This is a genomic window from Saccharothrix sp. NRRL B-16314 (assembly GCF_000716595.1).
Taxonomy (GTDB): domain Bacteria; phylum Actinomycetota; class Actinomycetes; order Mycobacteriales; family Pseudonocardiaceae; genus Actinosynnema.
Genome location: NZ_JNXC01000012.1, coordinates 173014 through 228725, shown reverse-complemented (window position 1 = coordinate 228725; position 55712 = coordinate 173014). Strand labels below are relative to the sequence as shown.

Sequence of the window (55712 nt, the reverse complement as noted above, 5' to 3'; positions counted from 1 at the left end):
CGACCGTCGTCCAGCTCGTAACCCTTCGCGATGTCGGCGTAAGCGACCTCCTCGCCGCACACCTGGCACACCCGCTTGTACCGGATGCGCCCACCATCCTCCCGGTGCACCTGGTGGAACCGGAAGTCGTGCTCCTCCGTGGCCGTGTACAACCGGACACCGATCGTCACCAACCCGAAGGAGATCGCCCCACGCCACACGGACCTCATGCCACGTGACTACCCGCGAACCGCACGATCCGCACCAGCACGTCACCCGAACGGGCTAGCAAACCAGGGGAGCGCCACCACCGGACCAGGGGAGACCCGTCACTCCCGGTCCGGCAACCGCGCCAACGACAGATTCGTCCGACTACCCGCCACCGCCGCCCGCCGCTCCCGCGCCGTCGCCTCGATGTAGTTCTGCGACGTCGCCAACGACGCATGACCCAACAACGCCATGATCTCCGACGCCGACGCGCCGTCCTCCGCCAACCGCGTCGCGAACGTGTGCCGCAAGGCGTGCAGATTCGCCCCCGAGGGCACCCGATCGTGCAACCCCGCCCACCGGAAGCACGACCGCACCAGGTACTCCAACCCGCCCCGCCCGATCGGCTCACCGTGCCGGTCACGCACCAACGCCGACCCCCGGTCGAACCGCGCCTGCGGAAAACGCCGCCGGCACGACGCCAGGTACTGCTCGATGATCCGGTCCATCGCCGGCTCGATCGGCACCGACCGGTCCCGATTCCCCTTGCCCACCACGTGCAACCGGCGCTCACCCGGCCGACCCACCACCGACGCCAACGTCAACGTCCGCATCTCCGCCGACCGCAACCCCGCCACCAAACCCAACGCCAACACCAGCACATCCCGCTCAGGCCACGGATCACGCCCCTTCCGCGCACCCTCCGCGGCCGCCGCCAACAACCGCTCCGGAGTGTCCTCACCCCGCAACGGCTTCGGCACCAACGGTGGCGTCTTCGGCCGCGCCACCGCACCCATCGGATTCCCCGGCACCAGGTCCTCCGCCACGCAGAACGTCAGGAACTGGTTCCACGTCGACCACGCCCGCAACACCGACGACTTCGCGTGCGAATCCGCGAACACCCCGAACGCCTCACGCAGGTTCCGACCCGTCAGGTCCGAGATGTCCAGCAGAGCCGGGGGAGTACCCGTCACCTCCGACAGCAGGGCCGTGACACCCGCCAGGTCACGCCGGTAAGCCGCCGTGGTGTGCGGCGAATCCTTCCGCGGACGACGGGCGAGGAAGAACGACTCCTGGGCGGCAAGCACACGCATGTCGATCTTCCTACCGCACACCACCGACAAAACCGGCGGCGGAACTCAGCCGAACACCGGCCGAACCTCGCCCACGCCGTACTCCATCACGTCGCCACCGACGATCGCGATGCCCGTATCCGGCGCCGCAGCCACCGCACGCCACGCCTCCAGCTCCGCGCGCGACGCCCAGCGCTCGAAGTTGTTCACCCGACCGGGGTCGACCGGATCGGCGGTGATGGCCAGGTCGAGACACCCGGAGGACCGGCGCGCCCGACGGACGAGGTCCAGGTGCGCGGCGACGAACGCGTCGCGCCGATCGGGATCGACCTCCAGGTAACCGGCAATGATCAACACGCGGAACACCTTCCTGTGCGAGGGAACTGCCTCCGAGGTGTGTACGGAGCAGCGACCGCGAACTCATCGGTCCGGTCCCCCGCATTTCAAGATCGTTTGATGGATAATGGCGATTATCCATCAAATGGAGGTCCGGAAGGGGTTCGGGCTCCGACCGGGGGATGCCGCTCTCGGGCTCCGCCGGTGGGCCGATCCTGCCCTGGAACGCAGACGCGCGCACACCGGGTCGTCGGTGCGGGTCGCGCGGCCGGAGGGCGTGCCGAGTCGGTGTCGGGCTGCCGGGCACTCGGGCCTAGCCGTCGCCCGTGATGATCGACTCCGCCGGCGAAACCCGGCGTGCGCATCGGTCCGCATCCGCTCACACCACCGATGATCCGTCACTGTGACGTTTCTGTGGTGGTGTGAGTGGATGCCGGGCTGCGGCCGGTGTCGGGCCTCTCGGGCTCGACTGCCTTCACCGGGCCGTTCGGCGCCAGCGGCCTGGTTGCTGCCGACGGGCCGTGACAGTGTGCGGACGGCGCGGCGCGGCGGGACGGCGGTTGCGTGGAACGCGTCGTGTCCGTCGTGTGCGGACGGTCGCCGCCGGGCCGGTCCTTCGACCCCTGCCCACCAGGTCGTCTGCAACGCCGATAATCTACATTATGTTAAGTAGCGCGTTCAGGACCGCTTCCCCAGCACGTCGAAGTAGTGCGCGTTGGTCATGACGCCCAGGACGTTGCCGAACGGGTCGACCACGCTGGCGGTGACGTAACCCTCCCCCCGCACCTTCGGCTCGTCGTGCGGCTTGGCACCGAGTTCGGCGAGCCGGTCCAGGGTGGCCTGGAGGTCGTCGACGGCCCAGTACGTGATCGCCCCTGCCGGTCCGCCGTGAACCTCGTGCGGCGCGTAGTCGCTCTTGACGATGCCGAACTCGTGCAGGTAGTCCCCGATCCGGAACTCGATGTAGCCGCCGGGGACCTTGAAGTACGGCTCGATGCCGAAGAACTCGGTGTACCAGGCTTCTGCGGCGTCGAGGTCGTCGGCGAAGAAGCTGGTGGTGGTGAGTCCGCGGAGCATGGTGGTTCCTCTTCCGGTCGTTCGTCGTTGCTGTTGGTTCCCACTCTGGCGGTCAAAGTGCTCACCGAGTGAGCACTTTTCCGGGGAGACTGGGGCCATGCGCGCGGACCGTTTGGTGGCCACTCTCCTGTTGATGCAGGCGCGGGGGCAGGTGACGGCGGCCGAGGTGGCCGGCGAGCTGGAGGTGTCGTTGGCGACGGCGCGTCGGGACCTGGAGGCGTTGTCGGCGGCGGGTGTGCCGGTGTACCCGCAGCCGGGGCGTGGTGGTGGTTGGCGGTTGGTGGGGCGTGCGCGGACGGACCTGAGCGGGTTGACGTCGTCGGAGGCGCAGGCGTTGTTCCTGTTGGTGGGGCCTGCGGCGGCGGGGTCGCCGGAGGTGCGCGCGGCGTTGCGGAAGTTGGTGCGTGCGTTGCCGGAGACGTTCCGGGAGGGTGCGCGGGCGGCGGCGGACGCGGTGGTGGTGGACGTGGCCGGGTGGGGTGCGGTGGGTCGTGACCGGCCGGGGTTGGTGGAGGTGTTGCAGGAGGCGGTGGTGCGGCGCCTGCGGGTGGAGTTGGTGTACGAGGGGCGTGGGCGAGAGCGGTCGCGGTCGGAGCGGGTGGTGGAGCCGTGGGGGTTGGTGGACAAGGACGAGGTCTGGTACCTCGTGGCGGGGACGGAGGCGGGTGAGCGGACGTTCCGGGTGGATCGGGTCGTGTCGGCGCGGGTGACGGACGAGGTGTTCGTGCGGCCGGCGGATTTCGACTTGTCGTCGGCGTGGGACCGGGTGGTGTCGGAGGTGGAGCGTCGGCGGTCGGCGGTGTCGGCGGTGGTGTCGGTCGAGGCGCGGTACGCGTCGGTGTTGCGGGATCAGTTCGGGCGGCACTGCGAGGTGGTGGAGGAGGTCGGGGGTCGGGTCGGGTTGCGGTTGTCGGCCACCACTCCCCTGATGATCGCCCAGGTGTTGGCGGGGTGGGGTGGGTTGGTGGAGGTGGTGGAGTCCGAGGGGGTGCGGGCGGAGTTGGCGCGGTTGGGTGCGGAGTTGGTGGCGCGCTACGGCTGACCTGGCTGCGGCGTCGGGTTCGGTTCGGTCCCACCCGGCTGGGGTGGGATTCAGCCGGGTGGGATTCAGCTGGGTGGGATTCGGCTGGGGTCGGTTTGGATGTGGTCGTGGATGCGGTCGTGCATGGGCCGCTCCCCCAGTGCGTCGAGGGCCGCGGCGACGAGGTCGGCGAGGGGGTAGGGCAGTTCGGCGTCGAGGGCGCGGGCGGCGGCGGTGGTGGCCTGCCATTCGGCGTCGAGGGTGGGCAGGATGGCGCGGGCGTGGTCGGTGAGGTGGACGATGCGTTGACGGGCGTCGTCGCCGGGTTCGAGGGTGACGAGGCCGTCGCGGCGCATCTGGTTGACGGTCTGGCTGACGGCGGAGTGGGTGACGCCGATGGTGTTGGCGAGGTCGCGGATGGACTGCGGTCCCCCGGTGTGGACGAGTCGGATGACCGGGGTGTAGCGGGGTCGGAAGCCCGGTAGGCCGAGGTCGGTGTAGACGCGGGCGACGCCGCTGTCGACGAGGTCGAGCAGGTGGCGCAGGCGGGTGCCGAGGAATTCCGGTGCGGGTCGGTGGTCCACTCCCCTAATGTAACAGCACTGTTGCATATCTGAGGGGTGTCGATGTACCCGGAGATCGAGCCGTACGAGCACGGGATGTTGGACGTCGGGGACGGCAACCTCGTCTATTGGGAGGTGTGCGGGAATCCGGATGGGAAGCCGGTGGTGTGCCTGCACGGTGGTCCGGGGACGGGCTGCTCCCCCGGCATGGCTCGCCAGTTCGATCCGGAGGCGTACCGGATCGTGGTGTTCGACCAGCGCGGGAGTGGCCGGAGTCTGCCGCACGCGAGTGAGTTCTCGACGGATCTGTCGGTGAACACGACCGGGCACCTGGTGGCGGACATCGAGCGGTTGCGCGGGCACCTGGGTGTCGAGCGGTGGATGGTGTTCGGCGGGTCGTGGGGGTCGACGTTGGGGCTGCGCTACGCGGAGCTGTTCCCGCACCGGGTGACCGAGGTCGTGCTGGTGGCGGTGACGACGAGCCGGTACCAGGAGTTGCACTGGTTGTACAACGGTCTGGGCATGTTGTTCCCGGAGCAGTGGGCGAGGTTCAGGCGTGGCGCGGGCGAGGGTGCGACGGATCTGGTGGAGGCGTACGACGCGCTGCTGAACTCGCCTGATCCGGAGGTGCGGGTGAAGGCGGCGACGGACTGGACGGACTGGGAGGCGTCGATCGTTTCGGTGCACCCGGATCACAAGCCGGGGCCGAGGATGTCCGATCCGCGGTGGCGGATGGCGTTCGCGCGGCTCACGGCGCACTACTTCCGGCACAAGGTGTGGTTGGAGGACGGTCAGGTGCTGCGGGACGTGGGGCGGTTGCACGGGATTCCGGCGGTGTTGGTGCACGGTCGGTTGGATCTGCAGGGTCCGTTGGGGACGGCGTGGGAGTTGGCGCAGGCGTGGCCGGGTGCGGAGTTGGTGGTGGTGCAGGGGGCGTCGCACGCGGCGTCGGATCCGGGGATGGGTGCGGCGGTGGTGGCGGCGACGGACAAGTTCGCGTCTCGGCGTTGAGTCAGGCGTTCGGCGAGTTCGGGGCCGGGCCGGTCGTGGCGTCTTACGGTCGCTCCGCCAATTTCGTGGGCAAGGTCAGGTAGCGGTGGGTCGCCAGACGGTGGTGGTTTTCGTGTCGACGCCTTCGAGGTCGTGGGGTACCGGGACCTTGTAGGCGTCGACACGGGTCCAGTCGCGTGGCATGAAGCTTCGTTGGGGGTCGCCGACGAGGACGAGGGTGCCGTTGCGGTGGGCGGCGAGGAGGAACGGTTCGACGCGGGCGGCCATGTCGCGGTCGTAGAACACGTCGCCGGCGAGCAGGACGTCGGTGTCGGGGGTGGTGTCGAGGAGGTCGCCGGTGGCGATGGTGACGGTGACGTCGTTGGCGTGGGCGTTGAGGGTGATGGCGGCTGAGGCGAGCGGGTCGACGTCATTGGCGGTGACGAGTCCGCCGGCGCGGGCGGCTGCCACGGCGACGAGGCCGGAGCCGGAGGCGAGGTCGAGGACGCGGCGTCCGGTGACGAGTTCGGGGTGGTCGAGGACGTGGCGGGCGAGGGCTTGGCCACCGGCCCAGGGGAATGCCCAGAACGGTGGTTCGGGGGTGCCGGTGCGTTCCCAGAGGCCGATCATGTCGTCGGCGGTGTGCAGGACGATGTCGGGTGTGAGCGGTACCGGGCGCGGGGTGGTCGTCGCGCGGACGAACTCCTCCATCGGGTCAGGCCGACAGCCGTTGGGGTTCGAGGGCGCGGTTGAGTGCGTCGAGTGACAGTCCGACCGCTTCGCAGAGGGCGGCGACGGTGAAGAACGCGGGGGTGGGCACTCGTCCGCGTTCGATTTTGCGCAGGGTTTCGACGGAGATGCCGGCGGCGGCGGCGACGTCGACCATGCTGCGCGGCCCTCGTGCCAGGCGGAGGATCTCGCCGAGGCGTTCGCCGCGGTCGCGGTCGGACTGGGTGAGTGGCTGTCGCACCATGCTGTGATAGTAATACCGGTATTACTATCACGGTTGGGAGCATGTGGTGATCGAGTTGAAGAGCCCCGGCGAGCTGGACGCGATGCGTGCCGCCGGTGTCGTGGTGGCCGACGCGCTGGCGGCGGTCCGTGACCACGCCCGGGTCGGGGTTTCGCTGCTGGAGCTGGACGAGGTGGCGCACCAGGTCATCCGCGACGCCGGCGCCGGGTCGTCGTTCCTGCACTACCGGCCGTCGTTCGCGCCCACCCCGTTCCCCGGCGTCATCTGCGCCTCGGTCAACGACCTCATCGTGCACGGCATCCCGGACGGCTACCGGCTGCGCGACGGCGACCTGGTCAGCATCGACTGCGGCGCGCACCTCGACGGCTGGCACGGCGACTCGGCGATCAGCTTCGTCGTGGGCGAGGCGGACCCGGCCGACGTGCTGCTCATCGACACGGCCCGGCGCGCGTTGGAGGCGGGGATCGCCGCCGCGGTGCCGGGCGCGCGGATCGGGGACGTGTCGCACGCGATCGGCGTGATCTGCCGTGCCGCGGGTTACGGGATGCCCTCCGATTTCGGTGGTCACGGCATCGGCCGGGAGATGCACGAGGCGCCCGGTGTGCCGAACGAGGGCAAGCCGGGGCGTGGGCTGACGCTGCGGCCGGGTATGGCGATCGCGATCGAGCCGATGTTCCACGCGGGCGGGCGCGACGGGTATTACGCCGGTGAGGACGGGTGGGGGTTGCACACCGTCGACGGGAGCCGTGCCGCGCACGTGGAGCACAGCGTCGCCGTCACGGAGGACGGGCCGCGGGTGCTCACAGCCCCCCGGCAACCCGCAGCACCGCTCCGGTCGTGAACGAGGCGCCGTCGCCCAGCAGCCACGCGACGGCCTCGGCGATTTCTTCCGGTTCGCCGGGTCGGCCCAGCGGGATGCGCGACGCGACCCGGTCGGGCCGGTCCGGCACGCCGGACAGTTCGTGGATCGAGGTGCGGACGGTGCCGGCCGCGACGGCGTTCACCCGGATGCCGCGCGGTCCCAGCTCCTTGGCCAGGCCCACGGTCATCGCGTCGACGGCGGCCTTGCTGGCCGCGTAGTGCACGTACTCCCCCGGTGAGCCGAGGGTGGCCGCCGCGGAGGACACCGACACGATCGACCCGCCCGTCACCAGGTCGCGGGCGGCCCGTCGGGCGCACAGCAAGGCGCCGACGACGTTCACGTCGACCACCCGGCGCAGGTCCTCGGTGCGCAGGTCCGCGAGCGTGCCGACGGGGCTGGTGATGCCGGCGTTGATGACGACCCCGGTGACGCGGCCGAGCGCGGCGGCGGTGTCGAACAGGGCGTCCACGTCGTTCTCGTCGGACACCTCGGCCCGCACCGCGATCCCGCCGACCTCCGCGGCCAACGCCTCGGCCTCGGCGGTCGCGGTGCGGTAGCCGAGCACCACCCGGTGCCCGTCGGCCGCGACCCGCCGCACGACCGCCGCGCCGATCCCCCGGCTCCCGCCGGTCACCACGATCAAGCCGGCCACGCCGCCACCTCCGCGTCCACCTTGTCCTGTCCGGTCACCGGCCCGTGCGTCACAACCCGCGCCGCTACCCGCCGTGTGCCCGGCACCGTCGCGGACCACGCCTCGCGCGCCGGCCCGGTGATCACCACGACCCTGAACCTACGTCCTGCCCCGGCCTGCGCGGTGTCCGCCCGCCGTGAACGTTCACGCCCCCGTCGAACGTGTACGGACAGCAACCGCGACGTCACCCGTATGCGTGAACCCGAACCCCGGTGTCACACGGACGGCGTCCCCAGGGCACCCTGGGACTGTGACCGATCCGCGTTGCGCCGCGATCTCCGCCGACATCGGGGAGCCCGAGGCGGGCACCGCCACCACCGCCGCCGCGTGGGTCTGCCTGGAGCAGCCCGGACCATGGGGGCGCGACGCGCTCACGCAGAGCCACCTGGACCCCGTGCTCGGCGCCGAACTCGCCCGCCGCGCCGCCGCCACCGGGGTGCGGGTGCTGCTGATCCGTCGCCCCGGCCGGCACGCCGACACCCACCAGGCCGCCCCGCGCCGCGTGTACATCGCCGCCACCACACCCGGCCGCCCGTGGCTCGAACAGGCCGACATCGCCGGCCCGGAAGCGCTGCTGGACCTCGACTTCGCCGCCCTCGGCGCCGGTCACCCCGCCGGCTTCGGCGTCCCGGTGAGCGGACCGCTGCTGATGGTGTGCACCAACAGCCGTCGCGACGCGTGCTGCGCGCTGCGCGGCCGTCCCCTCGTCGAGGACCTCGCGGCTGCGCGTCCCGGCGCCGTCTGGGAGTGCACGCACACCGGCGGCCACCGGTTCGCGCCCACCGGCGTGCTGCTGCCCACCGGCTACCTCTACGGCCGCCTCGACACCGCGTTCGCCGCGCGGCTGCTCGACCAGGCCGCCGTCGGGCACGTAGTCACCGAACGCTGCCGCGGCCGGTCCACCCACGCACCGCACGGGCAGGCCGCCGAGCTCGCCGTCCGCGACCACATCGGCGAACACCGCGACGTGCTCACCGTGCACCACGACACCGAACGGGACGACGCAGACCGCGACGACACCGTCCGCCGCACGACCGTCCACCACAGCGACGGCCGGTCCTGGCGGGTCACCGTCGACACCCGAGACCTCCCGGCCGCCCGGCCCGCGAGCTGCGGCGCGGTACCCACCCGGGACACCGAACTCGTCGTCACCGCGGTCGAGGACCTCGTCCCCGTCGCCTGACCCGCACGTCACCCGGCGGGCGACGTCGACCCCGGCACCGCGGCGTGGAACAGCCCCAACCCCAGCGCGTGCGGATCGTCCAGCCCGACCGCACCCAACGCCTCCGCGGGCAACGCCAGCAACGACACCGCCACACCCAGGAAGTACGCGTCCAGCAGCCCAGCGTCCCGCGCCGTGCTCGACAGCCCCGCCGCCGCGTGCAGCCCCGCACCGGCCGCCGCGTTGGACACCGCCATCCGACCCAACGCCGCCCGCACCCCCGGCCGGCGCACCGCCTCCAGGTACAGCTCCACCATCGCCAGCAACTGCGTCGGGTCCTCGACCACCGCGCGCCGCAGCAACGCCGGGTACAGCTCCGCCACCTGCGCCGGCGAGATGCCCACCGGTGTCGTCTCCCGCAACCGGCGCACCGCCGCCGCGTGCAACGCCGTCATCCGCCCGGCCGCGGCCTCGAGCAACGCGTCCCGGGACGGGAAGTAGTTCTTCGTGGTGCCCTCGGGAACCCCGGCGGCCCGGTCGACGGCCCGATGCGTCAACCCACGGCCGCCCTCCGCCGCCAGCACCGAGATCGCACAGTCGCACAGCAGGTCCCGACGGCTCGTCACGGGGACGGGACCCTAGCCGATCCGGCCCAACCCACCGCCGCCACCCACCGACCCCTGCACTCGCCGACACACCGCCTACCACCCCTGCATCCGCCAGCACACCGCTCCGCGCGCACCGCCCCGCACACACCGGCCCGCCGCGCACCCGCCCACCGCACGCCGCTCCGCGCGCACCGGCCCGCCGCGCACCATCGCCTGTTCCCCGTTCCCTCCACCGACCTGGCCGACGGCTGCCTGGCTGACGGCTGCCTGGCTGACGGCTGCCTGGCTGACACCTACTGCATGACGCGGCGGCCGAAGCGGGCGTTGCCGAACTCCGCCGCCTCGCCGATCAACGCCGACCCGACGTCCGTGCGGCCCCGGAACCACGCGTGCCGGAACCAGGCGTCCTGGTGGAACACCACGTCACCGAACAGCGCCCGCCCGCCGAACCGCACGTGCCGGAAGTCCGCCAGACCCGACACCTCGGCACCCCTCAGGTCCGCCCGGCCCGACACCTTCGCCCGCACGAACACCAACTGGTCCGCCACCTGCGCCGACCGCAACGACACGTTCCCCGCGAACACCACCGACCCGAACGCCGCCGCCCGCGCGAACAGCACGTCGGTGAACAGCGCGTGCCGCAGGAACCGGGCGCCCGTGAAGTCCGCGTCACCCGTGACCGTCGTCGCCTCGAACCGCGCGTCGCCCAGGAACACCGCGCCGACCAGGTCCACCCGACGCACCCGGCACCCCGACAGGTCCAGGTCCACCAGGATCGCGCCCGGCGCCACCAGGTCCATCCCCGGCCAGAAGTCGTCACCCGGCCGCAGGTGCGCCACCAACTCCCGCTGCACCGCCGTGCGCCACGGCGCGTCCAGCCCCAGGCTCACCCCGCCGCGCAACGCCGCCAGCCACGTGTCGACCACCGCCTGCCGCCGGCGCGGCACCTGCCGGCCGATCTCGGCCAACAGCAACAAGCCCTCCGCCTCGCCCGACCGGAACATCCGGTTGGCCTCCCGCCACACCGACACCGCCGCCGGCGCCACCGCGTCCGGTCCGATCCGGCGGCGCGCGTGCTCGTCCAGCAACGTGTCCGAGTGCGACGCGCGCACATGACGCACGACCACCCAGACCACGATCAACGCCACCGCCAACGGCACCAGCCACGAGGACATACCCCCGATCATGCCCCCATCCGTACGTCGACGGACGTACGCCCCGTCACCGCTTCCCACCCGACGCCGAGACCCCCGACCGCGCGGACCATCGGAGACATGACCACCCCGCACACCCACACCCGGCCGACCGGCACACCGCAGCGCGCCTCCGACACCGACCGTGAGGACACCGCCACCCGACTGCGCGACGCCGTCGGCGAAGGCCGCCTCACCCTCGCCGAGGCTGACGACCGCATCGCCGCCGCCTACACCGCCGTCCACCACCACGACCTCGCCGCGCTCACCGCGGACCTCCCCGCACCGCCCGCGGCACCCGCCCCACCCGCGCGACACCGCCCGCCCCTGCTGCCCGTGGTCCTCCTGCTGGTCACCGTCGCCTGGATCGCCTCGCCCCTCCCGTTCCCCTGGCCCGTCCTGCTCCTGGGGTTCCTGATCCACCGGGGCGTCCAGCGCCGCCGCCTCCACCGCGCCTGACCGGCTGTGATCTTGATCCCGTCGGGAGTCCGATCCGCCCGCCGGGTCAGCGGATCACGCACACCCCGCTCCTGCCCTAGAGTCCGCACATGGACCTGACCGACGCGTGCTTCGCGGGCGCCGCCCGACAGGCCGAGCTGCTGCGATCCGGCGCGCTCACCGCCCGCGACCTCGTCGCCGAATGCCTGCGCCGCATCGACCGGCACGACCGCGCCCTCAACGCGTTCCGCGTCGTCTTCACCGAGCGGGCCCTCGCCGACGCCGAGCACGCCGACGCCCGCCGCGCCCGCGGAGAGGACGCGCCGCTGCTCGGCGTGCCGGTCGCGGTGAAGGAGGACATCGCGATCGCCGGGCTGCCCACCACCAAGGGCACCGCCGCCGTCGACACCCCCGCGCCCGCCGACGCCGAGATCGTCCGACGCCTGCGCGACGCCGGGGCCGTCATCGTCGGCCGCACCCGCATGCCCGAACTCGGCCTCTGGCCCCACACCGAGTCCACCTGGGCCGGCGCCACCCGCAATCCCTGGTCACCCGAGCACTCGCCGGGCGGGTCCAGCGGCGGATCGGCCGCCGCCGTCGCCGCGGGGTTCGTCGGGGCGGCCATCGGCACCGACGGCGCCGGTTCCGTCCGCATCCCCTCCGCGTGCACGGGCCTGTTCGGGCTCAAACCGCAGCGCGACCACGTCCCGCTCGCCCCCGACCGCGACGTCTGGCACGGCCTCGTCGTCGCCGGGCCCATCACCCGCCACGTCGCCGACGCCGCCCTGCTCCTCGACGTCCTCGCACCGGGCACCGACCACACCACCGCCGTCACCGACCAGCGGACGCTGCGCGTCGCCGTGTCCCTGCGCACCTGGGGACGCGGCATCCCGCTCGACCCGGAGGCGCGGGCCGCCGTCCTCGACACCGCCGGCCTGCTCGCCGACCTCGGTCACGACGTCACCCGCGTCGACCCCGACCAGCACGACCTCACCGGACCCGCCTGGTTCGCCGTGCGGTACCTGCACTGCGCCGTCACCACCGAGCAGCAACTCGACCGACCCGACCGGCTCGACGCCCGCACCCGCACCGTCGCCGCCCTCGGCCGGTCCCTGCCCGCGCCGGTCGTCCGCGCCGCCCTCGCCCGCACCGCGGAACTCACCCGGCACGCCAACCGGATCTTCGCCGAGCACGACGTGCTGCTCACCCCGGCGCTCACCCGGCCGCCGCTGCGCGTCGGTGAACTCGACCGCCGCCCCACCGTCGCCGCCCTGCTCGCCGCCGCGCGCATGACCACGTTCCTGCCCCTGTGGAACATCACCGGCAACCCCGCCGCCGCCGTCCCCGCCGGCCACACCCGCACCGGCCTGCCCCTCGCGGTGCAGCTGGTGGCCGCCACCGACGACCACGCCGCCGTCCTCACCGCCGCCGGGCAACTCGAACGCGCCCGCCCCTGGACCGACCGCCGCCCACCCGCCTACCCCTGACCCACCGCGAGTCCTACGTTCACGACCCGTGAGTCCTACGTTCGGAACGGGTGAGTCCTACGTTCGCGACCCCCGAATTCAACGCTCGGAACACGCGAGCCCGCCGCGGCGACACCCCGAGCCGCACGCTCACGCCCGCGAATCGCCGTCGGACTCCACCTCGACCACCTGCAACAACGCCTCGTCCATGCCGTCACCCACCCGGTCCAGCACGTCCGCCCGCACCGCGGGCCAGTCACCCCACGCCGACGCCGCCCCGCGCAACCGCCGGTAGGTCTCCACCCCCGGACACGCCAGGAACGCACGCCGACGCAACTCCACCGCCCGCTCCACCCACCCCTCACGCACGCACGCGTCCACCCCCAGGTCCACCAGCCGGACCGCCGCGCCACGCCCGCCCGTCGCCACCAGGCCGCGCTCCACCCACTCCAGCGCCTCCTCCGACCGGCCCGCGTCCCGCAGCACCGTCGCCACCCGCGAGTAGTGCCACCCCGACGACAGGTCCTTGGACAGCACCGACACCACCAGGTCCACGTCACCGGAGTGCTCGGCCAACTCCTCCATCAGCCGCAGCAACGCCCACCGCTCCCGGTCGTAACGCCCCGTCTCACCGAACCCGATCACCGGCAGCCGCTCGAACCGCACCACCGCCTCCGCCCGGTAGCACGCCAACCCGTCCTCGCCCAACGACGACGCGTACGGCGCCAACCGCACCTCCGGCGGCTCGGCGAACCCCGTCTGCAACCACAGCAGCCACGACGCCAACCCGCGCCCGTCCGGCGGCTCCGCCAGGCACGCCACCGCGTGCAGGTCCAACACCCGGTCCACCAACCCCGACAACGCCACCCGGTGCTCACGGTCCTGCGCCGCCGCCACCAACACCCCGGCCAGCTCCTGCGCCACCACCCGCGCCCCCGGACCACGCCGCACCAGGGCCGACAGGTCCTCCACCACCGACGCCAACTCGTCCCACCGCACGGGCCACGGGACGTCGACACGGGACAACGCTGCCGCCGCACGACCGGGTAAGTGATCCACCGCGACATCCAACCGCACCCCGGACCGCCCCGGCGACGCCCCACCCGGACACCCCGACCGGCCGACGAGCCCCGACCACGACGAAGGGCGCCGGCAACCACGCCGACGCCCTTCGAGGCATGTCCAAGATCACTCGTGCGGCGGGCTCGGAGGCTCGGCCTCCCCGGCTCCCACCTCACGCGCCGGCGTCGCACCCCGACCCAGCGAACCCGGCACCGGCGGCACCGCCGGCAGCGACGCCGCGGAAGGCGTCGACGTGCTCTCCAGCGGCCCCGGCACCTCCTTGCGCGCCACCGCCTCCGCAGCGCGCACCGCCTCGGCCACCGCCGGATCCGGCGCCGTGTCGAACCAGTCCGCCACCGCCGGGTCGTCCTCCTCCGGCGCGGACGTCGTCGGCTTCTCGTAGGCGGGCGGCTCGTAGCGGAACACCCCGTCCTCGCCCGGCGCGCCCAGCATCTTGGCGAACCCCTCCAGCGCCTTGCCGTAGTCCGACGGCACCAGCCACACCTTGTTCGCGTCGCCCTGCGCCATCTGCGGCAACGTCTGCAGGTACTGGTAGGCCAGCACCTCCGGCGTCGGCTTGCCCGCCTTGATCGCCGCGAACACCTTCTCGATCGCCTTCGCCTGACCTTGCGCCTGGAGGTACCGGGCCGCCCGCTCGCCCTGCGCCCGCAGGATCGCCGACTGCCGCTCGGCCTCCGCGGTCAGGATCGCCGCCTGCTTCGCGCCCTCGGCCGACAGGATCTGCCCCTGCTTCTGGCCCTCCGCGGTCTTGATCGCCGACTCCCGCTGTCCCTCCGCGGTCAGGATCATCGCGCGCTTCTCCCGGTCCGCGCGCATCTGCTTTTCCATCGAGTCCTGGATGGACGGCGGCGGGTCGATCGCCTTCAACTCCACCCGCGCCACCCGGATGCCCCAGCGGCCCGTCGCCTCGTCCAGCACTCCGCGCAACTGGTTGTTGATCTGGTCGCGGGACGTCAGCGTCTCCTCCAGGCTCATCCCGCCCACCACGTTGCGCAGCGTCGTGGTCGCCAACTGCTCCACACCCACGATGTAGTTGGAGATCTCGTACACGGCCGACCGCGGGTCCGTCACCTGGAAGTACACGACGGTGTCGATCGACACGGTCAGGTTGTCCTTGGTGATCACCGGCTGCGGCGGGAACGACACCACCTGCTCGCGCAGGTCGATCCTGGCCCGCACCCGGTCGAAGAACGGCACCAGGATGTTCAGGCCCGGCGCGGCGGTGGTGCGGTAGCGGCCCAGCCGCTCGATCACCGCGGCCGTGGCCTGCGGGATCACCAGCACCGACTTCACCATGACTATCAGCACGAACAGCACCAGGACCGCGATGACGATCAGCGTGGTGGTCAACTCTCCAGCCTCCACTCAGGCCCCGGACAGCACCACTGCGGTCGCGCCCGAGATCTCGACAACAGTGACTTCGGCGCCGGGTTCGATGACCTCGCGGTCCAACGACCGCGCCGACCACACCTCGCCACCGATCCGCACCCTACCGCCGTGGCCGTCCACAGTGGACACCACGATCGCCGTGCCGCCCACCAGGGCGTCGACGCCCGAACGGTGCCCCTCGCCCAGTGACATCCGGCGCCGCAACGCGGGACGCGCGCCCGCCACCAGGCCCAGTGACACCACGCCGAACACGATCGCGCTGACCAGCACGTCCGCGCCCAACGCCGACGCGCCCGCCGCGCCGAACGCGGCCAGACCCAACATGACCAGCACGAAGTCGCCCGACAAGACCTCGGCCGCCACCAGGACGACACCGAGGACCAACCAGATCAGCGCGGCCACCCGTCCATCCTGCCACCCCGACGGTCCCGGACGGTGCGATTCACCCGAGCCCGGGATCGGTCACGAAGTCGATCAGCCGCTCCACCGCGCCGATCAACGGCGTCTCCAGGTCCCGGAACCCCGACACGCCGGCCAGCACCCGACGCCACCCCTCCCACGGCTCGCCCCAGCCCAGCGCCTCGCACACCCCTTCCTTCCACGGCACGCCGCGCGGCACCACCGGCCACGCCGCGATCCCCACCGACGCCGGTTTCACCGCCTGCCACACATCCACGAACGGGTGACCGGTGACGAGCACGTGGTCGTCGTCGACCGCGGACACCAGCCGTGACTCCTTGCTGCCCGCCACCAGGTGGTCCACCAGCACGCCCAGCCGCCGCCCCGGGCCGGTGCCGAAGTCCGCGATCCGGTCGGCCAGCACGTCCACACCGTCCAGCGGCTCGACCACCACGCCCTCCACCCGCAGGTCGTGCCCCCACACGCGTTCCACCAGCTCCGCGTCGTGCAGGCCCTCGACCCAGATGCGGCTGTCGCGTGCCGTGCGGGCCCGCAGCCCCTCGACCTTCACCGAGCCGGACGCCGTCCGCGCCGGTTTCGCGGCGGCCGGGGCGGGTCGCACCAGCGTCACCGGCCGGCCGTCCACCAGGAACCCCGCCGGCAGCAGCGGGAACAGCCGGCACCGGCCGTGCCGGTCCTCCAGCACCACCTGCCCGTGCTCGAACCGCACCACCGCGCCGCAGAACCCCGACGCCGGGTCCTCCGCCACCAGCCCGACCTCGGCCACCACCTCGGGCACCGTCTTGCGCTTGCGGCCCGACAGCACGTCGCGGCCGTAGTCGTGTGATCGCACGGCCGGCGACGTTACCCGGCCCGTCCGACAGAACGCCGCTACGCCGTGCGGCCCGCGACCGACGGGTGGTCCGGGAAGAACCCGGCGAACACCCCGCACCACGCCGCCAGCCGGTCACCGTCCACCACCGACGACCAGCGCTCGATCCCGTCGCGCAGGTCCGGTGACGCGTAGGCGAAGTCCACCGCGTCGACCGCCGGGTCACCCACGCACGGCCGCGGGTCGATCGCCACCAGCCCACGCTCGCCCGCGTCCAGCACGTTCCCGAAGTGCAGGTCGCCGTGCAGCAACGTCGGCGTCACCCGGTCGCGCGCCAACGCCGCCGCCGTCGCGTGCGCCGCGTCGTGATCGCCCGGATACCGCCTGCGCAGCAAGCCGAAGACGAAGTCCACCCGCTCGGACAACGGCGGGAACCCCTCCGGCGGCGGGATGTGCAGCGCCCGCAGCACCCCGGCCAGTCCCGGATCGGCCGGCCCCGGCCGGTCCTGCGCGGGGGTGCCCGGCACCAGGCCCTCCAGCAGCAGCGCGCCCCGCGCCGGATCCGCCCGCAGCACCCGCACCATCCGCGGCGACGGCTCCCACGCCCGCAACGCCGCGTGCTCCCGGACCGCCAACAGCGGCTCCGGCGTCACCTTCAGCACCACCGGCACCCCGGCGCGGTCGCACAGCAGCGTGTGCGACGTGCCACCGGACAACGGGCGCACCGCCTCCAGGCCCCAGTCCCGGCACAACCCCGCCACCAGCGCCGGCAGCCCGTCCAGCCACGACCGCACCCCCGGGCCGAACCGCCGCACCATGCGCGTCTGCAACGACGTCACCGGGGACGTCACCGGCGGTCCAACCTCAGGATGAACTCCTCCACGTCCTCGCCCCGCCCCTCCGCGAACCCGACGTCCTCGCCGACCGCGACGAACCCGCACTTCTCCAACACCCGCAGCGACCCCAGGTTGTCCACCGCCGCCCGCGCGTACAGCGGACGCACCGGATCGTCGTCAACGAACAGCCGCAACGCCGCCGTGGCCAGCCCCATGCCCCAGAACTCCCGGTCGATCCAGTAGGTCACCTCCGGCGCGCCGAACTGCACGAACCGCGACACGTGCCCCACCACCCGGCCGTCGAACACCACCGTCCGCGCCACCACCGCGTCGTCCGCCAGGATCCGCGCCCACCGCACCAGGAAAGCCGCCCGGTCCGACGGATCGGCCGACGTGAACGCCGCCATCCACACGGCCTCCGGGTCGCGCTGGTGCTCGAAGAACGCCAGCACGTCGGCCGCGGTCACCTCACGCAGTTCGACGTCCACCCGGCAAGTAGACACCGGACACCCCCGCCGCCAGAAGATCCCCGACACCGGATCCACCCGGCGGGGACACCGGTCAGAACGCCGGCCAGGGGATCGCCGGCCAGTCGTCCGACGGCTCCGGGAACACACCGGCCGCCAGCAGCTTCTCCACCCGCTCCGTCAACGCCCGCACCTCCGCGCGCGTCACATGCCCGTGCAGGTGGTCGCCGAGGTCGCCGTCCAGGCCCGACCGCAACCGCCGCAACGCCTCCACCGCCGCCGCCGGCAGCTCCTCGCCCAACCAACCCCACAGCACCGTGCGCAGCTTCGGATCGGCATGCAGGCAGATCCCGTGGTCCACCCCGTACACACCGCCGTCCACCGCGTGCAGAACGTGACCGCCCTTGCGGTCGGCGTTGTTCACCACCACGTCGAACGCCGCCATCTCCCGCACCCGCGGGTGGTCGGCGTGCACCAGCACCGCCGGCTCCCCGTACCGGTCGTGCGCCCGCAGCACCGAACGCCACCCCGCCCGCACCGCGTCCGCGGGCACGATGTCCACCAGGTCCTCGTCCTCGCGGGTCTCCACCCACAGCTGCACCATGCCCGGCCCGAACGGACCCGCACGCAGCACCGTCGGCGGCACCAGACCCCACCCCGCCGCCTCCGACACCAGGTACGCGGCCACCTCGCGGCCCGCCAGCGTGCCGTCCGGGAAGTCCCACAGGGGCCGCTCGCCCCGCACCGGCTTGTACACGCACTGCCCGGTCACGCCGTCGAGCTCGATCCGGCAGAACAGCGTCGCGTTCGACGCGTCCACCAACCGGCCCTCGACCTCGATGCGGCCACGTTCCAGCAGGTCGACGACACCGTCGTCACGCGGACCCACGCCCGACCCCACGTGCGGCTCAGCCCTCGTCCGAACGCCGGTAGCCGTTCTGCCGCGGGCAGACGTGCCCTTCCGGGTCCAGCGGCTCCGCGCACAGCGGACACGGCTTGCGGCCCGCCCGCACCACCCGGTCCGCGCGCTCGGCGAACGCCCGCGCCTCCACCGGACTCAGGAACACCCGCACCGCGTCCGGGCCCTCCTCGGTGTCGTCGAGGACCACGGCCTCGTCGACCTCCTCCTCGGTGATCGCGAGCAGTTCGACGACCACCGCGCGGGACTCGGCGTCCCACCCCAGCCCCATCGTGCCGACCTTGAACTCCTCCTCGACCGGCACCGCCAGCGGTTCGGTGTCCCGGAGGTCGTCGGGGACCAGTTCAGGGACCTCCGCGCCGAACCGCCGGTGCACCTCCTCCAGCAGCGAGCCGATGCGCTCGGCGAGTACGGCGACCTGTTGCTTCTCCAGCGCCACGCTCACCAGACGGGCCTCCTCGGAGGCCTGGAGGTAGAACGTGCGCTCGCCAGGCTGCCCGACTGTGCCGGCGACGAACCGGTCGGGCTGGCGGAATACGTGGATGACGCGTGCCATGACAACGAAGACCCTAGGCCACGCGAGCAAGATCGGCAGCCCTGCCCCCGCGATTCGCGCGTCCCCGCCGAAAGACGCCGGCCGGGCGCCGGACACCCGGATAGGGTCGGCCGCGTGGTGAAGATCGCACCGTACGGAACGTGGACATCGCCCATCGGCGCGGCCGACGCCGCCGCGGCCGGTGGGGGCCTGTACTGGGTCGACCTGCACGAGGGTCGACCGTGGTGGGCCGAGGGACGACCGGGCGAGGGCGGCCGGGTCGCGCTGGTGCGCGACGGCGAGGACCTGCTGCCGCCCCCGTGGAACGTGCGCAACCGCGTGCACGAGTACGGCGGACGGCCGTGGGTCGTGCTGGACACCCCGCAGGGGACGCGCGTCGCGTTCACCAACTGGGACGACCAGCGCGTCTACGTGTTCGACCCCGACGACCCGTCGCCCGTGCCGCTGAGCCCCGCCCCGTCGCGGCACCACGGCCACCGGTACGCCGACCTCACCGCCGGACCCGCCGGCGAGGTGTGGTGCGTGCGCGAGACCGTGACCGGTGACGCGCGCACCGACGTGCGGCGGGAACTGGTCGCGCTGCCGTTGGACGGCTCCCCGGTGCGGGTGCTGGGCGCCAGCCACCACTTCATGAGCGGGCCGCGGCTCTCGCCCGACGGCCGCCACTACACCTGGATCGGCTGGGACCACCCGCGCATGCCGTGGGACGGCACCGAGCTGTGCGTCGCCGAGGTCGGGTCGTCCGAGTACCGCGTGCTCGCCGGCGGGCCGTCGGAGGCCGTGTGCCAGGTCGAGTGGGAGACGCCCGCGGACGGCGGTGCGCCGTCGCTGCTCGCGGTCACCGACCCCGACGGCTGGTGGAACCTGTTCCGCATCGGCCTGGACGGCACGTCGAAGAACCTCGCGCCGTGCGCCGAGGAGCTGGGCGGCCCGATGTGGCGGCTGGGCAGCCGGTGGTTCGCCGCGATCGGCGCCGGCCGCTACGCGGTGCTGCGCTCCGGGGCGCTGGCCGTGCTGGACGAGCGCAGCGGCACCGTCACCGATGTCGACGTGGACCTGCCGGTGTGGCAGTCGCACCTCGCGGTGCAGGACGGTGTCGTGGTCAGCGGTGCGGCCGGGCCGGACGCCGAGTCCGTCGTGGTGTCGCTGGACCTGTCCACCGGCACGCTCACCGAGCACACGTCCGGTGAGTCGACCCTGCCGGCCGCGTACCTGCCGATGCCGGAGGAGCGCGTGTTCAGCGGCCCCGACGGAGACGTGCCGGCCTACGTGTACCCGCCGCGCAACCCCGACTTCGAAGGGCCGGAGGGCGAGAAGCCGCCGTACGTCGTGCACGTCCACGGCGGGCCGACCGGGCGGGCGATGCGGGTGCTCGACGCCGAACTCGCCTACCTGACCAGCCGCGGCATCGGCGTGGTCGCGGTCAACTACGGCGGGTCCACCGGCTACGGGCGGGCGTTCCGGGAGCGGCTGCGCGGCCAGTGGGGCGTGGTGGACGTCAACGACTGCGCCGCCGTGGCGCAGGCGTTGGCCGACGAGGGGACCGCCGACGGTGACCGGCTCGGCATCCGGGGCGGCAGCGCCGGCGGCTGGACGTCGGCCGCGTCGTTGACGTCGGTGAAGACCTACCGGTGCGGGATGGTGGCGTTCCCCATCCTCGACCTGGCCGGGTGGACCGGCGAGGGCGGCGAGACCCACGACTTCGAGTCGCAGTACGTGGAAGGCCTGGTCGGGCCGTGGCCGGAGGCAGCCGCCGTGTACGCGGAGCGGTCGCCGTCCAACCGGGTCGACCGGCTCGCCGGACCGGTGCTGCTGCTGCAAGGGCTGGAGGACGAGATCTGCCCGCCCGAGCAGGCCAACCGCTTCGCGGAGGCCATGGCCGGCACCGGTATCACGCACGCCTACCTGACGTTCGAGGGCGAGCAGCACGGGTTCCGCAAGGCCGAGACCATCGTGGCCGCGCTGGAGGCCGAGCTGTCGTTCTACGGGCAGGTCTTCGGGTTCGTCCCGGAGGGGATCCCGGTCCTGGAGCTGCGCCCGTGACCCCAGCCGCATCGACCGGACCGATCGGACCAGGGCCGACGGTCAACCCGGCCACCCAGCCGATCACCTCGGCCACCGACCAGCGGGCGACCGCCGAGACCGCCACCGACGCTGCCGCCACCGCTGCGGTCGCTGGACCGCCACTGCTCCGACCGGGCGACCGCGTCACCATCGTCAGCCCCGCCGGACCGTGCTCCGCGGAACTCCTCGAAGCGGGCACGGCCTGGCTGCGCACCTGGGGCCTGGACGTCCGACTCGCCCCGAACGTCCTCGACACCCACCCGTCCCTGCCCTACCTCGCCGGACACGACGCCGACCGGGCCAAATCCTTCGAACAGGCCTGGCTCGACCCGTCCGTCGACGGAGTCCTCTGCGCCCGCGGCGGCTACGGCAGCATGCGCATGGTCGACCTGGTCGACTGGCCCGCCGTCGCCGCGCACCGCAAGGTCTTCGTCGGCTCCAGCGACATCACCGCCCTGCACGAACGGTTCTGGCACCACGGCACACCCACCTGGTTCGGGCCGATGATCGGCACCAGGGCGTTCGTCGAGGACGTCGCCGCCCGCGACCTGCTCCACCGCGCCCTGTTCACCGGCGTGCAGTCCTACGCCGGGGTCGGCATGGCCCCCGGCACGGTCCGCGGCGTCGCCGTGGGCGGCAACCTGAGCCTCCTCGACGCCCCGCCGCCCGACGGCGCGATCGTCCTGCTGGAGGACGTCAACGAAGAGCCCTACCGACTCGATCACAGGCTCACCCGCATGCTGCGATCCGGGTGGTTCGACCCGGTCGCGGGACTCGTGCTCGGCTCGTGGACCGGATGCGGCGACGCGTCACCCGTCCTGGCCGACCGGTTGGGCGGCCTCGGCGTGCCGATCGTCGCCGACGTCGACTTCGGGCACTGCGAGGCGCAGCTCACGGTGCCGCTCGGCGTGTCGGTGGAGATCGACGGAGCCTCGGGTGTGGTAACCGTACTGGGGTGAAGATCCACGTCGCCGACGGCGCGTTCGACGCACCCGTGTGGGAACCGGCTTCCGGGGACGGCCCCGGACTGGTGCTGATCCAGGAGATCTTCGGCCTGGACGAGTACCTGAAGTCCGTCGCCGCCGACCTCGCCGCACTCGGCTACGTCGTCGCCATCCCCGAACTGTTCTGGCGCGTCGCCCCGGGCTGGTCCTCGGGCCACGACGACGCGGGAGTCGCCGCTTCCATGGACGTCGCTTCCCGCTTCGACCCGACCCTCGGCGTGTCCGACGTGGTCGCCACCCTGGAGCACCTGCGCGCCCGCACCGGACGCGCCGGGCTCCTCGGCTTCTGCCTGGGTGGATCGCTGGCCTACGAGGCGGCGATGACCGCCGACCCCGACGTCACCGTGTCCTTCTACGGCTCCACCGTGCCCGACCGGATCACCGGCATCGACGCGGTCACCTGCCCCATCCAGTTCCACTTCGGCGGCCAGGACCCCTACATTCCCCGCCCCGCCGTGCAGCACGTGGTCGACGCGGTCGCCGACCGGCCCAACGCGGAGATCCACGTCCAAGAGGCCGCCGGCCACGCCTTCCACAGCCGCGTGGCGCCGAAGTTCCACCACCCGGCCGCCGCCACCACCGCGTGGACCCTCACCACCGAGTTCCTCGCCCGGACCTTCTCACCCGACCCCCTCCTCACCTGATCCCGTCACCGAACGCCACGAACGAACACAGCATTCACCGGCGGCCGTCGTCGCCAATCCCTTGGCAACTCCCGCACCACCACGTCGCGCGACCGCGCCGGACACGCGGTACGCGCTCGACTTCCGCCCACGTCGACCAGCGACGCAGCCCACCCTTGTGCGGCGGTCGGACTGCCGGGACGCCCCGCCGCCGGGCTGGGCGCGGCGGTTCGGCAGTATCCGCCCGTCGGTGAGGTCACGGTCCTAGTCGACGGTGTCAGGCCGTCGGCACGGTCATCGCCCGTCTCGGCACGGTCATTGGTTGTCTCGCAGTGTCTGGCTGTCCCGCAGTGTCTGGGTGTCGCGTCGCACCTCCTCCGTCTGCTCGTTGACCGACTGGATCTCGGCGGCCAAGCCGGGGTCGGCCGTCCGGACCGTCGCCAGTGCCGCCGTCAACGGCCCGAGCAGCGCGACGACGTCGTCATCCGCCAGCGCCTCGCGAACCACCACGTCCACCCGACCCACCTGACCGGCCAGGCTGCGCAAGGACGCGGCGTTGTCGCGGGCCCACTGCGACACCGCGCGGTCTGCCGCCCGCCGGTCACGCTCGGCACGCACCCGACCTTCGGCCGTGGCGCCCAGGTCCGACGGGCGCAGCCTCAGGTAGCGGCGCTCGGCGGCCTGCCGACTGGCCACCCCGAGCGCGGGCGCGAGCTCGGCCCAACTCGTGCCCAGTTCGCGCGCCGCGGCGATCAGTTGCGGCTCCCACCCGGCCAACTCGTCGCGCAACCGCCGCAGCAGGACCAGCGCGGACAACACCTGCCCCGCACTGAGTTCCTCCCCGGTGGCCGCCGCCCGGACGGTCTCGTAATCTCCGATCGCCATGACGTCAACGTACAGATGACGGATGGGGTTGTCAACGAAGTGATGACGTGGTAGAACTGAGTCGCAGCGCATTGACCCGAACAAACAGGAGGTGTTCCCGATGTTGATGCGCACGGACCCGTTCCGCGAGCTGGACCGACTGGCGCAGCAGTTCTTCACCGGACCAGGCACTTGGTCGCGGCCCACGCCCATGCCGATGGACGCCTACCGCGCCGGTGACGAGTTCGTGGTGGAGTTCGACCTGCCCGGTGTCAGCCCGGACGCGATCGATCTCGACGTGGAACGCAACGTGCTCACCGTCAGGGCGGAGCGGCGCCCGAGCCGGACGGACAACGAAGTCGAGATGCAACTGTCCGAGCGCCCGCTCGGTGTGTTCTCCCGTCAGTTGTTCCTCGGCGACTCGCTCGACCTCGACGGCATCAAGGCCGACTACGACTCCGGCGTGCTGACGCTGCGCATCCCCGTCGCGGAGAAGGCGAAGCCCCGCAAGATCACCATCGGCCAGACCGACGACGCACCGAGGGAAATCAACGCCTGAGCCGAGCGCCGTCGGTTCCCAGGACGTGCACCGGGTCTACGGCGGGTAGGCCCGGTGCACGTCGCACTCTGACCGCAACCGTCGAGAGCCCGCCGCGAGCGCCCGGAAACCCGGCAGGCGCGAGCCTGGCAGGTCTGACCCGAGCAGGCTTGAACCGGGTGCACGTGAGCCGGGCAGAGAACGCGAACCGGGCAGAGAAGGAGCCACCAGGAAAAGGGGGTCACGAGGAAACCTGTCGTCCGAGGCGGCGGACTTCCGGGAGGATGGCCGGTCATGCGGCCGGCACCAGGGGAAGTGCTGCACTTCTCGGAAGATCCGACGATCGCCCGGTTCGAGCCGCACGTGGCCGCGACGGCCCGGCAGCCCGAGGCCTACGTGTGGGCGGTCGACCACGACCGGGCACCCGACTACTGGTTCCCGCGCCAGTGTCCGCGTGCGATGGCGTGGGTCGAGCCGACCACCAGCGCCGAGGATCGGGCTTGGCTCGGCGCGGAACGGGTGCACGCGATCGAGTTCGGCTGGTTGGGTCGGATGCGGACGGCGTGCCTGTACGCGTACCGGTTCGACGCCCGAGCGTTCCGGCCGTTCGGCGAGCCGCCCAACGCGCACGTGGCGACCGGACCGGTCGAACCACTCGGCCCGCCCGTGCCGGTGGGGGATCTGCTGGTGCCGCACGAGGCCGCAGGCATCGAGGTGCGGGTGATGGCCAACCTGTGGCCGTTCTGGCGGAGGGTGGTGGCAAGCACGCTCGGGTTCAGCGGCATCCGGCTGCGCAACGCCCTGCCGGAACCGGGAGGGCCGGAGGAGTCCGCGGGTCCTGCGGGACCCGCAGGGCCGCTGGGGCCGGGGGAAACGGAGGAGTCCGCGGCACCGGAAGGGCCAGCGGCACCGGGAGGCCCGGCGGGGCCGCAGTAGGCGCGTCACAGCGAGCCGCGCGGCGAAGGGTCCGAGCGGTGAAGGCCTGTGCGGCAATGGCTGTGCGGCTGTGCGGCAATGGTCGTGCGGCTGTGCGGTGAAGGGCTGTGCCGGCGTGGCGGGTTGCCTACATACCGACCGGTCGGTACCCTCTCGACGTGGAAGAACGGCGCATCGACGCGGTGGTGCTGGACTGGGGTGGCGTGCTCACGGTCTCCGTGCCCGCCTTCATCGAGGACTGGCTGACGTCGGACAACATCGACCGGGCCCGCTACGGCGAGACCATGCGGAACTGGATGGGTCGGCGGGCGGCCCCGGACAACCCCGTGTTCCGCCTGGAGACCGGCGAGCTGACGACCGCGGAGTTCGAATCGCTCCTGGCCGCCGAGCTCGTCACCCTCGACGGGCGGGAGGTGGCGTCGGCAGGCCTGCTGCGCCGCATGTTCGGCAGCGCCCACCCCGACCCGAAGATGGTCGACCTGGTCCGCGAACTGCGCGCCGACGGCCTGCGCACCGTCCTGCTGTCCAACAGCTGGGGCGAGGGCTACCCCGAAGACCTCCTGCTGGAACTGTTCGACACCATCGTGATCAGCGGCCGGGTCGGCCTGCGCAAACCGGACCCGGCCATCTTCCGGCACACCCTCGACCAGATCGGCCTGCCCGCCCACCGGTGCGTGTTCTTCGACGACGCGCCGGTCAACGTCGAAGGGGCGAAGGCGGTCGGCCTGCACGCTCACCTCCACACCGACGCCGACACCACGCGCGCCGTGATCGCCCAGCTCCAGGGAGCCGCCGCATGACCGGACTGCCGGGCCTGGACCTCGACCGGCTCGCCACCTACCTCGGCACCGCCCCCCTGACCGGCGAACTGATCCCCGGCGGCCGTTCCAACCTCACCTACCGGGTCACCGACGGCACCCGCCGCTGGGTCCTGCGCCGCCCGCCGCTGGGCCACGTGCTGGCCACCGCGCACGACATGGCCCGCGAACACCGGGTGATCAAGGCGCTCGCCGACACCGCCGTGCCGGTGCCGGAGGTCGAGCTGCTGTGCGAGGACACCGACGTCATCGGCGCGCCGTTCTACCTGATGGAAGAGGTCCCCGGCGCGGCGCTGCGGCACCGCGACCAGTGCCCGTGGATGACCCCGGACAAGGCGAAGGCGCTGTCCGAAAGGCTGGTCGACGTGCTCGCCGACCTGCACGCGGTCGACCCGAAGGCGGTCGGTCTCGGCGACTTCGGCCGGCCGGACGGGTTCCTCGAACGCCAGGTCTCCCGCTGGGGCAAGCAGCTGGAGGCGTCCCGCACCCGTGACCTGCCCGGCATCGACGACCTGCGCGACCGCCTCGCCGACACCGTCCCGGTCTCCGGTCGCGCCACGATCGTGCACGGCGATTACCGGCTGGACAACGTGCTGGTCACCGAGGACCCGCTCGACATCAGCGCGGTCCTGGACTGGGAGATGGCCACGTTGGGCGACCCGCTCGCCGACGTCGGCCTGCTGTGCGTGTACTGGAACGGCGTCGGCGGGCGCGACGAGGACCCGATCACCGGCACCGTGCCCACCCTTCCGGGGTTCGCCGGCCCCGACGAGCTGGTGCGCCGCTACGCCGAGCGCAGCGGCGCCGACGTCAGCGGTCTCGCCTGGTACACGGCGTTCGCGTACTTCAAGCTCGCCGTGATCCTCGAAGGCATCCACTTCCGCTTCACCCACGGCAAGACCGTGGGAGCGGGGTTCGACACGATCGGCCACCTCACCCTGCCGCTGGTCCGGCAGGGACTCGCCGCGACCTCAGGGGAGCACTGATGGACTTCGCCTACGACGCCAAGACCGAGGAACTGCGCGACAAGCTGCTGCGGTTCATGGACGAGTTCGTGTACCCCGCCGAGCCGGTCGCCGAGCAGCAGCTCCACGACGCGGAGGACCCGTGGGCCCGGCCGCCCGTCCTCGAAGAGCTCAAGGCCGAGGCGCGCAGGCAGGGCCTGTGGAACCTGTTCCTGCCCGATCCCGAGCACGGTGGCGGGCTGACGAACCTCCAGTACGCGCCGCTGGCCGAGATCACGGGCCGCAGCCCGCACCTGGCGCCCGAAGCGCTCAACTGCGCCGCGCCGGACACCGGGAACATGGAGGTGCTGACGATGTTCGGCACCGAGGAGCAGAAGAAGCAGTGGCTGCGGCCCCTGCTGGACGGCGAGATCCGCTCCGCGTTCTGCATGACCGAACCCGACGTCGCGTCCTCCGACGCCACCAACATCGCCACCAGCATCGTGCGCGACGGCGACGAGTACGTCGTCAACGGCCGCAAGTGGTGGTCGTCGGGCGCGATGAACCCGAACTGCGCGATCTTCATCGTGATGGGCAAGACCGACCCCGACGCCGAACGGCACCGCCAGCAGGCCATGATCCTCGTGCCGCGCGACACGCCCGGTGTGCAGGTCAAGCGCGGCATGCACGTGTTCGGCTACACCGACGCCTCGCACGGCGGCCACGCGGAGATCGTGTTCGACAACGTGCGGGTGCCCGCGGAGAACCTCATCGCCGGCGAGGGCGAGGGCTTCGCGATCGCCCAGGCCCGCCTCGGCCCAGGTCGCATCCACCACTGCATGCGGTTGATCGGCATCGCCGAGCGCGCGCTGGAGCTGATGTGCCGCCGTGTGATCTCACGGGTCGCGTTCGGCGGGCCGATCGCCCGTCAGGGCGTGGTGCAGGAGTGGATCGCCGAGTCGCGGGTCCGCATCGAGCAGGCCCGGCTGCTGGTGCTCAAGACGGCGTGGCTGATGGACACCGTCGGCAACAAGGGCGCGCACACGGAGATCCAGGCCATCAAGATCGGCACGCCGATCATGGCGGAGTGGGTGTTGGACAAGGCGATCCAGGCGCACGGCGCGGGCGGCGTGGGCCAGGACTTCCCGCTGGCGGAGCTGTGGGCGGCGGCGCGCACGCTGCGGCTGGCCGACGGGCCGGACGAGGTGCACCGGATGTCGCTGGCGAAGCGGGAGCTCAAGCGGTATCTGTGACGGGTGAGCGACTACGACGTGTTCCTGGCCGACTGCCCCGCCCGCACGACCCTCGAGGTCATCGGGCACACCTGGTCGGTCGTGGTGGTCGTCGCCCTCGGTGAGAAGCCGCTGCGCTACGGCGAGCTGCTGGAGCGGATCGGCGGCATCAGCAACAAGATGCTCACGCAGACGCTGGCGCGGCTGCGCGGGAACGGGCTGCTGGTCGCGGTCGACGGCCGGTACGAGCTGACCGGGCTCGGCCGGTCGCTGCTCGCGCCGGTTCGGGCGCTGGCGGCGTGGGCCGAGGAGCACAGCGGCGACCTGGTCGATGCCCGGTGGCAGCACGAGGTCGGCGGCGGCCTGGTCGTTCCGGGCGACGTTCCGGCCGAATGACGATATTCCGGTCGAATGGGCAACAGAGTGTTTTCTGTCGAGGGACGTGCGGGCGGCGGGGCCGGCGGATTCAGGTGCCGGAACCGCCTCGTTGACCGCCCGCACGTCCACTGTGCCCAGTTGCGCCGGCCACCAGACCGATCATCGGGTCGACGTTCCGAAAAGCGGTGCTAGATCCGGCCCGCCAACCGGTTGCCGGCGGAGTTCGCGTCGGTGCTCAGGTAGAACTCGCGGATCGCCGCCGCGTGCTCGTCCGCGGTGACGAACCCGTCCCCGTCGTTGTCGAGCGCCTGGAACGCCTCCAGCGCCTCGATCTGGCCGACCCTGGCGCACGCCTGGAGGGTCATCCACTCGTTGAGCGACACGCGGCCGTCCTCGTCGGTGTCGCCGAGCTCGAAGGTGGCCTGCGCCAGCGGCATGGCGACCTTCTCGACGAAGTCGGGGTTGTCGTGTGCCGCCACCCACTCCTCCTTGGTGATCACCTTGTCGCCGTCGGCGTCGAGATGCCCGTCGAGCATCTGCCAGAACCTGTTGGCGAGCTTGGTGACGCGCCGCCACTGCTCCGAGCCGGGTTGAACGCCGAAACCGACGCACCAGCCCTGGACCAGGCCGTCGATGTCCGATTGGTCGATGACCTCGTCGCCGTTGCGGTCGTACCTGTCGAAGTGCTGCTCGAACTTCCGCTGCTGAAGTTGGGCGATCATGTCCGACTCCCCTTGATCTCGACAACCGGGACGGCCCGGTACGGCCGACTATGGTGCATCGACACATCAAGGCCGCCTCGATCGAAAGTCGGATCACCCGATCGAAACGTCGATTCCTCCCGGTGGAGTAGAGGCGTGTGAGCGTTACGGTGTGCCGGTCCGGTCCGGTTCGGGGACGCCGTGATGGGGGACTGCGGCCAGCAGCGTGCGGGTGTACTCGTGCTGCGGCGACAGGAGCACCTGCTCCACGGTGCCCTGTTCGACCAGCTCACCCCGGTACATCACCGCCACCCGGTCGGCGATCGTCCACGCCAACCCCAGATCGTGCGTGATCACCAACGCCGCCAGGCCGAGGTCGCGGCGCAACCGGAGCAGCAACGCCAGGATCTCCCCGCGCACCGACGCGTCCAGCGACGCCACCGGCTCGTCCGCGATCAGCAGCCGCGGCCCCAGCGCCAGCGCGCCGGCGATCACCACCCGCTGCCGCTGCCCACCCGACAACTCGTGCGGCAGGGAGCTGAAGAACAGCTCCGGCGGGCGCAACTCCGCATGGGACAACGCCTCGGCGACCCGTTCCGCCTCGTCACCGTCGACCCGGTGGATGCGCAGACCCTCGGCCACCGCCTCGTACACCGAGTGCCGGGGGTTCAGCGCGCTCGTCGGGTCCTGCAACACCAGCTGCACCTGCCGCCGGTAGGCGCGCAGGCCCGACGCGGAGCGGGGTAGCTCCGCGCCCTCGAACAGGACTCGGCCGGCCGTCGGTCGTTGCAGGCCGAGCAGGGTCCGGGCGAGGGTGGTCTTGCCGGAGCCGGACTGGCCGACCAGCGCGACGATCTCCCCGGCCCGCACCTCCAGGTCCACCCCCGCCACAGCCTTGGTGGAGCCGTAGTCCACGCGCAGACCCTCCGCGCGCAGCAGCACCGGCCGGTCCGCAGCACCGGACGGCTCCGCATCCGCGGGGGTGACGTGCCGCGACGCGGGATCGCCCACGGTCGGGAACGCCGCCGCCAGCGCCTGCGTGTGCGGGTGGGTGGGGGACGCGATCACCTCCCGCGCCGGACCCTCCTCGACGATCTCGCCGTTCCGCATCACGGCCAGCCGGTCGCACGTCGACGCCAGCACCGACAGGTCGTGGCTGATCATCACCAGCCCGATGTCCCGCTCGGACACCAGCCGCTTGAGCACGTCCAGCACCTGCGCCTGCACCACCACGTCCAGCGCCGTGGTCGGCTCGTCCGCGATGACCAGCCGCGGCGCGCACGCCAGCGCCATCGCGATCATCACCCGCTGCTTCTGCCCACCGGACAACTCGTGCGGATAGGCCCGTGCCGCACGGGCGGGCAGCTCCACCTGGTCCAGCAGCTCCGACACCGACCCGGTCACGCCGTGCAGCCGCATCGGCTCGGCGATCTGCTCGCCCACCCGGTGCACCGGGTTCAGCGCGTGCATCGCACCCTGGAACACCACCGACGCCGCCGCCCACCGCACCGCGCGCAGCCGGCCCCACGACATGGTCTGCACGTCCTCGCCGTCGAGCAGCACCTGCCCCTCGACGCGGGCGTTGCGGGGCAGCAGCCGGAGCACGGACATGGCCACGGTGGACTTGCCGCAGCCCGACTCCCCCGCCAACCCCAGCGTCCGCCCGGCCTCCAACGCGAGCGACACCGACCGGACGGCCGTCACCTCGCCCCGCGCACCCTGGTAGTGCACGCTCAGGTCCCGCAGCTCCAGCAGGCTCACCGCTCCCCCTTCAGCCGCGGGTTGAGCACCGTCTCCAGCGCCCGCCCGCACAGCGTGAACGCCAGCACCACGCACACCACGCCCAACCCCGGCGGAATCAGGAACCACCACGCCCGCTGCGACACGGCGCCGTGCATGTTCGCCGCGTGCAGCAGCGACCCCCACGACACCCGTGTCGGATCGCCCAACCCGAGGAACGACAGGGTCGACTCCGCCACGATGGCGCTCGCCACCGTCAGCGTCGTGTTCACGAACACCAGCGGCAGCACCGCGGGCAGCACGTGGCGGCCGATGACGTGCCCGTGGCCGCCGCCCAGCGCTCGGGCGCGCTCGATGAACGGACGCGCCTCCACCGCCAGCGTCTGCGCCCGCACCAGCCGTGCCGTCGCGGGCCACGACGTGACGCCGATCGCCAGCACGATCGTGCCCAGACCGCGGGGCAGCACGGTCGACAGCGCGATCGCCAGCACCAGCGACGGCAGCACCAGGAAGAAGTCGGTGAACCTCATCAGCACCGCCGACACCCAGCCGCCGAAGTGCGCCGCCGTGATCCCGACGACGGTACCGATCAGCACCGACAACACGGTGGCCGCGAGCCCCACGACCAGCGAGATCCGGGTGCCCCACCACGTCAGCAGCAGCACCGAACGCCCGTTGTGGTCGGTCCCCAGCCAGTTCGAGGACGACGGCGGCTCCCACGGCGACGCGGTCAGCCGCGTCACGTCCAGCCCCGACTGGTCGGTCACGAACGGCGCCAGCACCGCCAGCACCCCGATCACGGCCAACCCGACCAGCCCGACCAGCCCGGACCGCTGCGACGCGAACTCACGCCACGTCGCCCCCGCCGTCGCCCGACGGCGCTGCCACACGATCGCCGTCACGACGCACGCACCCGCGGGTCGAGCACCCGGTACAGCAGGTCCGCGAACACGTTCATGGTGATCACCGCTCCCGCCAGCACGACGAACGTGCCCTGCAACAGCGGCAGGTCCGGCCCGGTCAACGCCTCGTAGGTCAACAGCCCCAACCCGGGCCAGGAGAACACCGTCTCCACCGTGATCGCCCCCGACACCACCAGACCCAGGTGCAGGAACACCAGCGTCACGGTCGGCAGCAACGCGTTGGGCACCGCGTGCCGCCGCCGCACCAGGTCGTCCCGCAGCCCCTTCGCCCGCGCCGTGGTCAGGTAGTCCGCGTGCATCTCCTCCAGCAGCGAGGACCGCATGACCAGCAGGTACTGCGCGTAGACCACCGCGATCATGGTCAGGCACGGCAGCACCATGTGGTGCGCCACGTCCAGCGCCTGGGACAGGAAGTCCGGCGGCGTGTCCGGGTAGCGCATGCCGCCGCTGGGGAACAGGTCACCGGTCGCCAGCGACAGCAGCATCCCCAGCCAGAACGTGGGCATCGCCCACTGCGCCAGCGCCGCACCGGTGGAGATCCGGTCCGACCGCGATCCGCGCCGCCACGCACCGCGGATGCCCAGCCACAGCCCGAGCACCACCGCCAGCACGGTCGCGGTGCCGGTCAGCAGGATCGTCGGCCACATCCGTTCGCCGATCAGCTCCATCACCGGCCGGCTGTAGACGTAGGACGTGCCGAAGTCGCCCCGCAGGGCCGCGGTCAGGTAGTCCACGAACTGCTCGTCCAGCGGCTTGTCCACGCCCAGCCGCGCACGCAGCTCGGCGAGCTGGTCCCCGGTGACCGGACGGCCGCGCGTCATCGCGACCACCGGGTCGCCGGGGATCACCCGGAACAGCAGGAAACCCAGGGCCACCACGAACAGCAGGCTGACCAGCGCGCCGCCGACCTTGCCCGCCAGGTGGCGGATCACTCGCGGTCCTCCGCGCGCGCGCCACGCCGGCGGTTCATCAGCCACACGCCGCCCAGGAGCACGATCAGCGCGCCGCCGACGACACCCACGATCAGGCCGGTGTTCGACCCGCCGGGTTCACCGGCCGACGCGGCTGGCACGGCGCCGTAGTAGCCCCACATGCCGTTCTGCGCCATGATCACGCCGCCGGGGTCGGGCTGGACCGGGAACGAGGCGAACTTGTCGCTGCGGTAGGCCTCCAACGCGTTGTCGTAGCCGAGGACCACCGCGGGGACCTGGTCGTAGAACCGCTGCTGCATCTGCCGGACCAGCTCGCGCCGCTTCTCCGGGTCGAACTCGGCGCGCTGCTCGACGTAGAGCGCGTCGTACTCGGCGTCGCAGAAGAACGTGTCCGTGGTGCCGCCCTTGCCGTCGGCGTTGGGCCGCTGGTCGCACGTGTGCAGGGACAGGATGAAGTCCGGGTCGGGGTTGGTGCCCCAGCCGGAGAACACCAGGTCGAACGTGCCGGCGGTGCTGGACTCGTTGAGCTGGTTGTCGGACACGATCTGCACGTCGACGACGATGCCGAGGTCGGCGAGGGACCGCTTGACGAACTCGCCGGTCTGCTCGTCGTAGGCGCGGCTGGCGTGCCCGAGCAGCCGCAGTTCCATCCGCCTGCCCTCGGGCGAGACGCGGATGCCGTCCGCGCCGCGCGCGTAGCCCGCCTTGTCCAGGTCGGCGTTCGCGGCGGCCGGGTCGTAGGGGTGCGCCGGTTCGGGCTTGAGGTGGTAGTCGGCGAAGACGGGCGGGATGGGGCCGGTGCCGCGCTGCGCGTAGCCGCCGTTGACCCGCTTGATGATCGCGTCGAGGTCGAGCGACTTGGCGATCGCCCGGCGCACCACCACGTCCTTCAGCGCGGGGTGGCCGTCGCCGATCGGTTCGCCGGTGCGGGTCGCCGCCCCGGAGTTGATCACGAGTTCGTTGAAGCGGCGGCCGTGCGCCTGGTTGCGGGTGATGCCGGCCTTGTCCTTGAGCGAGTCGAACTGCGCCGGGCCCATCCGGTTGACCAGGTCGACCTCGCCCTTGCCCAGCGCCTGCACGGCGGCGTCGGAGGTCTTGTAGTAGGTGAACGTGAGCTCGTCGTACTTCGGCGCGCCGCGCCAGTAGTCCTTGTTCGCCTTGAACCGGATGAACTCGTTGGCCCGGTACTCGGCGAGGACGAACGGCCCGCTGCCCACGACGGGCGTCTGGTCGTTGCGGTACTCGGCGATGTCGGTGACCTTCGACCACACGTGCTCGGGGACGATCGGCACGTCCAGCGCGAGCATGGTGGCCTGCGGCTGCTTGGTCTTGATCACCAGGGTGCGGTCGTCGGTCGCGGTGACGGACTCGAAGGCGGCGGTGAAGCTGCCGTTGGCGGTGGCCGCGACCTCGTCGCGCATCATCAGGTTGTAGGTGAACGCGGCGTCCTTGGCCGTGATCGGCTGCCCGTCGGACCACTTCTTGCCCTCGGGCACGTGGAACGTCCAGGTCAGCCGGTCCTCGGACGACTCCCACTTGTGGGCCAGGCCCTCCACGGGGCGCTGGTCCTTGACGTCGTAGGCGGTGAGGTAGTCGTACATCAGCCTGCCGACCTCGGTGCCCGCCTGGAAGATCGACAGGAACGGGTTGAGCGAATCGACCTGCTGGGTGATCGCCACCCTCAACGTGACCGTCTGTTGCGCCGGCGCCGGTGTGGGCGCGAGCAACACCACCAATGCCATCGCCGCCGTGACCGCGCCGAACCGCCGGATACCCACAGTGACCGCCTCCTGCCCGTGAGTCGAGGTCAAGAAGTAACCACTACCGTGAGGTGCGCGTCAAGAAGCGACGACAGCTCGGTACGGTGAACCCCATGCGGATCTTGATCTCGGCGGACATGGAAGGGGCGACCGGCGTCACGTGGACCGCCGACGTCGTACCCCAGACCGAGCAGTGGCAGCGGTTCCGCCGGCTGTTCACCGGCGACGTCAACGCCTGCGTCGCCGGGGCCCACGCCGGCGGCGCCACCGACCTGCTCGTCAACGAGGCCCACTCGTCGCAGCGCAACCTCCTGCTGGAGGACCTGGACCACCGCGCCCGGCTGCTCACCGGACGCCACAAGCCGCTGTCGATGATGCAGGGCATCGACTCCGGCGTGGACGGCGTGGTGTTCCTCGGCTACCACGCCGGCGCCGGCCAGGAGGGCGTCCTCGCCCACACCTACCTGGAGAACTCCGTCACCGGCGTGTGGCTCGACGGCGTGCCCGCGAGCGAAGGCAGGCTCAACGCCGCGCTGGCCGCCGAGCACGGCGTCCCCGTGCTGCTCGTGACCGGCGACGACAAGGCGTGCGACGACGCCCGCGACTACGCGCCCGACGCCGAACTCGTCGCCGTCAAGGACTGCGTCAGCCGCTACGCCGCGGTCTGCGCGCCGCCGAAGGTGACCGCCGAGTTGATCACCGCCGCAGCCCGGACCGCGATGGGCCGCGCCGGACGGGTACCGGGCACGGTCGCCGCGCACCGGGTCGAAGTCGAGTTCGACGCCACCCACCTCGCCGCCGCCGCGGCCGTGGTCCCTACTGTGCAGCAGGTCGGAGCACGCCGGGTCGGGTTCGACGCAGCATCCATGACCCTGGCGATGCAGGCGTTCAAGGTGGTCACCGCGATCGCCGCGGGGGCGGTGGAGGGTATTTATGGCTGAGGACGTCGTCGACCTGTGCGCCGCGCTGCTGCGGTTCGACACCACCAACCACGGCGGCGGCAACTCCGCCGGTGAACGCGAGGCCGCCGAGTTCGTCGCCGCGCACCTGGACGCCGTCGGCGTGGAGCCCACCGTGCTGGAGTCCGCGCCACGCCGCGGCAACGTGCTCGCCCGCGTGCCCGGCACCGAGCCCGACCTGCCCGCGCTGCTCGTGCAGGCCCACCTCGACGTGGTGCCCGCCGACGCCGCCGAGTGGAGCGTGCCGCCGTTCGCCGGCGTCGAACGCGACGGCTTCCTGTGGGGCCGCGGCGCGGTCGACATGAAGGACATGATCGCCATGGTGCTCGCCGTGCTGGGCGGCTGGTCCCGCGAGGGCCGCCGGCCGCGCCGCGACATCGTGCTCGCGTTCGTCGCCGACGAAGAGGACCGCGGCGAGTACGGCGCGCAGTGGCTCGTCGAGCACCACGCGGACTTCTTCACCGGCTGCACCACCGCGATCAGCGAGTCCGGCGGCTACTCCTACCCCGTCGGCGACCACCGTATCTACCCCATCGGGACCGCCGAGCGCGGCACCTCCCACCTGCGGCTCACCGCCACCGGACGCGCAGGCCACGGATCACGCCGCAACGACGACAACGCCGTGGCCAAGCTGCTGGGCGCACTCGCCCGCATCTCCGCCATCGACCACCCCGTGCGGCTCACCCCCACCGTGAAGGCGTTCATCGAGCAGGTCGGCGCGGCCCTGGACGTGCCCGTCGACCTCGCCGACGTCGACGGCACCATCGCCCGGTTCGGGCCCGCCGCCCGGCTGGTCGAGAACACCGTCCGCAACAGCACCACGCCCACCGTGCTGCGGGCCGGCTACAAGGTCAACGTCATCCCCGGCAGCGCGACCGCCGAGATCGACGTGCGCACCCTGCCCGGCACCGTGGACGAGCTCCTGGCGTCGATCGACGTCGCGCTGGGCGCCGAGGTGCGCCGCGAGTTCATCGCCAGCGAGCCGCCCGTGCAGGCGCCGATCGACTCGCCCTGGTTCGACGCGATGGCCGCGGCACTGCGCGCGGAGGACCCCGACGCCGTCGTCGTGCCCTACTGCATGGGCGGCGGCACCGACGCCAAGGCGTTCAGCCGGCTGGGCATCGACTGCTACGGGTTCTCGCCGCTCACCCTGCCCGCCGGCTACGACTACCGGGCCATGCCGCACGGCGTGGACGAACGCGTGCCCGTCGAAGGCCTCCGTTTCGGCGCCCGCGTGCTAGACCGGTTCCTGTCGTCGTAGTGCAGCGACCGCAGGGAGGTCGACGATGGGCAAGGTCTTCTCGCACATGACGATGTCGCTCGACGGGTTCATCGCCGACCCGCGGGACGGCATCGACGGGCTGTTCGACTGGTACCAGGCGGGCGACGTGACCGTGCCCAGCCGTGCCGAGGAGTACTCGTTCCAGGTCGACGAGGGCAGCGCCGCGATGCTGCGCGGCATCCTGGCCGGCACCGGCGTCATCGTGTGCGGACGTCGCCTGTTCGACCTCACCGGCGGGTGGGGCGGCCGACACCCCGCCGCCGACCACGTGGTCGTGGTGACCCACCGCCCACCCGAGGACGCCGACAGGTGGACGACCACCACGTTCACCGACGGCGTGGAGGTCGGGATCGCCGAGGCCAAGCGCATCGCCGGCGACAAGGACGTGACGATCGCCAGCGCGAGCATCGCCGCGCAGGCGCTGGACCTGGGACTCGTGGACGAGGTGCACGTCAGCCTGGTGCCCGTGCTGCTCGGCGAGGGCATCCCGTACTTCGCCGGGCTGACCCGCGCGCCGCACCGGTTCGACGACCCGGTCGTCGTCCAGGGCACCCGCGCCACCCACCTGAAGTACGTCGTGCGCCCTACAGCCGCGGATCGGTGATCTCACGCAGCCTGACCAGCGCGTCGCGCAGCGCCGCCATCCGCCGCTGACCCAGGTGCGCCGTCCACTCCCGCTCCACCTCGGCGACCGCCGCCAGCCCCACCGGAATCGCCTTCTGCCCGCGCTCGGCCACCCGGATCAGCCGGGCCCGCGCGTCGGTCGGGTCCGACGTGCGCTCCACGTACCCGCCGCGTTCCAGCTGGTCGACCAGGAAACCGGCGGTCTGCTTGGTGATCTGCGCGGCCTCCGCCAACTCGGTCAACCTCGACCCGTTGCGGCCGATCCGCTGGAACACCCGCACCTGGGCGGGCGTCACGTCGTCGAAACCCGCCCCCGCCAAGGCGGCGAACATCCGGTCCTCCATCTCGCGGTGCGGCAGGTACAGCAGCAGGCTGAGGTCGTCGGGCACGTCACTCCTTGACGTCGGCCAGCGAAGTCGATCACCTTATCGTGACGGGCGCCGCGCCAGGCGGGCGAGCTTCAACGCCAGGTGCAGCTCCAGCCGCACCCCGCCGTCTGCGAGGTCACGGCCGGTCAGCTCGGCGATCCGGCCCAACCGGTAGTACAGGCTCGTGCGGTGCAGGTGCAGGCGTTCCGACGCGGACCGCACGTCGCACCCCGAGTCCAGGTACACCTCCAACGTCAGCAGCAGCACCTCCGACAACCCCGACAGCACCTCGTCCGGCGACGCGCCGAGCAACAGCCGGTACGCGCCCAGTTCGGACCACCGCACCCGCTCCGGCAACGCCGGGTCCAGCCGCGCCAGCTCCGCCGCCGCCAACGCCTGCTGGTACGCCGACCCGGCCCGGTCGGGCGGGTGCGGATCGCTCACGCCCACGTGCCCCGGCAACTCCGGCAGCGGGTCGCCGGCCGCCACCGTGCGCACCACCCGGGGCTCCAGCCCCACCACCACGCGCACCGGCGTCCGCTCACCGACCGGCACCTGAGCCGCCAACGCCGCCAGCCGCCCGCCGAGGTCCAGCTCCGGCGGCTCACCCAACACCCACAGGTAGCCGACCAGCACGCCGTTGTGCCGCAACGGGAACCCCACCCGCTGCCGGAACCCCAACGCCGCGTTCTCCGGCACCCGCACCGGCCCCGCCGCGGTCGCGATCCCGTGCTGCTCCTGCCACGCCGCGACGTCCGCCGGCACCCGCCGGGTCAGGATCGCCCGCACCCGCGCCGGGTCGACGTCGTCGGCCTGGGCGCTGTGCGCGACCACCCGGCCCGCCACGTCGTCCACCGACACCCCGCGTCCCAGCACCCGGGACAGCTCGTCCAGCAGCTCCTGCATTCCGACAACTGTAGGAACAACTCCCGTCCCCGGACTGTCGCCCCACCGCAAGCCGACGCCTAGCGTGCACACTCGTGACGAACAGCCGGATCGCCCCCTGGGCCTCCCCGCAGGCGCAACGCAGACTCGCCGAGGTCGAAGCCGCCGTCTCGACGGACCTGACCGCCGCCGGTGTCGCGAGCACCGTCCGCAAGGCCCTCGAAGCGCACTGCGCGCAGGTCGACGACGACGGGATCGTGCTCTACGCGGGCACCAACGTGGTCAGCCCCGCCGCCGCGGCGGCCGTCTCCCACACCGTGTCCAGCCGGCCGAGCATGGGCTGGCCGGGTGAGAAGTACCAGGTCGGCCTCGACCACCTGGACACCCTCGAAGTCCTCGCGCCGATGCTCGTCGCCTCCCTCATGGAAGGCCTGTTCGCCGAAGTCCGGCTGCAGAGCGCCACCCTGGCCAACCTCGCCGTCTACACCGCGTTCGCCCGCGCCGGCGACAAGATCGCCGTGCTGCCCGAGTTCGCCGGCGGCCACGCCAGCCACCACGCGCAGGGCGTGCCCGCGATCCGCGGCCTGACCGTGGTCGACCTGCCCTACCTGCCCGACGAACTGGACATCGACTACGGGAAGCTGCCTGGGTTCCTGCGCGTGCACCGGCCCCGGATCGTGGTCATCGGCGCGAGCATGATGCTGTTCCCCCACGACGTCGCCGCGGTCCGCGCGGCGGCCGACGAAATCGGCGCCGTCCTCGTCTACGACGCCTCCCACATGGCCGGGCTCGTCGCCGGCCGGGAGTTCCAGCGGCCCCTGCACGAGGGCGCGCACCTGATGACGTTCTCCACCTACAAGTCGTTCGGCGGCCCGTCCGGCGGCTGCGTCGTCACCCGCGACGCCGACCTGGCCGAACGCGTCTCGAACGTCGCCTACCCCGGCATGCTCGCCAACTACGACGCCGGACGCCTCGGCGCGCTCGCCGTCACCGCCGCCGAACTGGCCGAACACGGCCCCGAGTACGCGCGGGCGTGCATCGCCAACGCCCAGGCCCTCGGCCGGGCCCTGTCCGACAACGGCTTCGACGTCGCCCGCCACGACGGCGAGTTCACCCGCTCCCACCACCTGGCCGTCGACGCCCTCACCCTCGGCGGCGGCGACGCGGCGGCCGTGCGGCTCGGTGACGCCGGCGTCTACCTCAGCGGCATCAGCCTGCCGTGGCAGCGGATCGACGAAGGCCTGCGCGGGCTGCGCATCGGCACCCAGGAAATCACCCGCCGCGGCTTCACCCCCGAGCACCAGCCCGCCGTCGCCGACCTCATGCGCCGCGCCCTCATCGACCGCGAACCACCCGAACGCGTGCGCACCGACGCCATCGCGCTGCGCCGATCGGTCAACGCGACCACCGCCTGAGCCGGGCTCGCCCGCCTAGGAACGTCGTCGCCGCGCGGCCGTGATCGCGGACAAAACCTGTCCGCGATCACGGCTAACGTGACCGTGTGATCGAGAAGCTGACGACCCGGGCGTTGAACCGCGCCACCCTGCACCGGCAACTGCTGCTGGAACGGGCGGCCATGCCCGCGCACGACGTGGTGGAGCACCTGGTCGGGATGCAGGCGCAGGAACCGTTCTCGCCCTACTACGGCCTGTGGTCCCGCATCCGGGACTTCCGGCCCGAGGCGCTGTCGTCGCTGCTGCTGGACCGGAAGGTGGTCCGCGCGTCGCTGCACCGGGCCACGATCCACCTCGTCAGCGCCGCCGACCACGGCCGGGTCGAACCGCTGCTCCGGCCGTTCCTGCACCGCCGGTTCGCGTCCTCGCCCTTCGGGTTCGTGCTGGACGGGTTGGACCTCGACGCGTTCACCGCCGCCGCCGGCGCCCTGGTCGCCGAGAAGCCGCACACCCGCCGCGAACTGAGCGACCACCTCGCCGCGCGGTGGCCCGACCACGACGCCACCGCCCTCGGTTACGCCGCCAGCTTCCTGGTCCCCGTGGTCCAAGTGCCGCCACGCGCGGTGTGGGGGGAGTCCGGAGCGGCGGCGTGGACGACCGCCTCGACCTGGCTGGGCACCGCCGAACCCGCCACGTCCCCCGAGCAGTTCGTGCGCCGCTACCTCGCCGCGTTCGGACCGGCCTCGGTGCGGGACGTGCAGACCTGGGCGGGCATGACCCGGCTCAAGCCCGTGGTCGAGGCGATGGATCTGCGGACCTTCACCGACGAACGCGGACGCACCCTGTACGACGTGCCGGACGGCCCGCTGCCCGACCCCGACACACCCGCGCCGGCGCGGTTCCTGCCCGAGTTCGACAACCTCCTGCTCGGCCACGACGACCGCACCCGCGTCATCTCCGACGAGGACTACCGGCGCGGGATCGTGGTCGGCGGCAAGCCGACGCTGCTGGTGGACGGCGTCGTCCACGGCACCTGGAAGATCACCGGCGACGGGCTGGACGTCGAGCTGTTCCGGCCGTTGACCAGCGCGCAGAAGGCCGACGTCGAGTCCGAAGGCGCCCGGTTGCTGGCGTTCGCGGGCGCCACCGGCGACGTCCGGCTGGAAATTCTGTGACCTGGACGAACGCCTTGGGCAGACGCTTTGGACAATCGTCCAGTACGATCGTCCAATGACGGTTCGCGAACGGCTGCTGCGCGCGGCCACGGAACTCATCGCCGAGAAGGGCTGGGGAGCGGTCAGCACCCGCATGCTCGCCGACCGCGCCGGCGTCGGCTCCGGGGTCGTGCACTACCACTTCCACTCGGTGCAGGCGGTGCTCGTGCAGGCCTCCGTCGGCGCGCTGAAGTCCGCCGTGGACGACCTCGGGCACCTGCTCGACGCGTCGTCCACACCGGCCGACGTGCTGACCCGGCTGCTGGAGGCGCTGGACGGCCACGGCGGGCAGGAACTGTTCACCGAGACGCTGCTCGCCGCCACACGCAACGACGAACTGCGCCAGGCCGTCGGCGAGGTGCTGGTCGACTTCCGCCGCACGCTCGCCGAGTGGCTGGCCGCGCGGGACGTGCCCACACCGGTCGAGACCGCGGCCGTGCTGGCCGCAGCCGTCGACGGCGTCCTGCTGCACCGCGCCCTCTCCCCGGACCTGACCTCCGACGTCGTCGTGCCGGTGCTGGGGAGGGCGTTGCGGTGAAGGTCCTGATCAGCGGGGCGGGGATCGCCGGGTTGGCGTCGGCACACCGGCTGCGGACGCTCGGGCACGAGGTCGTCGTGCTGGAACGGGCCGCCGGACCGCGCACCACCGGCTACATGATCGACTTCTTCGGACCGGGCTACGACGCCGCCGAGCGGATGGGCGTGCTGCCACGCCTGGAGGAAGCGGGCTACCGGGTCGAGGAGGCGGCGTACGTCGACCGTCGGGGCCGCCGGGTGGCCGGGCTGCGGTTCGACCGGCTCGCGCGGGCGGTGGACGGCAGGCTGCTGAGCATCATGCGGCCGGACCTGGAGCGCGCGCTCCGGGAAGACCTGCCCACCGGGGTGACGCTGCGGTTCGGCGCCGGCGTGGTCGGTGTCGAGGACTCCGACGCCGGTGTCACCGCGCGACTGTCCGACGGTTCGGCGGTCTCCGGTGACCTGCTGGTCGGCGCCGACGGCGTGCACTCCACCGTGCGGCGGCTCGTGTTCGGCGAGGGGCACCTGCGCCACCTGGGATTCCACACCGCAGCGTTCACGTTCGACGACCCCGAGATCCACGCGCTGGTCGCCGGACGGTTCTGCGTCACCGACACGGTCGGCCGGCAGGTCGGGTTCTACGGGCTGCGCGACGGGCGGGTGGCCGCGTTCACCGTGCACCGGACCTCGTCACCCGACCTGCCCGAGGACCCCCGAACCGCCGTGATGGAGGCGTACGGGTCGCTCGGCTGGGTCGTGCCGCGGGCGTTGGCGCGGTGCCCGGCGGAGATCTACTACGACCAGGTCGCGCAGGTGGAACTGCCGCGCTGGTCGTTCGGGCGGGTGGTGCTGGTCGGGGACGCGTGCGGCGCGGTGTCGTTGCTGGCCGGGCAGGGCGCGTCGCTCGGGATCGGCGGCGCGTACGTGCTGGCCGACCACCTGGACGACCTGACCGCGTACGAACGCGCGTGGCGGCCCGTCGTGGTGGACAAGCAGCAGGTCGCCCGGTCGGGCGCGCGGTGGTTCCTGCCCTCGTCACCGCGCCGGCTGTGGGCGCGGCGGGTGGCGATGAGGCTGTCGAACCTGCCCGGCGTCGACCGGGTGGTGGCCACCAGCCTGGTGGGCAAGCCCGTCACCATCGGCTGACCACCCCGTTCACCCGCGTGGCAGTTCCGCGTGCCGCACCAGGAAGTCCGCGACGTCGTCCGGGTCCTCCAGCGGCAGCGGGTACACCAGCAATCGGGCCGTGCCCAACGCGGCGTAGCGGCGGGCCGAGTCGGCGTCCACCTCGACCGGGTCGACCTGCATGAAGGTGATCTCCAGCTCGCCGAGGTGCGGTGGACGCTCGACCTGCCGAGCCGCCTCCTCCAGCCCGCGCAGGTGCCCGACCAGCTCGTCGGGCGACGAACCCGTGCCGAACCAGCCGTGCCCCTTGGCGACGGCCCGGCGGAACGCCGCGGGGCTGTGCCCGCCGATGACGACGCGCGGACCGCCCGGCGTCGTCGGCCGGGGGTTGGCGTCCAGGTCGCGGAACGACACATGCCTGCCCTGGAACGCCACCGGCGCGGGATCGTTCCACAACGCGCGCATGGCGTCGATGTAGTCGTCGGTGCGGCTGCCGCGCTCCGCCATCGGCACACCGAGCGCGGACAGCTCCTGCCTGAGGTAACCGCCGGCCACCCCGAGCAGCAGTCGGCCACCCGACAGCACGTCCAGACTCGCCGCCTGCTTGGCCAGCACGAGCGGGTTGTGCTGCGGCAGGATGACCACGCCCGTGCCCAACTCCAGTCGCTTCGTCACCGCGGCCACGTAGGCCAGGTGCACCAGCGGGTTGAGGATCGGGTCCTCCGGCGCCATCGGCGACTCCGCGACCCGCGGGCTGGGCAGCACCACGTGCTCGCCGCACCACCACGACCCGTAGCCGAGTCCCTCGGCCAACTCGGCCAGCCGAACGGTCTCCACCGGCCCCAGGGTGGCCTTCGCGCTCAACCCGTACACACCTAGCTCCACGCCGGTCCCTCCGGTTGATCTCGCCCGTCGGAACCGATTCTCGGGCCGCTCGCACCGCTTCGTCCAAGAGCTTCTGTCATAGCCTCGGGCTATGGATGTTCACGTGCGCGACCTCCGCTACTTCGTGGCCGTCGCCGAGGAACTGAGCTTCACCAGGGCGGCGAGCCGGTTGTTCATCTCGCAGCCCACGCTGAGCAAGCAGATCCGTCAGCTGGAGTCGTCCCTGCGCACCGCGCTGTTCGAACGCGACCGGCGTTCGGTCGTGCTGACTCCGGCGGGCCGCGCCCTGCTCACCCACGCGTCCGCGATCATCGGGCGGTGGGAGGACGCGCGGCGCGACGTCGCGGACGTCGTCGCCCGGCAGGACATGGTTCTCACCGTGGGGTTCCAGAACCGCATCGGCCGGGGCCTGATCCCGTCGGTCACCGCCAGGATGGGCGTGGAGTTGCCGGACTGGCGGCTCAAGTTCCGGCAGGTGTCCTGGGGCGACCCGTCGGCCGGGTTGGCCGGCGGTGAGGTCGACGTCGCCGTCACCTGGCTCCCGGTGCCCGACACCGGCGAGTTCACCTGGAAGGTGGTCAGCACCGAGGAGCGCTGGGTGGCGTTGCCGGTCGGACACGCGCTGGCCGGGCGCACTGCGATCCCGTTCTCCGAACTGGCCTCCGAACCGTTCATCGCGCATCCCCCGTCGGCGGGGGCGTTGCGTGACTTCTGGTTGGCCGAGGACCACCGGCGCACACCCGCGCGCGTGGTGGCCGAGGCCGAGAACCCCGACGAGAGCTTCGAACTGGTCGCCGCCGGTGTCGGGATCGTCCTGCTGCCCGCGGAGAACGCCGAGGTGTCCCAGCGCGCGGACGTCGTCCACCGGCCGGTGCTCGGCCTGTCACCCAGCCGGCTGGCCGTCGTGTGGCGGACCAAGGACCGGCGCGAGGCGGTGCACGTGTTCGCCGAGTCGTGCGCGCGCTGCCTGTGCTACCTGCCCGACGGCGCGTCGTCCGTGCCGATCTGACGGTCCGGTGTGCGCTCGGCGCGCAGGGCGTCGAGTTCGACGTGCAGGCGGTCGAGTTGACTCTCGGCGCGTTCGGCTCGGACCAGCGTCTGCGCTCGGGCTTCCTCCAAGGCGTCGAGGCGTTCGCGGGCGGCGCGTTCGGCTTGGTCGAGTTGGGCGCGGTGGGTGTCGCGTTGTTCGGTCAGCTCCGCGCGGGCGCGGTGCAGTTCGGCTCGGGCGTCCTGGGCTGACTGCTCGGCGCGTTCGGCCCTGACCCTCGCGGCGTTCGCGGCGTCGGCCTCGGCCCGTGCGGCGGCCTGTGCCTGCTCGACGCCGGCCTTGGCTTCGGCGACGGCCTGGTCGACGCGGGCTCGCGCGTCAGCCTGGGCGCGGTCGACCTGGGCCTGCGCGTCCTGCCGAACCTGGTCGATCTGGGCTTGGGTGTCCGCGCGGACCTGGTCGATTTCGCGCACGGCCTGCCGTCGGGCCTGTTCGGCATGGGTGACCGCGTCGGCTTTCGCCTGCTCGACCTGGGCCTGGGCGTCGCGCCGGATCTCGTCCACGGCCGCTGCGGCTTCGATGCGGATGGTGGCGATCTCGTTCTCGGCCCGTGCGACGGCGGCGTCGGCTTCGGCGCGTGCGGCGTCGCGCTGTTCGTAGGCGGCTTCGGCGTCCTGTTCGGCTCGTTCGGCGGCACGCACCGCGTCCTCGGTGGTCGCTTCGGCGGCGTGCCGGGCTTGCTCGGCGTCGCGTCGCCGCCGTTCCGCCTTGGCGATCGCCGCCTCGGCCTCGGCGACCCGTCGGGCTGCCTCGGCCTCGACCGCCTGCACCTGGATCTCGGCCACGCTGGGATCGGCGATCGCGGACAGTTCGGCGACCGCACCGGTGAGCGTGGTCGACATCTGCTCGGTGAGCACCCGGAACCGCTCCAACAGTTCCTCAGCCCTGATCTTGCCCGCGGTGATCCCCTGCGGGCCTTTCGTCACGGTGACGATCTCCTGCTCCGCCTCCGCTCCCTGCGCCAACCGCTGCCGTTCCCGCCAGGCACGCCACCGGGTGTGTTCCGGCAGGTCGCAGTACTCAGCCGGCCGCCCCGGCCCGCTGCCCCGGAACACCGGTCGAGTGCAGCCGGGGTAGTTGCAGGTCGTGGAGCCGGCTTCGGTCGTCGTCACCCCAATATCGTAGCACTATTCCGTCACTACAAACGTTAAAGGGCGCAACGCAACGCTATCAGGTGGGAATTTGGTGACTTCCGATAAGTGAACCTTATCGGAAGTCAGGTTTCGGACGGGTTGTCAGCGGAGCACTGCTGCGAACAAGTCGTGACGCGCAGCGGAACCGTCAGCGCCTGAGCTGGGCATATGCAGCAACGTGTCAGCGCGTTCGCACGCGAACTGTCAGCGGGTGCGCCGGCCGGATGTCAGTGACCGATCCAGACGACGGCGCACGACGGCCACGACCGCAGCCGCTACCGCCCCTCCTCCACCGCCATGGAGGGCCGGAGGCGCATGATCTGTAACGGTGTTGTGGTGGATAAGGGTCGTTATCCACCACAACACCGGCGAACACCCAGGCCCTGTCAAGCAGTGGACGTGCGTGACCGCAGTGAAGTGGGGTACGCGTCGAAATGCGGCGACTTGTCTTGACTCGGCATCTCTGGTCGAACCCGCCCCGTTCGGTGCCGGCATCGCCCACCCACACCCGACACGTTGGTGGCGGCCCGTGCCGGAGTCGCCGTAGGAACCAGGAATTCAGGCGGCATCGCTGACCCGCGGTGGAAGCTCCGGTGTGGGCTGAGGGCTTTACGCCAGGGTGCATCTGGCGCCGGAACTCCACGCCCGGCCCCACGGCCGGAGTGGACCTGTGGTGGAGCGAGAAGCACCGGCGGCACGGCGGGAACATCCAGGTCGTGTCCGCTGCGGACGGGTGGCCCCTATGCACCTCCGACGCGTGGCCCGATCGGGACCATGACACGAGCGCCGCACGTGCCAACACGGAGTTGGTGGCCCAACTCGCCGACCAGGTCGGCGACGGTGCACTCGCCCTGACCGAGCCGAGTTACGAGGACGAGTCCGGCCTGTTCAGGATCTCGGTCAAGAAGTCCGCGGACGCGACGCCGTCCCCCGCCGACCACCCGTAAACCGGTTGAGCGGGCCGGGGCGGGTCGGTAGCGTCGAGCCCGTCCGGTTGATCAAGCTTCGGTTGTTCAGGAGGCTGACGATGACGTGCATGGTTTCCGGTGGAGTCATGATCGCTCCGACCGGGGAGCGCGCCGCGCGCTGACCGTGCCGCCGGCACGTCGCCGGCCGTAGCAGCGAGAGAGAGCGCGCACCCCTCCTCGACTCGGAGCGGTCCTCACCGGCCCGCGGGGTTCCTCCCGCAGGCCGCAGGCATCGCCGCGCGCGGTGCCGTGACCCGCGTACCGCACTCCACGAGGAGAAATCCGTGCATTCCTCGCAATCCGGACCACCCGCACAGCCGTTGACCGCGGCCGAAGGCGGACCAAGCGACGTCACCCACTCGGACGGGACCGTCCTGCGTCCCGCCCGACCCTGGACCACGACCGTCCACGCGCTGCTGCGCCACCTGGAGGACGTCGGCTTCACCGGCGCGCCCCGCCTGGTCGGCGACGGCATCGACGCCGACGGCAACGAAGTCCTGACCTACATCGACGGAACCATCGTGCACCCGCACGCGTGGACTGACGAAGGCGTCCGGCAGGCCGGTGCGCTGCTGCGCGACCTGCACGACGCCACCGCCGGGTTCCTGCCGCCACCCGACTCGGTGTGGCAGCCCTGGTGGATGCACCACACCGGCCCGGACACCGTGATCGGGCACTGCGACGCCGGTCCATGGCACATCGTGGCCCGCGACGGCCTCCCCGTCGGGCTCATCGACTGGACCCTCGCCGGTCCCGTCGACCGACTCGACGAGATCGCCGCCGCGGCGTGGTGGAACGCCCAGTTGCACGACGACGACGTCGCCGAGCGCAACGACCTGCCCGACGCGGACCACCGCGCCCGGCAGGTGGGACTGTTCCTCGACGGCTACGGACTCCCGTCCCGCGATCGGGACGGGCTCGTCAGCCGGATGATCGAGTTCGCGATCCGCGACTGCGCCGCCGAGGCGACGTACGCGGGGATCACCCCGGACTCGACCGACCCGGGGCCGCTGTGGGCGCTGTCCTGGCGGGCCCGGTCAGCCGCCTGGATGATCCGCCACCGAGGACTGCTGGAAGCGGCCGTCCGGGGTTAGCCCAGGCCCGCTGACGCAGGCAGTCGTGAGGCAGGGTCGGGCCGTCGGCCCGACCCTGCCCTCCGGAAGCAGCCATCCCGGACCACGGCCGCACGGTGTCGCGGAACTACTCGTACTTCTCCAGCAGGCTCCGGGCCTCGGGGAACATCGGAGCGAGAACCAGCGCTAGCCCCTGATCTTGTTGGTTGGAGGGCTCATGGCACTCCGCTGAGCCCTCGTGATGCAACGACTCGGTAACGCGGGCTGGCGTGGCCATTCGCGGTGCCCTTTCGGGGGTTTCCTATCGCCTGTTGCCTGTGCGGGAAGCCGATCCCGTTGGCGAGGACGTCTACGCACTCGACGCCGAGTGGCGACGCAGATTCTCGGGGATGACGGAGAACCTCTCCTGCCGGGGGTGCGCGATCAGCGTCAACGTGTGGAGTTGCCGGTACCGTGCCGACGCCCACGTGCCTGGCCGAGGGCATGGGCGACCGGTGCCGGGACTCGTGGGACCACGTCGCCGGCTGGGGCACGCACGTGGCGACGGTGCTACGGCATCCGTGGTCGGGGCTGGTGGTGTCCGTGGTCTGCACTCTCGGCGAGATCGTCTACGCCGGCAGCGCCACCGCGCTCGTCACCGCACTCGCCCCGACCCGTGTCCTGGGACGCACCCTCACCCGCTTCGAACTCTCCACGGGCTTCGGTCTCGCCGCTTCCCCCACGGTCATCACCTTTCCCGCACCGCTCGGCCCGACCGCCCTCTGGGGCAGCCTGACCGCTGTGACGCTCCTGTCGGTCTCCGCCGTCGCCACGGAGAAGGACCGGGGAACGCGGCGCGACGGCCCGGCACCCGCGCTCAGCCGGTGGCGGGCCCGAACCACCGGGGCAGTCGGTCGACCAGGTCGTGCTGGTCCTCCCCTACCCACGCCACGTGGCCGTCCGGTCGCAGCAGCACCGCGGGCACGTCCAACTCCTCGCTGACGTCGACGACGTGGTCGACCCGGTCCGCCCAGCCCTTCACCGACAGCCGGCCGGTCTGGTCGAGGAGCAGCCCGCGGCCGTCGTGCATCTGCCCGTACAGGCGTCCCCGCTTCAGCCCCACGTCCCGCAGGCGCCGGCCGAGCAGGTCGTGCCCCTCGCCGAAGTCGTAGCGCAGCCCGGTCGCGATGATCTTCTCGACGAGGTGGCGGTTCACCTCGTCGAAGTCCATCAGCTCCGACAGCAGCCGGCGCACCGCCTGGGAACCCGGGTCTAGGGACATCAGCTGCATCTGGGCGCGGGTGTTGTCCAGCACGGCGGCGGCCACCGGGTGCCGTTCGGAGTGGTAGGTGTCCAGCAGGCCTTCCGGCGCCCAGCCGTTGATCTCGGCGGCGAGTTTCCAGCCGAGGTTGAACGCGTCCTGGATGCCAAGGTTGAGCCCCTGGCCGCCGGTCGGCGGGTGGATGTGCGCCGCGTCGCCGGCCAGCAGCACCCGGCCGGTCCGGTAGCGCTCGGCGAGCCGGGTGGCGTCGCCGAAGCGGGAGAGCCAGCGCGGGGAGTGCACGCCGAAGTCGGTGCCGGCGGTCGCACGCAGTTGCTGTTTCACCTCTTCCAGGGTCGGCGGGACGTTCCGGTCCTGGGCGACGCCCTCGGCGGGCACGATGACGCGGTACACCCCGTCCCCGAGGGGCATGGCACCGAACCGGAGCTGGGTCCTGCGGACTTCGGTCATCACGGCGACCAGCGTCTCCGGCGGCACGTCCACCTCCATCTCGCCCAGCAGCGTCTCGACCCTGCTGGGCTCACCGGGGAAAGCGACGCCGGCCAGCTTGCGCACCGTGCTCCGGCCACCGTCGCACCCGACGAGGTAGCGCGCCCGCAGCCGCGTGCCGTCGGCCGCTTCGACCGTCACGCCGTCGTCGTCCTGTGCCAGGCCGACCAGCTCGCAGCCTCGTCGGATCTCCACGCCGAGTTCGACGGCGCGTTCGGTCAGCAGTCGGTCGGTGAGTGGCTGCGGAATTCCCAGGACATAAGCGTGTGCGGTGTCCAACCCTTTCGGTGACGGCTTGGCGAGACCGGCGAAGAATCCGCCGACCGGGTGCCGGGTGCCGAGTGCGAGGAACCGCTCCAGCAGCCCGCGCTGGTCCATCACCTCGATGCTGCGGGCGTGCAGGCCGAGTGAGCGGACGACCCGGGTCGGCGCCTGCTCCTTCTCCAGCACGAGCACGTTCACGCCGTGCAGGCGCAACTCGCAGGCCAGCATCACGCCGGTCGGACCGGCGCCGGACACGATCACGTCGAACAAGAAAACCCCCGAGTGGACCTGCTTCGAAAAAGCTTCGGCCGCAGATTGTGCGGCACGACCCGGGTCTTGCGGCAAGACCGGGGGTCCGCTATAAGTTGGAGGTGGCAAGGGGTAGGTCTTCTCCTTGCCTTCGTTCTTTTCCCGGCACCTTCCGGTCGGCGGGCGATCATGGTTGAACCGGGCGCCGAATGGCAATGTTCCGCTTACGTCCCCACACAGGAGCAGGCGGTGGCCCCATGATCGTGCCCCTTGACCCGACCGACGACGCCACGGCGGAGGCCGTGCGCCGGATCGCGTTGCAGTCCTACGCGGTGGAAGCGGAGCTGATCGGGAGTACCGGGATGCCGGGCCTGCACGAGTCGGTGGACGACATCAGACGACTGCCGTTGCGGTGGCTGGGCGGGTATGTGGACGGCGAGTTGGTGGCGTTCGTCGGCTACTCGAAGGTCGACGGTGTGCTGGACATCGACCGGTTGTGCGTGGCGCCGAGCCACTTCCGGCTCGGGTTCGCGCGGCGGTTGGTGGAGCAGGTGTTGGCGGAGGGTGGTCCGGCGATCGTGTCGACGGGTGCAGCGAACGCGCCGGCCATCGCGTTGTACGAAGGTCTGGGGTTCCGGTTGGTCGACACCGTGGTGGTCGAGGGCGGTTTGCGGATCGCGCAGTTCGGTCATCCGGGCTCGATCTAGGACGGTTCCTGTCCTGAATGGCCCGTAGCGTGGCTCCCGTGACGCAGATCCGAGTTCTCCACGCCGACGACGCCGAGCGCGCCGACCGTCCGACGCCGGCGGAGCGGGTGATCGGCCGGCGGTTGCGCCGGCATTCGCTGCTGGAGCCGTCGGCCGACCCGGTCGCGGTGGTGCGCGCGATGTGCGGCGCGCACGCCCAGGTGATGTCGGCGGCGGAGTTGTCGATCGGGCTGCGCACCAATTCGACCCGGCAGCAGGTCCGGGACGCGTTGTGGGTGGACCGGACGTTGGTGAAGACGCGGGGGCCGCGCGGCACGGTCCACGTGCTGCCCACGGCGGACCTGCCGATGTGGACGGGCGCGTTGGCGGGGCTGCCGCAGCGGTGGGCGCTGCTCACCGCGGAGCAGGTCGACGAGGTGGTGGCGGCGATCGCGGACGCGTTGCGGGACGCCGAGCTGACCGGCGACGAGTTGACCGAGGCCGTGGTCGAGCGCACCGGGCCGTGGGCGGGCGAGCGGGTGATCGAGGCGTTCGGCGGCACGCCGTGGCCGCGGTGGGTCGAGGCGATGGGCGCGGCGTCGAACCGGGGCGCGATGTGCTTCGCGCCGAACAAGGGCCGCAAGACCGCCTACACCAGTCCGCAGCGGTGGCTGCCGGGTTTCACGCCGGCCGCGGACGGCGCGGTGGAGCTGTTGCGCTCCTACCTGCGCTCCTACGGGCCGGCGACGCAGGCGCACTTCGCGAAGTGGCTGGCCGCGCCGAAGCGGTGGGTGAACGACCTGTTCGAGCGGGCGGACCTGGAGGAGGTCGACGGCGGGTGGGTGGTGCGCGGCGACGCGTCGTGGCCGGACGAGCCGGCGGGCGGGGTGCGGCTGCTCCCCTACTTCGACGCGTACGTGGTGGGCAGCCACCCGCGTGAGGTGGTGTTCCCGGGTCGGGCGTTCGAGCGGGCGCTGTCGGGTGGGCAGGCGGGGAACTTCCCGGTGCTGCTGGTGGACGGCGTGGTCGCCGGGGTGTGGCACCAGAAGCGGTCCGGTCGGCGGATCGTGGTCACGGTGGAGCCGTTCACGACGTTGTCCAGGGCGCGGCTGGCCGAGCTGGACCGGCAGGTGGAGTGGATCGGTGAGTTCCTGGAGGGCCGGCCCGAGTTGACCATCGGCACGGTGACGGTCGGCGGGCACGCGTGACCCGTCGCCGCGAAACCCCGTAATCGTTGGCATGGCCAACAAGTGGGTAGACTGCGGCGGCATGGAGACCAACGGTGCGCCACAACGCCTTCGCGGTGCGACGAGCTGGCTGCTCGGTCAGGCCACGACCCACGCCCACCGGCTCGTGTCGGACGGGCTGGGCGCGGTCGGCGCGCGCCGCTACCACTACTCGTTGATGGCGGCGCTGGACGAGTTCGGGCCGGCCAGCCAGGCGGATCTCGGGCGGCGGGGCGGGTTGGACCGCAGTGACGTGGTGGCCACCGTGAACGAGTTGGCGGACCGCGGTTTCGTCGAGCGCCGGCCGGACCCGGTGGACAAGCGGCGCAACATCGTGACGATCACCCCGGCGGGACTGGCGCACCTGCGCGACCTCGACCGGGTGTTGGGGCAGGCTCAGGACGCGCTGCTGGCGCCGCTGTCGGCGGCCGAGCGGGAGGAGTTGGTGCGGGTGCTCACCCTCGTCCTGGAGCACCACGGATGACGCGCGCGGTGGTGCTGAGCGGGCCGGGGCCGGTGGAGAACCTGGCGGTGGTGGAGCGGCCGGTGCCCGAGCCGCCGCCGGGGTGGGTGCGGGTGAAGGTGGGCGCGTTCGGGTTGAACCGGTCGGAGCTGCACACCCGGTTGGGCCTGGCCGAGGGCGTCACGTTCCCGCGCGTGCCGGGCATCGAAGCCGTCGGCGTGGTGGACAGCGACTGCGACCTGCCGGCGGGGCAGCGGGTGGCGGCGATGATGGGCGGCATGGGGCGGGTGTTCGACGGCGGGTACGCCGAGCACGTGGTGGTGCCCCGCGAGCTGCTGATCCCGTTCGACTCCGACCTGCCGTGGGAGGTGCTGGGCGCGGTGCCGGAGACGTTGCAGACCGCCTACGGCTCGTTGACCACCGGGCTGGACCTGCGGGCGGGGCAGACGTTGCTGATCCGCGGCGGCACGTCCGCGCTCGGGTTCGCGGCGACCGCGCTGGCGAACGACATCGGGGCCACGGTGCTCGCCACGACCCGCAGCGCCGACCGCCTCGACGTGCTGCGCGAGCACGGCGTGGCGCACCCGCTGGTGGACGACGGCGAGGTGGCCCGGCAGGTGCGCGAGCTGTTCCCGGACGGGGTCGACGCGGCGTTGGAGCTGGTCGGCACGCCGACGTTGCCGGACACGCTGGCCGCGACGAAGGTGCACGGCACGGTGTGCTTCACCGGGATGCTGTCCAACGAGTGGGTCGTGCGGGACTTCTACCCCATCGGCTACCTGCCCAAGGGCGTCCGGCTCACCGGGTACGGCGGGGAGGGCGAGGACCTGCCCGCCGAGGTGCTGCAGCGGTTCCTGGACCAGGTCGCGGGCGGTGAGGTGTCGCTCGGGCCGACGACGGTCTACCGGTTGGACGACATCCGGCGCGCGCACGACGACCTGGAGCACAACCGACGGGTCGGCAAGCTCGTCGTGGTGGTCTGAGAATCATCGTCCGGAAACTTTTTCCGGCGTCGTGTCGATCCGGTCCGGTGCCGTTCGTGTAGAGGGCAGGAACCCGACCTGAGGAGGACGAGATGTCCCAGTACATGATCAGCGTGATCGAGCCGACCGGCTACGGCATTCCCGAGCCGGAGGAGCTGGAACGGATCATGAAGAACGTCCAGGCGGTGGACGCCGACATGCGCGAAACCGGCGTGTGGGTGTTCGCGGGCGGTCTGCACGCGCCGGAGACGGCGACGACGCTGCGGCCCGGCGCGAACGGCGAGCTGGTCGTCACCGACGGCCCGTTCGCCGAGTCGAAGGAGCACATCGGCGGGTTCAGCATCATCGACGTGCCCGACCTGGACGCGGCGCTGGAGTGGGGCCGCCGGCTGGGCGTGGCGTGCGAGCTGCCGGTCGAGGTGCGGCCGTTCCAGGACTTCGCCGGCTGACGTGACGCCGGTCGAACAGGTCTTCCGGGCCGAGTACGGCCGGTCGGTGGCCGTCCTGGTCCGCTTCCTCGGTGACATCGAGCTCGCCGAGGAAGCGGTCCAGGACGCGTTCGCTGAGGCCGTTCGGCGCTGGCCGGAGACCGGCGTGCCGCTGAGCCCGGCGGGTTGGATCATCACGACGGCCCGCAACCGGGCGATCGACCGCCTGCGCCGGGAGTCGTCACGTGACGACAAGCAGGCCCAGGCTGCTCTGCTCCAGGTGCGTGACGACCCGGTGGAGGTGGACGTGGTGGGTGACGAGCGGCTGCGGCTGATCTTCACGTGCTGTCACCCCGCGTTGAACCAGGCGGCGCGGGTGGCGTTGACGTTGCGGCTGATCGGCGGGCTGTCCACGGCGGAGATCGCGCGTGCGTTCCTGGTGCCGGAGACGACGATGGCGCAGCGGCTGGTGCGGGCGAAGGCGAAGATCCGGGACGCGCGCATCCCGTACCGGGTGCCGGGCGACGCGGAGCTGCCCGACCGGCTCCGGGGTGCGCTCGCGGTGGTGTACCTGGTGTTCAACGAGGGGTATTCGGCCAGTTCCGGTGACCGTCTGGTGCGCGCGGAGCTGTGCTCGGAGGCGGTGCGGCTGGGGCGGGTGCTGGCGGAGCTGATGCCGGACGAGCCCGAGGTCGTCGGGCTGCTCGCGTTGATGTTGCTGCTGCACGCCCGCAGCCCGGCGCGCACCGGTCCGGACGGCGGTTTGGTGCGCCTGGCCGACCAGGACCGCTCGTCGTGGGACGCGGGGATGACCGCGGAGGGGCGGGAGCTGGTGCGGCGGTGCCTGCGCCGCAACCGGCCGGGCCCGTACCAGGTGCAGGCGGCGATCAACGCCGTGCACAGCGACCCGCCGCCGACCGACTGGACGCAGGTCGTGCAGTTGTACGACCACCTGCTGGTGTTGACGCCGACCCCGGTGGTGGCGTTGAACCGGGCCGTCGCGGTGGCCGAGGTGGAGGGGCCGGAGGCGGCGTTGGCGCTGCTGGACGGGTTGGCCGCCCTGGACCGCTACCACCTGTTCCACGCCGTGCGCGCCGACCTGCTGCGCCGCGCGGGACGGCCGTCGGCGGCGGCCGAGGCCTACCGGCGGGCGTTGGACCTGGCCGGGAACGACGCCGACCACGACCTGCTGCGACGCGGGCTCGCGGAGGTCGCCGAACGGTCGGACGAGTCCGGCTAGTCGGGTCAGCGCAGCTGCCGTACCAGGTCGGCCACATCCTGCGGGGTGAACTCCAGCGACACCACACCGATGGTCAACTCGATGGAGCACCGGGTCGGATCGGGCGACGACGAGACGTGCCTCGGCAGCTCGACGCCGGTCTCGTCGAGGATCCGCTTCACCGCGGCCTCGACGGCGGACTTCGGCGCGGGCACGTGGACGTGGAACAGCGGTGTCTGCGGCACCTCGGGGTGGGTGCGGGCGTAGCCGTCGGCGTTGATGGCGGCGGCGACGGCACGGGCGTGGTCGCGGAACTCGGCCATACGGGGCAACACGTCGTCCAGCCCGACGAGGGCGGCGACGGCCAGCGGCCAGGCGTCCGGGATCGCGCCG

The 55712-nt window shown here is 72.0% G+C and carries 61 protein-coding genes and 1 pseudogene (2 of these 62 only partly in view); 31 read left to right on the top strand and 31 right to left on the bottom strand.

The window, feature by feature from the left end; all coding sequences use genetic code 11:
• The 4 genes from ku to OQ02_RS19755 form a co-directional block, all read right to left on the bottom strand.
• Positions 1-209 carry the start of a non-homologous end joining protein Ku gene (gene ku / locus OQ02_RS19770; RefSeq protein WP_033439929.1) on the bottom strand. Its footprint begins 676 nt before the window's first position, so 209 of the gene's 885 nt are visible here — the first part of the coding sequence; the start codon lies at positions 207-209; its stop codon lies off the left edge, out of view.
• A 99-nt stretch (positions 210-308) separates the two neighbouring features.
• Positions 309-1280 (bottom strand): tyrosine-type recombinase/integrase, encoded by a 972-nt coding sequence (locus OQ02_RS19765; protein WP_033440028.1) that lies wholly within the window; start codon positions 1278-1280, stop codon positions 309-311.
• Positions 1281-1325: 45 nt separating this feature from the next.
• Positions 1326-1616, bottom strand: a complete 291-nt coding sequence (locus OQ02_RS19760) for a putative quinol monooxygenase (protein ID WP_033440027.1) — start codon at positions 1614-1616, stop codon at positions 1326-1328.
• Positions 1617-2273: 657 nt separating this feature from the next.
• On the bottom strand, positions 2274-2672 hold the full coding sequence (locus OQ02_RS19755; protein WP_033439928.1) for a VOC family protein: 399 nt from the start codon (positions 2670-2672) through the stop codon (positions 2274-2276).
• A 97-nt stretch (positions 2673-2769) separates the two neighbouring features.
• Between OQ02_RS19755 and OQ02_RS19750 the strand changes: the two genes are divergently transcribed.
• On the top strand, positions 2770-3714 hold the full coding sequence (locus OQ02_RS19750) for a helix-turn-helix transcriptional regulator (protein WP_033439927.1): 945 nt from the start codon (positions 2770-2772) through the stop codon (positions 3712-3714).
• Between the two features lie 65 nt (positions 3715-3779).
• Here the strand turns inward: OQ02_RS19750 and OQ02_RS19745 are convergent, their stop codons facing one another.
• The gene (locus tag OQ02_RS19745; protein WP_033439926.1) at positions 3780-4277 is read right to left on the bottom strand and encodes a MarR family winged helix-turn-helix transcriptional regulator; all 498 of its coding nucleotides are present in this window, start codon (positions 4275-4277) and stop codon (positions 3780-3782) included.
• 42 nt (positions 4278-4319) lie between these two features.
• Between OQ02_RS19745 and pip the strand changes: the two genes are divergently transcribed.
• Positions 4320-5267, top strand: a complete 948-nt coding sequence (gene pip / locus OQ02_RS19740) for a prolyl aminopeptidase (RefSeq protein ID WP_033439925.1) — start codon at positions 4320-4322, stop codon at positions 5265-5267.
• Between the two features lie 75 nt (positions 5268-5342).
• On the opposite strand, the gene OQ02_RS19735 is transcribed toward pip, so the two are convergent.
• Both OQ02_RS19735 and OQ02_RS19730 read right to left on the bottom strand, forming a co-directional pair.
• Positions 5343-5957 (bottom strand): class I SAM-dependent methyltransferase, encoded by a 615-nt coding sequence (locus OQ02_RS19735; protein WP_033439924.1) that lies wholly within the window; start codon positions 5955-5957, stop codon positions 5343-5345.
• A 4-nt stretch (positions 5958-5961) separates the two neighbouring features.
• Positions 5962-6219 (bottom strand): helix-turn-helix domain-containing protein, encoded by a 258-nt coding sequence (locus OQ02_RS19730; protein WP_033439923.1) that lies wholly within the window; start codon positions 6217-6219, stop codon positions 5962-5964.
• Positions 6220-6265: 46 nt separating this feature from the next.
• On the opposite strand from OQ02_RS19730, the gene map reads away from it, so the two are divergent.
• On the top strand, positions 6266-7060 hold the full coding sequence (map, locus tag OQ02_RS19725; RefSeq protein WP_033440026.1) for a type I methionyl aminopeptidase: 795 nt from the start codon (positions 6266-6268) through the stop codon (positions 7058-7060).
• Here map and OQ02_RS19720 read toward each other — a convergent pair.
• Both OQ02_RS19720 and OQ02_RS43875 read right to left on the bottom strand, forming a co-directional pair.
• Positions 7020-7733 (bottom strand): SDR family oxidoreductase, encoded by a 714-nt coding sequence (locus OQ02_RS19720; RefSeq protein WP_033439922.1) that lies wholly within the window; start codon positions 7731-7733, stop codon positions 7020-7022. The genes map and OQ02_RS19720 overlap by 41 nt on opposite strands.
• Entirely contained in the window at positions 7721-7861 is a 141-nt protein-coding gene (locus tag OQ02_RS43875) for a hypothetical protein (RefSeq protein ID WP_156077153.1), read from the bottom strand. The genes OQ02_RS19720 and OQ02_RS43875 overlap by 13 nt, the downstream gene beginning before the upstream one ends.
• Positions 7862-8022: 161 nt before the next feature.
• Here OQ02_RS43875 and OQ02_RS19715 point away from each other — a divergent pair, with 161 nt between their 5' ends.
• Positions 8023-8955, top strand: coding sequence for a sucrase ferredoxin (locus tag OQ02_RS19715; RefSeq protein ID WP_033439921.1), 933 nt, complete (start codon positions 8023-8025; stop codon positions 8953-8955).
• 8 nt (positions 8956-8963) lie between these two features.
• On the opposite strand, the gene OQ02_RS19710 is transcribed toward OQ02_RS19715, so the two are convergent.
• On the bottom strand, positions 8964-9560 hold the full coding sequence (locus tag OQ02_RS19710; protein WP_033439920.1) for a TetR/AcrR family transcriptional regulator: 597 nt from the start codon (positions 9558-9560) through the stop codon (positions 8964-8966).
• A gap of 275 nt (positions 9561-9835) precedes the next feature.
• On the bottom strand, positions 9836-10717 hold the full coding sequence (locus OQ02_RS46725) for a pentapeptide repeat-containing protein (RefSeq protein ID WP_033439919.1): 882 nt from the start codon (positions 10715-10717) through the stop codon (positions 9836-9838).
• A 99-nt stretch (positions 10718-10816) separates the two neighbouring features.
• Between OQ02_RS46725 and OQ02_RS19700 the strand changes: the two genes are divergently transcribed.
• Together OQ02_RS19700 and OQ02_RS19695 are read left to right on the top strand one after the other, a co-directional pair.
• Entirely contained in the window at positions 10817-11194 is a 378-nt protein-coding gene (locus OQ02_RS19700) for a DUF1707 SHOCT-like domain-containing protein (protein WP_051772538.1), read from the top strand.
• Positions 11195-11283: 89 nt separating this feature from the next.
• A complete protein-coding gene (locus OQ02_RS19695) occupies positions 11284-12660 on the top strand; it encodes an amidase (protein ID WP_033439918.1) in 1377 nt (458 codons plus the stop codon).
• Between the two features lie 129 nt (positions 12661-12789).
• On the opposite strand, the gene OQ02_RS19690 is transcribed toward OQ02_RS19695, so the two are convergent.
• The 8 genes from OQ02_RS19690 to OQ02_RS19655 all read right to left on the bottom strand — a co-directional run bounded on the left by OQ02_RS19690 (position 12790) and on the right by OQ02_RS19655 (position 19120).
• Complete coding sequence (locus OQ02_RS19690; RefSeq protein WP_156077150.1) at positions 12790-13698, bottom strand: hypothetical protein; 909 nt, start codon at positions 13696-13698, stop codon at positions 12790-12792.
• A 129-nt stretch (positions 13699-13827) separates the two neighbouring features.
• Positions 13828-15018 carry an SPFH domain-containing protein gene (locus tag OQ02_RS19685; protein WP_081915777.1) on the bottom strand — a complete coding sequence of 397 codons (1191 nt, stop codon included), beginning with the start codon at positions 15016-15018 and terminating at the stop codon, positions 13828-13830.
• 69 nt (positions 15019-15087) lie between these two features.
• On the bottom strand, positions 15088-15513 hold the full coding sequence (locus OQ02_RS19680; protein ID WP_033439916.1) for an NfeD family protein: 426 nt from the start codon (positions 15511-15513) through the stop codon (positions 15088-15090).
• A gap of 40 nt (positions 15514-15553) precedes the next feature.
• Entirely contained in the window at positions 15554-16363 is an 810-nt protein-coding gene (locus OQ02_RS19675; protein ID WP_033439915.1) for a DUF3097 domain-containing protein, read from the bottom strand.
• Between the two features lie 38 nt (positions 16364-16401).
• Positions 16402-17193 carry an aminoglycoside phosphotransferase family protein gene (locus tag OQ02_RS19670; protein WP_051772537.1) on the bottom strand — a complete coding sequence of 264 codons (792 nt, stop codon included), beginning with the start codon at positions 17191-17193 and terminating at the stop codon, positions 16402-16404.
• A complete protein-coding gene (locus OQ02_RS19665; RefSeq protein ID WP_156077149.1) occupies positions 17190-17666 on the bottom strand; it encodes a GNAT family N-acetyltransferase in 477 nt (158 codons plus the stop codon). Before OQ02_RS19665 ends, OQ02_RS19670 begins: the two co-directional genes overlap by 4 nt.
• 73 nt (positions 17667-17739) lie before the next feature.
• Positions 17740-18534 carry an SCO1664 family protein gene (locus tag OQ02_RS19660; RefSeq protein WP_033439913.1) on the bottom strand — a complete coding sequence of 265 codons (795 nt, stop codon included), beginning with the start codon at positions 18532-18534 and terminating at the stop codon, positions 17740-17742.
• Positions 18535-18553: 19 nt separating this feature from the next.
• A complete protein-coding gene (locus tag OQ02_RS19655; protein WP_033439912.1) occupies positions 18554-19120 on the bottom strand; it encodes a DUF3090 domain-containing protein in 567 nt (188 codons plus the stop codon).
• Between the two features lie 114 nt (positions 19121-19234).
• On the opposite strand from OQ02_RS19655, the gene OQ02_RS19650 reads away from it, so the two are divergent.
• From OQ02_RS19650 to OQ02_RS19640, 3 genes are read left to right on the top strand one after another with little or no spacing between them, the layout of a single operon-like run.
• Entirely contained in the window at positions 19235-21163 is a 1929-nt protein-coding gene (locus tag OQ02_RS19650; protein ID WP_033439911.1) for a prolyl oligopeptidase family serine peptidase, read from the top strand.
• A complete protein-coding gene (locus OQ02_RS19645; protein ID WP_231500118.1) occupies positions 21160-22143 on the top strand; it encodes a S66 peptidase family protein in 984 nt (327 codons plus the stop codon). Before OQ02_RS19650 ends, OQ02_RS19645 begins: the two co-directional genes overlap by 4 nt.
• Positions 22140-22832 (top strand): dienelactone hydrolase family protein, encoded by a 693-nt coding sequence (locus tag OQ02_RS19640; protein WP_033439910.1) that lies wholly within the window; start codon positions 22140-22142, stop codon positions 22830-22832. The genes OQ02_RS19645 and OQ02_RS19640 overlap by 4 nt, the downstream gene beginning before the upstream one ends.
• 294 nt (positions 22833-23126) lie before the next feature.
• On the opposite strand, the gene OQ02_RS19635 is transcribed toward OQ02_RS19640, so the two are convergent.
• Positions 23127-23696 (bottom strand): hypothetical protein, encoded by a 570-nt coding sequence (locus tag OQ02_RS19635; protein WP_033439909.1) that lies wholly within the window; start codon positions 23694-23696, stop codon positions 23127-23129.
• A gap of 100 nt (positions 23697-23796) precedes the next feature.
• Between OQ02_RS19635 and OQ02_RS19630 the strand changes: the two genes are divergently transcribed.
• The 6 genes from OQ02_RS19630 to OQ02_RS19605 all read left to right on the top strand — a co-directional run bounded on the left by OQ02_RS19630 (position 23797) and on the right by OQ02_RS19605 (position 28539).
• Complete coding sequence (locus tag OQ02_RS19630) at positions 23797-24234, top strand: Hsp20/alpha crystallin family protein (protein WP_033440021.1); 438 nt, start codon at positions 23797-23799, stop codon at positions 24232-24234.
• Between the two features lie 273 nt (positions 24235-24507).
• Positions 24508-25149: a DUF6886 family protein gene (locus OQ02_RS19625; RefSeq protein ID WP_231500117.1), complete on the top strand. Its 642-nt coding sequence runs from the start codon at positions 24508-24510 to the stop codon at positions 25147-25149.
• Positions 25150-25307: 158 nt separating this feature from the next.
• The gene (locus tag OQ02_RS19620) at positions 25308-25949 is read left to right on the top strand and encodes an HAD family hydrolase (RefSeq protein WP_033439908.1); all 642 of its coding nucleotides are present in this window, start codon (positions 25308-25310) and stop codon (positions 25947-25949) included.
• Positions 25946-26953 carry a phosphotransferase family protein gene (locus OQ02_RS19615; protein ID WP_033439907.1) on the top strand — a complete coding sequence of 336 codons (1008 nt, stop codon included), beginning with the start codon at positions 25946-25948 and terminating at the stop codon, positions 26951-26953. The genes OQ02_RS19620 and OQ02_RS19615 overlap by 4 nt, the downstream gene beginning before the upstream one ends.
• Positions 26953-28164 (top strand): acyl-CoA dehydrogenase family protein, encoded by a 1212-nt coding sequence (locus OQ02_RS19610; RefSeq protein WP_033439906.1) that lies wholly within the window; start codon positions 26953-26955, stop codon positions 28162-28164. Before OQ02_RS19615 ends, OQ02_RS19610 begins: the two co-directional genes overlap by 1 nt.
• A gap of 3 nt (positions 28165-28167) precedes the next feature.
• A complete protein-coding gene (locus OQ02_RS19605) occupies positions 28168-28539 on the top strand; it encodes a winged helix-turn-helix transcriptional regulator (protein ID WP_033439905.1) in 372 nt (123 codons plus the stop codon).
• Between the two features lie 170 nt (positions 28540-28709).
• On the opposite strand, the gene OQ02_RS19600 is transcribed toward OQ02_RS19605, so the two are convergent.
• The 5 genes from OQ02_RS19600 to OQ02_RS19580 all read right to left on the bottom strand — a co-directional run bounded on the left by OQ02_RS19600 (position 28710) and on the right by OQ02_RS19580 (position 34559).
• Complete coding sequence (locus OQ02_RS19600; protein WP_033439904.1) at positions 28710-29243, bottom strand: EF-hand domain-containing protein; 534 nt, start codon at positions 29241-29243, stop codon at positions 28710-28712.
• A 144-nt stretch (positions 29244-29387) separates the two neighbouring features.
• On the bottom strand, positions 29388-30983 hold the full coding sequence (gene nikE, locus OQ02_RS19595) for a nickel ABC transporter ATP-binding protein NikE (protein WP_051772535.1): 1596 nt from the start codon (positions 30981-30983) through the stop codon (positions 29388-29390).
• Positions 30980-31864, bottom strand: a complete 885-nt coding sequence (locus OQ02_RS19590; RefSeq protein WP_033439903.1) for an ABC transporter permease — start codon at positions 31862-31864, stop codon at positions 30980-30982. Before OQ02_RS19590 ends, nikE begins: the two co-directional genes overlap by 4 nt.
• Positions 31861-32817 (bottom strand): ABC transporter permease, encoded by a 957-nt coding sequence (locus OQ02_RS19585; RefSeq protein ID WP_331281540.1) that lies wholly within the window; start codon positions 32815-32817, stop codon positions 31861-31863. The genes OQ02_RS19590 and OQ02_RS19585 overlap by 4 nt, the downstream gene beginning before the upstream one ends.
• Positions 32814-34559, bottom strand: coding sequence for an ABC transporter substrate-binding protein (locus tag OQ02_RS19580; protein WP_033440018.1), 1746 nt, complete (start codon positions 34557-34559; stop codon positions 32814-32816). Before OQ02_RS19580 ends, OQ02_RS19585 begins: the two co-directional genes overlap by 4 nt.
• Positions 34560-34690: 131 nt before the next feature.
• On the opposite strand from OQ02_RS19580, the gene OQ02_RS19575 reads away from it, so the two are divergent.
• From OQ02_RS19575 to OQ02_RS19565, 3 genes are read left to right on the top strand one after another with little or no spacing between them, the layout of a single operon-like run.
• Complete coding sequence (locus OQ02_RS19575; RefSeq protein ID WP_033439901.1) at positions 34691-35518, top strand: M55 family metallopeptidase; 828 nt, start codon at positions 34691-34693, stop codon at positions 35516-35518.
• Entirely contained in the window at positions 35511-36797 is a 1287-nt protein-coding gene (locus tag OQ02_RS19570; protein WP_033439900.1) for a M20/M25/M40 family metallo-hydrolase, read from the top strand. Before OQ02_RS19575 ends, OQ02_RS19570 begins: the two co-directional genes overlap by 8 nt.
• Positions 36798-36822: 25 nt before the next feature.
• Positions 36823-37422 (top strand): dihydrofolate reductase family protein, encoded by a 600-nt coding sequence (locus OQ02_RS19565; protein WP_033439899.1) that lies wholly within the window; start codon positions 36823-36825, stop codon positions 37420-37422.
• Here the strand turns inward: OQ02_RS19565 and OQ02_RS19560 are convergent.
• Both OQ02_RS19560 and OQ02_RS19555 read right to left on the bottom strand, forming a co-directional pair.
• On the bottom strand, positions 37403-37831 hold the full coding sequence (locus OQ02_RS19560; RefSeq protein ID WP_033439898.1) for a MarR family winged helix-turn-helix transcriptional regulator: 429 nt from the start codon (positions 37829-37831) through the stop codon (positions 37403-37405). The two genes, OQ02_RS19565 and OQ02_RS19560, sit on opposite strands and share 20 nt — an antisense overlap.
• A 36-nt stretch (positions 37832-37867) precedes the next feature.
• Positions 37868-38716, bottom strand: coding sequence for a PucR family transcriptional regulator (locus OQ02_RS19555; protein WP_033439897.1), 849 nt, complete (start codon positions 38714-38716; stop codon positions 37868-37870).
• 74 nt (positions 38717-38790) lie between these two features.
• On the opposite strand from OQ02_RS19555, the gene glyA reads away from it, so the two are divergent.
• From glyA to OQ02_RS19535, 4 genes are all read left to right on the top strand, one after another.
• Positions 38791-40110 (top strand): serine hydroxymethyltransferase, encoded by a 1320-nt coding sequence (gene glyA / locus OQ02_RS19550; RefSeq protein WP_033439896.1) that lies wholly within the window; start codon positions 38791-38793, stop codon positions 40108-40110.
• A gap of 86 nt (positions 40111-40196) precedes the next feature.
• Positions 40197-41264 (top strand): winged helix DNA-binding domain-containing protein, encoded by a 1068-nt coding sequence (locus tag OQ02_RS19545; protein WP_033439895.1) that lies wholly within the window; start codon positions 40197-40199, stop codon positions 41262-41264.
• Positions 41265-41319: 55 nt separating this feature from the next.
• Positions 41320-41841 (top strand): TetR/AcrR family transcriptional regulator, encoded by a 522-nt coding sequence (locus tag OQ02_RS19540; RefSeq protein ID WP_033439894.1) that lies wholly within the window; start codon positions 41320-41322, stop codon positions 41839-41841.
• The gene (locus OQ02_RS19535) at positions 41838-42965 is read left to right on the top strand and encodes an FAD-dependent oxidoreductase (RefSeq protein ID WP_033439893.1); all 1128 of its coding nucleotides are present in this window, start codon (positions 41838-41840) and stop codon (positions 42963-42965) included. The genes OQ02_RS19540 and OQ02_RS19535 overlap by 4 nt, the downstream gene beginning before the upstream one ends.
• Positions 42966-42974: 9 nt before the next feature.
• On the opposite strand, the gene OQ02_RS19530 is transcribed toward OQ02_RS19535, so the two are convergent.
• Complete coding sequence (locus OQ02_RS19530) at positions 42975-43829, bottom strand: TIGR03619 family F420-dependent LLM class oxidoreductase (protein WP_033439892.1); 855 nt, start codon at positions 43827-43829, stop codon at positions 42975-42977.
• Between the two features lie 91 nt (positions 43830-43920).
• Here OQ02_RS19530 and OQ02_RS19525 point away from each other — a divergent pair, with 91 nt between their 5' ends.
• Positions 43921-44838: a LysR family transcriptional regulator gene (locus OQ02_RS19525; protein WP_051772533.1), complete on the top strand. Its 918-nt coding sequence runs from the start codon at positions 43921-43923 to the stop codon at positions 44836-44838.
• Here OQ02_RS19525 and OQ02_RS19520 read toward each other — a convergent pair.
• Positions 44802-45989: a hypothetical protein gene (locus OQ02_RS19520; RefSeq protein WP_051772532.1), complete on the bottom strand. Its 1188-nt coding sequence runs from the start codon at positions 45987-45989 to the stop codon at positions 44802-44804. The genes OQ02_RS19525 and OQ02_RS19520 overlap by 37 nt on opposite strands.
• A 665-nt stretch (positions 45990-46654) precedes the next feature.
• Between OQ02_RS19520 and OQ02_RS19515 the strand changes: the two are divergent.
• Both OQ02_RS19515 and OQ02_RS19510 read left to right on the top strand, forming a co-directional pair.
• A pseudogene (locus OQ02_RS19515) lies at positions 46655-46957 on the top strand (transposase family protein); the annotation flags it as partial.
• Positions 46958-47262: 305 nt separating this feature from the next.
• On the top strand, positions 47263-48072 hold the full coding sequence (locus tag OQ02_RS19510; RefSeq protein ID WP_156077148.1) for a phosphotransferase: 810 nt from the start codon (positions 47263-47265) through the stop codon (positions 48070-48072).
• An 835-nt stretch (positions 48073-48907) separates the two neighbouring features.
• On the opposite strand, the gene rox is transcribed toward OQ02_RS19510, so the two are convergent.
• Positions 48908-50335, bottom strand: a complete 1428-nt coding sequence (gene rox / locus OQ02_RS19500) for a rifampin monooxygenase (protein ID WP_033439889.1) — start codon at positions 50333-50335, stop codon at positions 48908-48910.
• Positions 50336-50571: 236 nt separating this feature from the next.
• On the opposite strand from rox, the gene OQ02_RS19495 reads away from it, so the two are divergent.
• The 6 genes from OQ02_RS19495 to OQ02_RS19470 all read left to right on the top strand — a co-directional run bounded on the left by OQ02_RS19495 (position 50572) and on the right by OQ02_RS19470 (position 55340).
• Complete coding sequence (locus OQ02_RS19495; protein WP_033439888.1) at positions 50572-51021, top strand: GNAT family N-acetyltransferase; 450 nt, start codon at positions 50572-50574, stop codon at positions 51019-51021.
• A 38-nt stretch (positions 51022-51059) separates the two neighbouring features.
• Positions 51060-52208 carry a winged helix DNA-binding domain-containing protein gene (locus OQ02_RS19490; RefSeq protein WP_231500116.1) on the top strand — a complete coding sequence of 383 codons (1149 nt, stop codon included), beginning with the start codon at positions 51060-51062 and terminating at the stop codon, positions 52206-52208.
• Positions 52209-52269: 61 nt separating this feature from the next.
• On the top strand, positions 52270-52710 hold the full coding sequence (locus OQ02_RS19485; RefSeq protein ID WP_033440013.1) for a MarR family winged helix-turn-helix transcriptional regulator: 441 nt from the start codon (positions 52270-52272) through the stop codon (positions 52708-52710).
• Entirely contained in the window at positions 52707-53672 is a 966-nt protein-coding gene (locus OQ02_RS19480) for a zinc-binding dehydrogenase (protein WP_033439887.1), read from the top strand. Before OQ02_RS19485 ends, OQ02_RS19480 begins: the two co-directional genes overlap by 4 nt.
• Positions 53673-53764: 92 nt before the next feature.
• Positions 53765-54121: a YciI family protein gene (locus OQ02_RS19475; RefSeq protein ID WP_033439886.1), complete on the top strand. Its 357-nt coding sequence runs from the start codon at positions 53765-53767 to the stop codon at positions 54119-54121.
• Between the two features lies 1 nt (position 54122).
• Complete coding sequence (locus OQ02_RS19470; RefSeq protein ID WP_033439885.1) at positions 54123-55340, top strand: RNA polymerase sigma factor; 1218 nt, start codon at positions 54123-54125, stop codon at positions 55338-55340.
• 5 nt (positions 55341-55345) lie between these two features.
• Here OQ02_RS19470 and OQ02_RS19465 read toward each other — a convergent pair whose 3' ends face one another.
• Positions 55346-55712: the final stretch of a threonine aldolase family protein gene (locus OQ02_RS19465; protein WP_033439884.1), read on the bottom strand. Its footprint extends 677 nt past the window's final position; the window shows 367 of its 1044 coding nt (coding positions 678-1044); its start codon lies beyond the right edge, outside the window; the stop codon is at positions 55346-55348.

Coding starts and splice junctions, on each gene's coding strand:
- OQ02_RS19570 (WP_033439900.1), top strand. CDS start 35,511: ATGGCTGAGGACGTCGTCGACCTGTGCGCCGCGCTGCTGCGGTTCGAC.
- OQ02_RS19565 (WP_033439899.1), top strand. CDS start 36,823: ATGGGCAAGGTCTTCTCGCACATGACGATGTCGCTCGACGGGTTCATC.
- OQ02_RS19655 (WP_033439912.1), bottom strand. CDS start 19,120: ATGGCACGCGTCATCCACGTATTCCGCCAGCCCGACCGGTTCGTCGCC.
- OQ02_RS19700 (WP_051772538.1), top strand. CDS start 10,817: ATGACCACCCCGCACACCCACACCCGGCCGACCGGCACACCGCAGCGC.
- OQ02_RS19480 (WP_033439887.1), top strand. CDS start 52,707: ATGACGCGCGCGGTGGTGCTGAGCGGGCCGGGGCCGGTGGAGAACCTG.
- OQ02_RS19600 (WP_033439904.1), bottom strand. CDS start 29,243: ATGATCGCCCAACTTCAGCAGCGGAAGTTCGAGCAGCACTTCGACAGG.
- OQ02_RS19730 (WP_033439923.1), bottom strand. CDS start 6,219: ATGGTGCGACAGCCACTCACCCAGTCCGACCGCGACCGCGGCGAACGC.
- OQ02_RS19765 (WP_033440028.1), bottom strand. CDS start 1,280: ATGCGTGTGCTTGCCGCCCAGGAGTCGTTCTTCCTCGCCCGTCGTCCG.
- OQ02_RS19635 (WP_033439909.1), bottom strand. CDS start 23,696: ATGGCGATCGGAGATTACGAGACCGTCCGGGCGGCGGCCACCGGGGAG.
- OQ02_RS19525 (WP_051772533.1), top strand. CDS start 43,921: ATGGATGTTCACGTGCGCGACCTCCGCTACTTCGTGGCCGTCGCCGAG.
- OQ02_RS19475 (WP_033439886.1), top strand. CDS start 53,765: ATGTCCCAGTACATGATCAGCGTGATCGAGCCGACCGGCTACGGCATT.
- OQ02_RS19540 (WP_033439894.1), top strand. CDS start 41,320: ATGACGGTTCGCGAACGGCTGCTGCGCGCGGCCACGGAACTCATCGCC.
- pip (WP_033439925.1), top strand. CDS start 4,320: ATGTACCCGGAGATCGAGCCGTACGAGCACGGGATGTTGGACGTCGGG.
- OQ02_RS19495 (WP_033439888.1), top strand. CDS start 50,572: ATGATCGTGCCCCTTGACCCGACCGACGACGCCACGGCGGAGGCCGTG.
- OQ02_RS46725 (WP_033439919.1), bottom strand. CDS start 10,717: ATGTCCTCGTGGCTGGTGCCGTTGGCGGTGGCGTTGATCGTGGTCTGG.
- OQ02_RS19625 (WP_231500117.1), top strand. CDS start 24,508: ATGCGGCCGGCACCAGGGGAAGTGCTGCACTTCTCGGAAGATCCGACG.
- OQ02_RS19630 (WP_033440021.1), top strand. CDS start 23,797: ATGTTGATGCGCACGGACCCGTTCCGCGAGCTGGACCGACTGGCGCAG.
- OQ02_RS19615 (WP_033439907.1), top strand. CDS start 25,946: ATGACCGGACTGCCGGGCCTGGACCTCGACCGGCTCGCCACCTACCTC.
- OQ02_RS19575 (WP_033439901.1), top strand. CDS start 34,691: ATGCGGATCTTGATCTCGGCGGACATGGAAGGGGCGACCGGCGTCACG.
- OQ02_RS19750 (WP_033439927.1), top strand. CDS start 2,770: ATGCGCGCGGACCGTTTGGTGGCCACTCTCCTGTTGATGCAGGCGCGG.
- OQ02_RS19735 (WP_033439924.1), bottom strand. CDS start 5,957: ATGGAGGAGTTCGTCCGCGCGACGACCACCCCGCGCCCGGTACCGCTC.
- OQ02_RS19485 (WP_033440013.1), top strand. CDS start 52,270: ATGGAGACCAACGGTGCGCCACAACGCCTTCGCGGTGCGACGAGCTGG.
- OQ02_RS19685 (WP_081915777.1), bottom strand. CDS start 15,018: ATGGTGAAGTCGGTGCTGGTGATCCCGCAGGCCACGGCCGCGGTGATC.
- OQ02_RS19755 (WP_033439928.1), bottom strand. CDS start 2,672: ATGCTCCGCGGACTCACCACCACCAGCTTCTTCGCCGACGACCTCGAC.
- OQ02_RS19610 (WP_033439906.1), top strand. CDS start 26,953: ATGGACTTCGCCTACGACGCCAAGACCGAGGAACTGCGCGACAAGCTG.
- OQ02_RS19580 (WP_033440018.1), bottom strand. CDS start 34,559: ATGGCATTGGTGGTGTTGCTCGCGCCCACACCGGCGCCGGCGCAACAG.
- OQ02_RS19695 (WP_033439918.1), top strand. CDS start 11,284: ATGGACCTGACCGACGCGTGCTTCGCGGGCGCCGCCCGACAGGCCGAG.
- OQ02_RS19555 (WP_033439897.1), bottom strand. CDS start 38,716: ATGCAGGAGCTGCTGGACGAGCTGTCCCGGGTGCTGGGACGCGGGGTG.